The sequence below is a fragment of the Hungatella sp. SB206 genome (assembly GCF_051132295.1).
Lineage (GTDB): Bacteria > Bacillota > Clostridia > Lachnospirales > Lachnospiraceae > Hungatella > Hungatella effluvii.
This window is the reverse complement of the sequence record NZ_CP096603.1, coordinates 6,343,701-6,401,371: the sequence shown is the minus strand read 5'-3', so window position 1 is coordinate 6,401,371 and position 57,671 is coordinate 6,343,701. Positions and strand designations below refer to the sequence as shown.

The 57,671-nt window shown below is 50.5% G+C and carries 52 protein-coding genes and 4 pseudogenes (2 of these 56 cut by a window edge); 52 read left to right on the top strand and 4 right to left on the bottom strand.

Annotated features, from left to right (window positions below):
* From M1L66_RS28400 to M1L66_RS28375, 6 genes are all read left to right on the top strand, one after another.
* Positions 1-367 carry the 3' portion of a plasmid mobilization protein gene (locus tag M1L66_RS28400; protein WP_002596229.1) on the top strand. It extends 32 nt beyond the left edge of the window, so only the last 367 of its 399 coding nucleotides appear in the window; its start codon lies off the left edge, out of view; its stop codon occupies positions 365-367.
* On the top strand, positions 339-1,964 hold the full coding sequence (locus M1L66_RS28395) for a relaxase/mobilization nuclease domain-containing protein (RefSeq protein ID WP_002596230.1): 1,626 nt from the start codon (positions 339-341) through the stop codon (positions 1,962-1,964). Before M1L66_RS28400 ends, M1L66_RS28395 begins: the two co-directional genes overlap by 29 nt.
* Complete coding sequence (locus M1L66_RS28390; protein ID WP_002596231.1) at positions 1,954-2,340, top strand: cysteine-rich VLP domain-containing protein; 387 nt, start codon at positions 1,954-1,956, stop codon at positions 2,338-2,340. The genes M1L66_RS28395 and M1L66_RS28390 overlap by 11 nt, the downstream gene beginning before the upstream one ends.
* A gap of 132 nt (positions 2,341-2,472) precedes the next feature.
* A complete protein-coding gene (locus M1L66_RS28385; protein WP_087325174.1) occupies positions 2,473-3,207 on the top strand; it encodes a replication initiator protein A in 735 nt (244 codons plus the stop codon).
* Positions 3,204-4,046 (top strand): ATP-binding protein, encoded by an 843-nt coding sequence (locus M1L66_RS28380; RefSeq protein WP_002596233.1) that lies wholly within the window; start codon positions 3,204-3,206, stop codon positions 4,044-4,046. The genes M1L66_RS28385 and M1L66_RS28380 overlap by 4 nt, the downstream gene beginning before the upstream one ends.
* Positions 4,047-4,060: 14 nt before the next feature.
* Positions 4,061-4,255, top strand: coding sequence for a transposon-encoded TnpW family protein (locus M1L66_RS28375; protein ID WP_002596234.1), 195 nt, complete (start codon positions 4,061-4,063; stop codon positions 4,253-4,255).
* A 64-nt stretch (positions 4,256-4,319) separates the two neighbouring features.
* On the opposite strand, the gene M1L66_RS28370 is transcribed toward M1L66_RS28375, so the two are convergent.
* Positions 4,320-4,520, bottom strand: a complete 201-nt coding sequence (locus M1L66_RS28370) for a hypothetical protein (RefSeq protein ID WP_002596235.1) — start codon at positions 4,518-4,520, stop codon at positions 4,320-4,322.
* 225 nt (positions 4,521-4,745) lie between these two features.
* Between M1L66_RS28370 and M1L66_RS28365 the strand changes: the two genes are divergently transcribed.
* The 17 genes and pseudogenes from M1L66_RS28365 to M1L66_RS28285 all read left to right on the top strand — a co-directional run bounded on the left by M1L66_RS28365 (position 4,746) and on the right by M1L66_RS28285 (position 20,950).
* The gene (locus tag M1L66_RS28365) at positions 4,746-6,362 is read left to right on the top strand and encodes a recombinase family protein (protein ID WP_002596236.1); all 1,617 of its coding nucleotides are present in this window, start codon (positions 4,746-4,748) and stop codon (positions 6,360-6,362) included.
* A gap of 87 nt (positions 6,363-6,449) precedes the next feature.
* Positions 6,450-6,548: pseudogene (locus M1L66_RS28360) on the top strand (Maff2 family mobile element protein); the annotation flags it as partial.
* A gap of 66 nt (positions 6,549-6,614) precedes the next feature.
* Positions 6,615-7,484 (top strand): VirB6/TrbL-like conjugal transfer protein, CD1112 family, encoded by an 870-nt coding sequence (locus M1L66_RS28355; protein ID WP_002571025.1) that lies wholly within the window; start codon positions 6,615-6,617, stop codon positions 7,482-7,484.
* 16 nt (positions 7,485-7,500) lie between these two features.
* Positions 7,501-7,968, top strand: a complete 468-nt coding sequence (locus M1L66_RS28350) for a PrgI family protein (protein ID WP_002571026.1) — start codon at positions 7,501-7,503, stop codon at positions 7,966-7,968.
* Positions 7,913-10,333 carry a VirB4-like conjugal transfer ATPase, CD1110 family gene (locus tag M1L66_RS28345; protein WP_002571027.1) on the top strand — a complete coding sequence of 807 codons (2,421 nt, stop codon included), beginning with the start codon at positions 7,913-7,915 and terminating at the stop codon, positions 10,331-10,333. The genes M1L66_RS28350 and M1L66_RS28345 overlap by 56 nt, the downstream gene beginning before the upstream one ends.
* Positions 10,314-10,682, top strand: coding sequence for a hypothetical protein (locus M1L66_RS28340; RefSeq protein WP_002571028.1), 369 nt, complete (start codon positions 10,314-10,316; stop codon positions 10,680-10,682). Before M1L66_RS28345 ends, M1L66_RS28340 begins: the two co-directional genes overlap by 20 nt.
* Positions 10,675-12,408: a CHAP domain-containing protein gene (locus M1L66_RS28335; RefSeq protein ID WP_002571029.1), complete on the top strand. Its 1,734-nt coding sequence runs from the start codon at positions 10,675-10,677 to the stop codon at positions 12,406-12,408. Before M1L66_RS28340 ends, M1L66_RS28335 begins: the two co-directional genes overlap by 8 nt.
* Before the next feature lie 24 nt (positions 12,409-12,432).
* Positions 12,433-12,690 (top strand): DUF4315 family protein, encoded by a 258-nt coding sequence (locus M1L66_RS28330; protein WP_085952158.1) that lies wholly within the window; start codon positions 12,433-12,435, stop codon positions 12,688-12,690.
* Complete coding sequence (locus tag M1L66_RS28325; protein WP_002571031.1) at positions 12,680-13,450, top strand: DUF4366 domain-containing protein; 771 nt, start codon at positions 12,680-12,682, stop codon at positions 13,448-13,450. Before M1L66_RS28330 ends, M1L66_RS28325 begins: the two co-directional genes overlap by 11 nt.
* A complete protein-coding gene (locus tag M1L66_RS28320) occupies positions 13,447-13,641 on the top strand; it encodes a hypothetical protein (protein WP_006777875.1) in 195 nt (64 codons plus the stop codon). Before M1L66_RS28325 ends, M1L66_RS28320 begins: the two co-directional genes overlap by 4 nt.
* On the top strand, positions 13,638-14,321 hold the full coding sequence (locus M1L66_RS28315; RefSeq protein WP_002571032.1) for a hypothetical protein: 684 nt from the start codon (positions 13,638-13,640) through the stop codon (positions 14,319-14,321). Before M1L66_RS28320 ends, M1L66_RS28315 begins: the two co-directional genes overlap by 4 nt.
* Positions 14,311-16,434 (top strand): DNA topoisomerase 3, encoded by a 2,124-nt coding sequence (locus tag M1L66_RS28310; protein WP_434694338.1) that lies wholly within the window; start codon positions 14,311-14,313, stop codon positions 16,432-16,434. The genes M1L66_RS28315 and M1L66_RS28310 overlap by 11 nt, the downstream gene beginning before the upstream one ends.
* The gene (locus tag M1L66_RS28305; RefSeq protein WP_002571034.1) at positions 16,431-16,712 is read left to right on the top strand and encodes a hypothetical protein; all 282 of its coding nucleotides are present in this window, start codon (positions 16,431-16,433) and stop codon (positions 16,710-16,712) included. The genes M1L66_RS28310 and M1L66_RS28305 overlap by 4 nt, the downstream gene beginning before the upstream one ends.
* A gap of 2 nt (positions 16,713-16,714) precedes the next feature.
* Entirely contained in the window at positions 16,715-19,759 is a 3,045-nt protein-coding gene (locus M1L66_RS28300; protein ID WP_002571035.1) for an LPD28 domain-containing protein, read from the top strand.
* Position 19,760: 1 nt separating this feature from the next.
* Positions 19,761-19,976, top strand: a complete 216-nt coding sequence (locus M1L66_RS28295) for a transposon-transfer assisting family protein (RefSeq protein WP_002571036.1) — start codon at positions 19,761-19,763, stop codon at positions 19,974-19,976.
* A gap of 93 nt (positions 19,977-20,069) precedes the next feature.
* Entirely contained in the window at positions 20,070-20,297 is a 228-nt protein-coding gene (locus M1L66_RS28290) for a hypothetical protein (RefSeq protein ID WP_002571037.1), read from the top strand.
* Between the two features lie 29 nt (positions 20,298-20,326).
* Positions 20,327-20,950: a class I SAM-dependent methyltransferase gene (locus M1L66_RS28285; protein WP_002571038.1), complete on the top strand. Its 624-nt coding sequence runs from the start codon at positions 20,327-20,329 to the stop codon at positions 20,948-20,950.
* On the opposite strand, the gene M1L66_RS28280 is transcribed toward M1L66_RS28285, so the two are convergent.
* Positions 20,895-21,818, bottom strand: coding sequence for a hypothetical protein (locus tag M1L66_RS28280; RefSeq protein ID WP_025510953.1), 924 nt, complete (start codon positions 21,816-21,818; stop codon positions 20,895-20,897). The two genes, M1L66_RS28285 and M1L66_RS28280, sit on opposite strands and share 56 nt — an antisense overlap.
* Here M1L66_RS28280 and M1L66_RS28275 point away from each other — a divergent pair.
* The 10 genes and pseudogenes from M1L66_RS28275 (at position 21,817) to M1L66_RS28230 (ending at position 35,505) form a co-directional block, all read left to right on the top strand.
* On the top strand, positions 21,817-22,161 hold the full coding sequence (locus tag M1L66_RS28275; protein WP_025510952.1) for a TnpV protein: 345 nt from the start codon (positions 21,817-21,819) through the stop codon (positions 22,159-22,161). The two genes, M1L66_RS28280 and M1L66_RS28275, sit on opposite strands and share 2 nt — an antisense overlap.
* 719 nt (positions 22,162-22,880) lie before the next feature.
* Positions 22,881-23,456, top strand: a pseudogene (locus tag M1L66_RS28270) (hypothetical protein); the annotation flags it as partial.
* Between the two features lie 216 nt (positions 23,457-23,672).
* Positions 23,673-30,182 (top strand): annotated as a pseudogene (locus M1L66_RS28265) (SNF2-related protein); the annotation flags it as partial.
* A gap of 2 nt (positions 30,183-30,184) precedes the next feature.
* Entirely contained in the window at positions 30,185-30,991 is an 807-nt protein-coding gene (locus tag M1L66_RS28260) for a DUF3849 domain-containing protein (RefSeq protein WP_002571040.1), read from the top strand.
* Positions 30,988-31,332 (top strand): plasmid mobilization protein, encoded by a 345-nt coding sequence (locus M1L66_RS28255; protein ID WP_002571041.1) that lies wholly within the window; start codon positions 30,988-30,990, stop codon positions 31,330-31,332. The genes M1L66_RS28260 and M1L66_RS28255 overlap by 4 nt, the downstream gene beginning before the upstream one ends.
* Before the next feature lie 156 nt (positions 31,333-31,488).
* Positions 31,489-31,800, top strand: coding sequence for a CD1845 family protein (locus M1L66_RS28250; protein ID WP_002571042.1), 312 nt, complete (start codon positions 31,489-31,491; stop codon positions 31,798-31,800).
* Positions 31,801-31,905: 105 nt separating this feature from the next.
* Positions 31,906-32,946, top strand: a complete 1,041-nt coding sequence (locus M1L66_RS28245) for a PDDEXK nuclease domain-containing protein (protein WP_002571043.1) — start codon at positions 31,906-31,908, stop codon at positions 32,944-32,946.
* The gene (locus tag M1L66_RS28240; RefSeq protein WP_002571044.1) at positions 32,939-33,367 is read left to right on the top strand and encodes a hypothetical protein; all 429 of its coding nucleotides are present in this window, start codon (positions 32,939-32,941) and stop codon (positions 33,365-33,367) included. Before M1L66_RS28245 ends, M1L66_RS28240 begins: the two co-directional genes overlap by 8 nt.
* Before the next feature lie 56 nt (positions 33,368-33,423).
* The gene (locus M1L66_RS28235; RefSeq protein WP_002571045.1) at positions 33,424-34,839 is read left to right on the top strand and encodes a relaxase/mobilization nuclease domain-containing protein; all 1,416 of its coding nucleotides are present in this window, start codon (positions 33,424-33,426) and stop codon (positions 34,837-34,839) included.
* 159 nt (positions 34,840-34,998) lie between these two features.
* A complete protein-coding gene (locus M1L66_RS28230; RefSeq protein ID WP_006773178.1) occupies positions 34,999-35,505 on the top strand; it encodes an Eco57I restriction-modification methylase domain-containing protein in 507 nt (168 codons plus the stop codon).
* Here the strand turns inward: M1L66_RS28230 and M1L66_RS28225 are convergent.
* The gene (locus M1L66_RS28225; protein WP_002571046.1) at positions 35,447-36,307 is read right to left on the bottom strand and encodes a LysR family transcriptional regulator; all 861 of its coding nucleotides are present in this window, start codon (positions 36,305-36,307) and stop codon (positions 35,447-35,449) included. The two genes, M1L66_RS28230 and M1L66_RS28225, sit on opposite strands and share 59 nt — an antisense overlap.
* A gap of 149 nt (positions 36,308-36,456) precedes the next feature.
* Here M1L66_RS28225 and M1L66_RS28220 point away from each other — a divergent pair, with 149 nt between their 5' ends.
* The 15 genes and pseudogenes from M1L66_RS28220 (at position 36,457) to M1L66_RS28150 (ending at position 53,550) form a co-directional block, all read left to right on the top strand.
* A complete protein-coding gene (locus M1L66_RS28220) occupies positions 36,457-37,725 on the top strand; it encodes an ATP-grasp domain-containing protein (RefSeq protein ID WP_002571047.1) in 1,269 nt (422 codons plus the stop codon).
* Positions 37,712-38,515 carry a Rossmann-like domain-containing protein gene (locus M1L66_RS28215; protein ID WP_002571048.1) on the top strand — a complete coding sequence of 268 codons (804 nt, stop codon included), beginning with the start codon at positions 37,712-37,714 and terminating at the stop codon, positions 38,513-38,515. Before M1L66_RS28220 ends, M1L66_RS28215 begins: the two co-directional genes overlap by 14 nt.
* A gap of 11 nt (positions 38,516-38,526) precedes the next feature.
* Positions 38,527-39,327 carry a class I SAM-dependent methyltransferase gene (locus tag M1L66_RS28210; RefSeq protein ID WP_002571049.1) on the top strand — a complete coding sequence of 267 codons (801 nt, stop codon included), beginning with the start codon at positions 38,527-38,529 and terminating at the stop codon, positions 39,325-39,327.
* Positions 39,328-39,351: 24 nt separating this feature from the next.
* Positions 39,352-40,557, top strand: a complete 1,206-nt coding sequence (locus tag M1L66_RS28205) for an MFS transporter (RefSeq protein WP_002571050.1) — start codon at positions 39,352-39,354, stop codon at positions 40,555-40,557.
* 18 nt (positions 40,558-40,575) lie between these two features.
* Positions 40,576-42,156, top strand: a complete 1,581-nt coding sequence (locus tag M1L66_RS28200) for an ABC transporter substrate-binding protein (protein WP_002571051.1) — start codon at positions 40,576-40,578, stop codon at positions 42,154-42,156.
* A gap of 64 nt (positions 42,157-42,220) precedes the next feature.
* The gene (locus M1L66_RS28195; protein WP_227055895.1) at positions 42,221-43,198 is read left to right on the top strand and encodes an ABC transporter permease; all 978 of its coding nucleotides are present in this window, start codon (positions 42,221-42,223) and stop codon (positions 43,196-43,198) included.
* Positions 43,199-43,211: 13 nt separating this feature from the next.
* The gene (locus M1L66_RS28190) at positions 43,212-44,042 is read left to right on the top strand and encodes an ABC transporter permease (RefSeq protein WP_002571053.1); all 831 of its coding nucleotides are present in this window, start codon (positions 43,212-43,214) and stop codon (positions 44,040-44,042) included.
* 9 nt (positions 44,043-44,051) lie between these two features.
* Positions 44,052-45,656 (top strand): nickel ABC transporter ATP-binding protein NikE, encoded by a 1,605-nt coding sequence (gene nikE, locus M1L66_RS28185; protein ID WP_002571054.1) that lies wholly within the window; start codon positions 44,052-44,054, stop codon positions 45,654-45,656.
* A 76-nt stretch (positions 45,657-45,732) separates the two neighbouring features.
* Positions 45,733-46,863, top strand: a complete 1,131-nt coding sequence (locus M1L66_RS28180) for a PLP-dependent cysteine synthase family protein (RefSeq protein WP_002571055.1) — start codon at positions 45,733-45,735, stop codon at positions 46,861-46,863.
* 230 nt (positions 46,864-47,093) lie between these two features.
* Positions 47,094-48,839, top strand: a complete 1,746-nt coding sequence (locus tag M1L66_RS28175; RefSeq protein ID WP_002571056.1) for an ABC transporter ATP-binding protein — start codon at positions 47,094-47,096, stop codon at positions 48,837-48,839.
* Entirely contained in the window at positions 48,836-50,557 is a 1,722-nt protein-coding gene (locus tag M1L66_RS28170) for an ABC transporter ATP-binding protein (RefSeq protein ID WP_009255325.1), read from the top strand. The genes M1L66_RS28175 and M1L66_RS28170 overlap by 4 nt, the downstream gene beginning before the upstream one ends.
* 74 nt (positions 50,558-50,631) lie before the next feature.
* Positions 50,632-51,220 (top strand): annotated as a pseudogene (locus M1L66_RS28165) (MptD family putative ECF transporter S component).
* The gene (locus tag M1L66_RS28160) at positions 51,217-51,915 is read left to right on the top strand and encodes an energy-coupling factor transporter transmembrane component T family protein (RefSeq protein ID WP_002571059.1); all 699 of its coding nucleotides are present in this window, start codon (positions 51,217-51,219) and stop codon (positions 51,913-51,915) included. The pseudogene M1L66_RS28165 and the gene M1L66_RS28160 overlap by 4 nt, the downstream one beginning before the upstream one ends.
* Positions 51,912-53,300, top strand: a complete 1,389-nt coding sequence (locus tag M1L66_RS28155; RefSeq protein ID WP_002571060.1) for an ABC transporter ATP-binding protein — start codon at positions 51,912-51,914, stop codon at positions 53,298-53,300. The genes M1L66_RS28160 and M1L66_RS28155 overlap by 4 nt, the downstream gene beginning before the upstream one ends.
* 91 nt (positions 53,301-53,391) lie before the next feature.
* Positions 53,392-53,550 (top strand): iron dependent repressor, metal binding and dimerization domain protein, encoded by a 159-nt coding sequence (locus M1L66_RS28150; protein WP_006770731.1) that lies wholly within the window; start codon positions 53,392-53,394, stop codon positions 53,548-53,550.
* A 27-nt stretch (positions 53,551-53,577) separates the two neighbouring features.
* Here M1L66_RS28150 and M1L66_RS28145 read toward each other — a convergent pair whose 3' ends face one another.
* Entirely contained in the window at positions 53,578-53,931 is a 354-nt protein-coding gene (locus M1L66_RS28145; RefSeq protein ID WP_002571061.1) for a helix-turn-helix domain-containing protein, read from the bottom strand.
* A gap of 405 nt (positions 53,932-54,336) precedes the next feature.
* Here M1L66_RS28145 and M1L66_RS28140 point away from each other — a divergent pair, with 405 nt between their 5' ends.
* The 4 genes from M1L66_RS28140 to M1L66_RS28125 all read left to right on the top strand — a co-directional run.
* Positions 54,337-54,795 (top strand): sigma factor-like helix-turn-helix DNA-binding protein, encoded by a 459-nt coding sequence (locus M1L66_RS28140; RefSeq protein ID WP_002571062.1) that lies wholly within the window; start codon positions 54,337-54,339, stop codon positions 54,793-54,795.
* Between the two features lie 533 nt (positions 54,796-55,328).
* Positions 55,329-55,559, top strand: coding sequence for a helix-turn-helix domain-containing protein (locus M1L66_RS28135; protein ID WP_002571063.1), 231 nt, complete (start codon positions 55,329-55,331; stop codon positions 55,557-55,559).
* An 84-nt stretch (positions 55,560-55,643) separates the two neighbouring features.
* The gene (locus M1L66_RS28130) at positions 55,644-56,858 is read left to right on the top strand and encodes a tyrosine-type recombinase/integrase (RefSeq protein WP_002571064.1); all 1,215 of its coding nucleotides are present in this window, start codon (positions 55,644-55,646) and stop codon (positions 56,856-56,858) included.
* A 162-nt stretch (positions 56,859-57,020) separates the two neighbouring features.
* On the top strand, positions 57,021-57,671 hold the 5' portion of the coding sequence (locus tag M1L66_RS28125; RefSeq protein WP_002571065.1) for a tyrosine-type recombinase/integrase. 558 nt of this gene lie beyond the right edge of the window; 651 of the gene's 1,209 nt are visible here — the first part of the coding sequence; its start codon is at positions 57,021-57,023; the stop codon falls past the right edge of the window.

The window sequence follows — 57,671 nt, the reverse complement described above, 5'->3', positions numbered from 1 at the left end:
CCGCGTTGTGAAAACCCGGCTGTCCGAAGATGAGTATGCCGACTTCACAGCGCGGCTTGCGCCCTATGGTATCAGCCAGTCCGAATTTCTCCGGCAGGCGATACGGCGGGCGACCATACGCCCGGTTGTCCATGTGTCGTCGGTCAATGACGAGTTGCTTTCCGCTGTCGGGAAGCTGACAGCCGAGTACGGCAGGATCGGCGGCAACCTCAATCAGATTGCCCGGTATCTGAACGAATACGGCGTACCCTACAACACCCTTTCCGGCGAGGTACGCGCCGCCATATCCGACCTTGCCGTCCTCAAGTATGAAGTCCTCAAGAAAGTAGGTGACGCGGTTGGCAACACTCAAGCATATCAACTCTAAAAACGCCGACTACGGAGCCGCCGAGCAATATCTTCTCTTTGAGCATGACGAGTTTACCATGAAGCCCGTCCTTGATGAAACCGGCAGGCTTATCCCCCGCGAGGACTACCGGCTGTCCACGCTGAACTGCGACGGGGAGGATTTTGCCGTTGCGTGTATGCGGGCCAATCTCCGCTATCAGAAAAACCAGCGGCGGGAAGATGTGAAAAGCCACCACTACATCATCAGCTTTGACCCGCGGGACGGGCCGGACAACGGCCTGACCGTAGACCGGGCGCAGGCGTTGGGGGAACAATTCTGTAAAGAGCATTTTCCCGGCCACCAGGCCCTTGTCTGCACCCACCCGGACGGGCATAACCACAGCGGCAACATTCATGTGCATATCGTCATAAACAGCCTGCGGATTGAGGAAGTGCCGTTCCTGCCCTACATGGACAGGCCGGCCGATACGAAAGTCGGCTGCAAGCACCGATGTACCGACGCTGCCCTGCGCTACTTCAAATCCGAAGTCATGGAGATGTGCCACCGGGAGGGGCTTTATCAAATCGACCTCTTGAACGGCAGCAAGAACCGCGTCACCGACCGGGAGTATTGGGCGCAGAAAAAGGGACAGGCCGCGCTGGACAAGCAGAACGCCCCCATGATTGCCGATAGTATCACGCCCCGGCAGACCAAGTTTGAAACGAACAAGGAGAAGCTGCGGCAGACCCTACGGAAAGCCCTTGCCACCGCCGCCAGCTTTGACGAGTTTTCCTCTCTGTTGCTGCAGGAGGGTGTGACCGTCAAGGAGAGCCGGGGGCGGCTTTCCTACCTCACGCCGGACAGGACAAAGCCAATTACCGCCCGGAAGCTGGGCGACGATTTTGACCGCGCCGCTGTCTTTGCCGTTTTAGAGCAAAACGCCGCCAGAGCAGCCGAAGCGCCAGCCAGATCCCCCGATCCCCCACGCACCATAAAAGACCGCTTGCAGGTTGCCAGAGCCGAGATAGCCGCCCCGAAACAGGACGGAGTGCAGCGGCTTGTGGACATTGAGCAGAAAATGGCCGAGGGCAAAGGCCGGGGCTATGAACGCTGGGCGAAGATACACAATCTGAAGCAGGCCGCCAAAACGCTGTCCGTCTACCAGCAATACGGCTTTACTTCCCCGGAGCAGTTAGAAGCCGCCGTTGACACCGCCTATCAGAAAATGCGCCAGACCAGCGGCGAACTGAAAGCACTGGAAACGAAGCTGCAAGGGAAAAAGAAGTTGCAGCGGCAGGTGTTGGCCTACGCCCAGACCAAGGCCGCCCGCGACGGGCTGCGGGCACAGAAATCCGAGAAAGCCCGCGCCGCATACCGGCAGGCCCATGAGAGCGATTTTATCATAGCCGACGCAGCAGCCCGGTATTTCAAGGCGCATGGCATTACCAAGCTGCCCGCCCGGAAAGCGTTGCAGGCCGAGATCGAGCAGCTTATCTCCGAGAAAGACGGCCTGTATAACACCTATCACGAACAGAAACAGCGGTTCAAGGAGTTGCAGACCGTCAAGCGGAACATCGACCAGATTTTGCGCCGGGACGAGCCGCACCGCAGAAAGGAGCAGAGCCATGAGCGATAACCTGCCCCACATGGACTACCGCCAGCACCGGCGGGCGCGGCGGCTGGTACATGAGTGCTGTAACTACGATGAGGGGAACTGCCTGCTATTGGACGACGGGGAGCCTTGCGTGTGCGTCCAGAGCATTTCCTTTTCCCTCATGTGCCACTGGTTCCGTGTGGCTGTCCTGCCCCTTGACGGGGAGCTGGCCGCAGCCCTCTTGTGCCGGGGAAGCCGGAAACGGTGTGCCGTCTGCGGGGCGGCCTTTGTCCCCAAATCCAACCGGGGAAAATACTGCCCCGACTGCGCCGGGCGCATGAAGAAAATCAAAGCCGCCGAGAGAAAGCGGAAACAAAGGCAGAGATGTCACGCTTTAGAGCCTTTCAAACCCGCATAAATCAAGGCTTTTTTCGTGGGTGTCAAAGGGTACGCGATACATTTATCCTTTTCCCCCGGAAACGGCGTTTTAATGCGTGACAATACGCCAAAATCAACCCGAACACAGGGAGGTGATCCTATCGCTGATTATATCAGGGCAGACACGCGGCTGCCCGCCTATCTGCCGTATCCCCGTTTCCTGCTGAAAATGGAGATTTCACAGACCGCCAAGCTGCTGTATTCGCTGCTGTTAGACCGTTCCACCCTCTCCCAGAAAAACAAGTGGCTGGACGACGAGGGCAGGATTTATATTATCTATCCCATCGCGGAGATAGCAGAAATACTGGATAAAGGCAGCACCACCATCAAGGGGGCGCTTAATGAACTGGACACGGCGGGGCTGTTGGAACGGGAACGGGGCGGCTTCTCCGCACCGAACCGGCTTTATGTCAAAGTACCGCCAGTGCCACAGGTACAGTTTTCAGACCAACTGATGGCCGGAAGTCCGCCCCTCATAGAGCCGGAAAACCGTCCTACTGATGGTCAGAAAACCGACCTTATGATGGTCGGAAAACCGTCCCCTAACCAAACTACTATAAACAACCTTACAGAGAGCCAAACAAAGGGAGTGAGTGGGGGGCCGTCCGCGCCCTATGGCCGATATGGAAATATTTTTCTGTCACAGACCGAATACGACGAGTTGCAGGCAGAGTACCCTGACAGGCTGGAACGGTTCATCGAGGAAATGAGCCGCTACCTTGCCGCCAACGGGAAAAGCTACCAGAACTATGCCGCCGCCCTGCGGATATGGGCGGGGAACGACAAAAAGGAAGCCCCTAAAAAGGGCATACCAGACTACTCATGCAAGGAGGGCGAGAGTTTATGAAGAATGAAATCAACGCGGTTTTGGAGAATATGACGACCACCATCCCGGAGCCGGAGGACTACACCGGCGAGGACGGTTTACTGTACTGCGGCAAGTGCCGCAAGCCGAAAGAAGCCTATTTTGCGCCGGATAAGGCCGCTATCTTCGGGCGCGACCGCCACCCGGCAGAGTGCGACTGCCAGAGAACCGCCCGCGAGGAACGGGAAGCCGCCGAAAAGCGGCGCAGACACCTTGACACCGTGGAAGAACTGAAACGCCGGGGCTTTACCGACCCCACCATGCGGGACTGGACTTTCGAGAACGACAACGGCAGGAACCCGCAGACCGGGCTTGCCCGCCGGTATGTGGAGCATTGGGAAGATATGCGGACAGACAATATCGGCTGCCTGTTCTGGGGCGGCGTAGGCACCGGCAAAAGCTACCTTGCAGGCTGTATCGCAAACGCCCTCATGGAGAAAGAAATCCCCGTCCGCATGACGAACTTTGCTCTTATCCTCAATGACCTTGCCGCCAGCTTTGAGGGGCGCAACGAGTACATTTCCCGCCTTTGTCGTTATCCGCTGCTGATCCTTGACGACTTCGGCATGGAACGCGGGACGGAATACGGGCTGGAACAGGTGTTCAATGTGATTGACAGCCGTTACCGCAGCGGCAAGCCGCTGATCGTCACGACCAACCTTACGCTGGACGACCTGCACAACCCGGAGGACACCGCCCATTCCCGGATTTATGACCGCCTGCTTTCCATGTGCGTCCCGGTACGCTTTACCGGCGACAACTTCCGGCAGGAAACCGCCAAGCGGAAAATGGAGAGCATGAAGAAACTGATTACCGACTGAAAGGAGTATTGCCTATGGCAGATAACAAGCAGCACGACACCCGCACCACCCGCCGCCCTGACTGTGTGACGGAAATCCGCATGGGCAATTCCGTCCTTGTCGTGTCCGGCTATTTCAAGAAAGACACCACAACCACAGCCGCCGACAAAATGGCGCGGGTACTGGAAGCGGAAGCCGCTGCTACACAGGAGCCGACTTATCCGGCGTGAACCGGGGCATGGAAAAGCGGCCATGCCAGGGAGCATGACCGCTGGAACGAAAATCGGAAGTGCTTTAGCAATTCTTAATCTCATTCTCTATAAAATAATTTGCAATTTCAAAGGCTTTTATTCTTCTCTTTGCCAATGTGATTTGTGATTTATAACGCTCGGAATTATCCTTTGATTCAAATGTTTTTACTGTTTCTCTTAGCTTGTGCAGAGTTGAATCAATTTGCCTTTTGGCCGCGGTTAATTCATCTATTGTATACTTCATGTTTTCTCCTTTAACTTCTGATTTTTTTGTTAAATCAGAGTATACCACGGAGTTATGAACTTTTCTACTGCAAATATGGGACGACAACCCATACCATAAAAATCGGAAAATTGAAAAGCTGTAAAGAAGCAAATTTAACGCTTTTGCCGCTGTACAGCCCCCGCCGTTCCGTGGTACAATGAAACCACGGAATAGTGGGGCTGGCTGTCGGAAACGGAGGATTTTATGTTAAGACAAGCCACCCAAAACCTCATTACCGCCCTTTATCCGAGATTGTCCCACGAGGATGAATTGCAAGGCGAGAGTAATTCCATATCGAACCAAAAAAGGATACTCGAAACCTACGCAAAACAGAACGGCTTTACCAATCTGCGCTGGTACACCGACGACGGTTTTTCCGGCGCGAACTTCCAGCGGCCCGGATTTCAAGCCATGCTTGCGGACATTGAAGCCGGGAAAGTGGGTACGGTCATCGTCAAGGACATGAGCCGGTTAGGGCGAAACTACTTGCAGGTAGGGTTTTACACGGAAATGCTGTTCCCTCAAAAGGGTGTGCGTTTTATCGCTGTCAACGATAATGTGGACAGTGCCAGCGAGGGCATGGACAACGATTTTACCCCGCTGCGAAATCTGTTCAATGAATGGCTGGTGAGAGATACGAGCAAGAAAATCAAGGCAGTGAAAAAGTCAAAAGGCATGAGCGGCAAGCCTGTTACCAGCAAGCCGGTTTACGGCTATGTGATGGACGAGGACGAGAATTTTATTATAGACGAGGAAGCCGCCCCGGTGGTGCAGCAGATTTACCAGCTTTGCCTTGCCGGGAACGGCCCGACCAAGATTGCCCGTATGCTGACGGAGCAGCAAATCCCCACGCCGGGGACGCTGGAATATCAGCGGACAGGCAGCACCCGCCGTTATCACCCAGGCTATGAGTGCAAATGGGCGACCAACACCGTCGTTCATATCCTCGAAAACCGAGAGTACACCGGATGTCTGGTGAACTTCAAAACGGAAAAGCCTTCTTATAAGGTCAAGCACAGCATAGAGAACCCCGTCGAGAAGCAGGCCATTTTCGAGAACCACCATGAGCCGATCATCGACAAGGAAACATGGGAACGGGTGCAGGAGTTACGCAAACAGCGCAAACGCCCGAACCGCTACGATGAAGTGGGGCTGTTCTCCGGGATTTTGTTCTGCGCCGACTGCGGCCATGTGCTGTATCAGCAGCGGTATCAGAACAAAGACCGCAAACAGGACTGCTACATCTGCGGCAGCTACAAGAAGCGCACCCGCAACTGTACGGCGCACTTTATCCGCACCGATCTGTTGACCGCTGGTGTCCTGGCAAATCTCCGGCAAGTGACCGAATACGCAGCCAAGCATGAGAGCCGGTTTGTGAAACTACTTGTCCAGCAGAACGAGATCGGCGGCAAGCGAAAGACCGCCGCAGCCATCAAGCAGCTTGAACAGGCGCAGGAACGCATTTCTGAAATCAGCCGCATTATCAAGCGGCTGTATGAGGACAATGTAAACGGCAAAATCAGCGATGAGCGTTTCATGGAACTGTCGGCTGACTACGAAGCCGAGCAAGCGGAGCTGAAAAAGAGAGCCGCCGCCCTGCAAGCCGAACTGGACAAGTCACAGGCAGCTACCGTCAACGCCGAGAAATTTATGGGCATTGTCCGCAAGCACCTTGCCTTTGAAGAACTGACCCCCACTCTCTTGCGGGAAATGATCGAGAAAATTGTGGTGCATGAGTGCAGCTATGATGAGAACGGCACCCGCAGGCAGGACATTGAGATTTATTACAGCTTTGTCGGCAAGATTGACTTGCCCGAATAACCGCCCGACCTATCCGACACAATGGCCAAGTGTCGGATAGGAACGGCAAAATTTTTTGCACTTCTATTGCTTCTTTATCACACATAAGCAAAAAGCCAAGGCATGAAGCAGCTCATGGCTGGCGCTGGCGTCGCCGTGGTCGGCATGGTCCTCGTACCCCTGCTCTCCGGTCTGTTTACCGTCTAAACTGTCCCTGGAAAATCCTTGCCCCTCCCGTAATAATCGGGAGGGGCTGAAAGGAGGTCGCACTGTATGGATTTTCTGCTGGACGCGCTTACTGAGTGGCTCAAGGAAATGCTGGTAGGCGGCATTATGGGAAACCTGTCCGGGATGTTCGATTCTGTAAACCAGCAGGTCGGAGATATATCCGTGCAGGTTGGGCAAACACCGCAGGGCTGGAACGGCGGTATTTTCAACATGATCCAGAACCTCTCCAACTCCATTATGGTTCCCATCGCCGGTGTGATTCTGGCGATTGTAATGACGCTGGAACTAATCCAGATGATTACCGATAAAAACAACCTGCATGATGTGGATACCTGGATGATTTTCAAGTGGGTGTTCAAGTCAGCCGCAGCCATACTCCTTGTCACGAATACATGGAATATCGTCATGGGCGTGTTCGATATGGCGCAGAGCGTGGTGGCACAGGCATCCGGGATCATTTCTTCGGATGCCGCCATTGATATTTCCTCTGTCCTTACGGACATGGAACCCCGGCTGATGGAAATGGATTTGGGTCCGCTGTTCGGGCTTTGGTTCCAGAGTATGTTTATCGGCGTTACCATGTGGGCGCTGTATATCTGCATTTTCATCGTGATTTATGGCCGTATGATAGAAATTTACCTTGTGACATCCGTTGCGCCCATCCCCATGGCTGCCATGATGGGCAAGGAATGGGGCGGCATGGGCCAGAACTATCTGCGCTCCCTGCTGGCGCTGGGATTCCAGGCATTTCTTATCATTGTCTGTGTGGCGATTTATGCTGTACTGGTGCAGGGCATCGCTACCGAGGAAGATGTGATTATGGCGATTTGGAGCTGTGTGGGCTATACGGTTTTACTGTGCTTTACCCTCTTTAAGACCGGAAGCCTTGCAAAAGCTGTATTCCAGGCTCATTAAGGAGGAGGGAGTTTCTATGGCCTATGTACCTGTACCCAAAGACCTGACGAAAGTCAAAACCAAGGTTGCTTTCAACTTAACCAAGCGGCAGTTAGTCTGCTTCGGCGGAGGGGCGCTTTTGGGCGTACCGCTGTTCTTTCTGCTCCGTGGCTCTGCCGGGAACAGTACGGCAGCCCTGTGCATGATGTTCGTGATGCTGCCTTTCTTCCTGCTGGCGATGTACGAAAAGCATGGTCAGCCGTTGGAAAAGATCGTGGGCAATATCATCCGCGTCACGGTGATCCGCCCCAGGCAGCGCCCCTACCGCACCAATAACTTCTATGCCGTGCTGCAGCGGCAGGCAAATCTCGACGAGGAGGTGTCACACATTGTTTACGGCAATCAAACGCTGGCTGCACCGGCTGTTCGGAAAAAACGAGGAAAAAGCTGTGCAGCCGGTCAAAACAAAGAAAAAGCTGTCCCGCGCCGACAGAAAGCAGATTGAAGCTGCGATTGCCCGCGCAAACCGCACGGACAAAAAGGAAAAATCGGCACAGGACAGTATCCCTTATGAACGAATGTGGCCGGACGGTATCTGCCGGGTATCAGACGGTCACTACACAAAAACCATTCAATTTCAGGACATCAACTATCAGCTCTCACAGAACGAGGATAAAACCGCGATTTTCGAGGGCTGGTGCGATTTCCTCAACTACTTCGACAGCTCGATTCAGTTTGAGCTGTCTTTTTTGAACCTTGCAGCATCGGAGGAAACCTTTGCCCGCGCCATCAACATCCCTCTCCAGGGGGACGATTTTGACAGCATCCGCATCGAATACATGACCATGCTGCAAAACCAGCTGGCAAAGGGAAATAACGGCCTGATCAAAACCAAGTATCTCACCTTTGGCATTGACGCGGACAGCATCAAGGCGGCCAAGCCCCGTCTGGAGCGCATTGAGACCGACATTCTCAATAACTTCAAGCGGCTGGGCGTGGCGGCGGAAACGCTGGACGGAAAGGCGCGGCTTGCCCAACTGCATGGTATCTTCCACATGGACGAGCAGCTGCCGTTCCGGTTTGAGTGGGACTGGCTCCCCTCCAGCGGCCTGTCCACCAAGGACTTTATCGCCCCCAGCTCCTTTGAGTTCCGCACCGGCAAGCAGTTCCGCATGGGCAAGAAGTACGGAGCCGTCAGCTTCGTACAAATTTTGGCCCCAGAGCTGAATGACCGGATGCTGGCCGATTTTCTGGATATGGAATCCAACCTGATTGTCAGCCTGCACATCCAGTCAGTGGATCAGATCAAGGCCATCAAGACGGTCAAACGAAAAATCACCGATCTGGATAAATCCAAAATCGAGGAACAGAAAAAGGCTGTCCGTGCCGGGTACGACATAGACATCATTCCCTCCGACCTTGCCACTTATGGTGTTGAGGCCAAAAAGCTCTTGCAGGATTTGCAGAGCCGCAACGAGCGAATGTTCCTTGTTACCTTCCTGGTGCTGAACACGGCGGATAACCCCCGCCAGCTGGACAACAATGTGTTCCAGGCAAGCTCCATCGCGCAGAAATACAACTGCCGGCTGACAAGGCTGGACTTCCAGCAGGAAGAAGGGCTGATGAGCTGCCTGCCTTTGGGTCTCAATCAGATCGAAATTCAGCGGGGGCTGACCACCAGTTCCACGGCTATCTTTGTGCCGTTCACCACACAGGAATTATTCCAGAACGGTAAAGAGGCGCTGTACTACGGCATCAACGCCCTGTCCAACAACCTTATCATGGTGGACCGCAAGCTGCTGAAAAACCCCAACGGCCTGATTCTCGGTACGCCGGGTTCCGGCAAGTCCTTCAGCGCCAAGCGCGAGATCGCCAACTGCTTCCTGCTGACTTCCGACGAGGTGGAAATCCTGGATCCGGAAGCGGAATATGCCCCGCTGGTGGAGCGTCTGCATGGGCAGGTTATCAAAATTTCGCCCACTTCCACCAACTACATCAACCCCATGGACCTGAACCTGGACTATTCGGATGATGAAAGCCCGCTGTCCCTCAAATCCGACTTCATTCTCAGCCTGTGCGAGCTGATCGTGGGCGGCAAGGAGGGCTTGCAGCCGGTGCAGAAAACCATCATCGACCGCTGTGTGCGGCTGGTCTATCAGGACTATCTCAACGATCCGCGCCCGGAGAATATGCCCATTCTGGAGGATTTGTATAATCTCTTGCGGGCGCAGGAGGAAAAAGAGGCACAGTACATCGCCACAGCGCTGGAAATCTATGTGACCGGCTCCCTCAATGTGTTCAACCACCGAACCAATGTGGACATCAACAACCGTATTGTCTGCTATGACATTAAGGAACTGGGCAAGCAGCTGAAGAAAATCGGGATGCTGGTGGTGCAGGATCAGGTGTGGAACCGCGTCACCATCAACCGCGCCGCCCACAAGTCCACCCGTTACTACATCGACGAGATGCACCTGCTGCTGAAAGAGGAACAGACCGCCGCCTATACAGTGGAAATCTGGAAGCGGTTCCGCAAGTGGGGCGGCATCCCGACTGGTATCACACAGAATGTCAAAGACCTTTTGAGCAGCCGCGAGGTTGAGAACATCTTTGAAAACTCCGACTTCGTGTATATGCTCAACCAGGCGGGCGGAGACCGGCAGATTCTTGCCAAACAGCTGGGCATTTCCCCGCACCAGCTATCCTATGTGACCCACTCCGGCGAGGGCGAGGGACTTTTGTTCTACGGCTCCACCATCCTGCCTTTTGTGGACCACTTCCCCAAGAATACGGAACTGTACCGTATCATGACCACCAAGCCGTTGGACTTAAAAAAGGAGGATGAACAGCATGACAAAGAAAGAAATTGAAAAAGGCGCAGGTCTGCTTCTGGCCGCTGTCAGCGGATGTGAGCAGATGGTGGAACTGCTTCGCGCCGCCGTCCATTACTGCTATGAGCAGGAAAAGACAGCAAAAAATCTCACGCCCAAGGGCTATGCCGGATTTACCCGGATTCACCATATCTGGACAGAGGGCATACCGGATGTTCCCAAGCTGTTTATGGGCAGCCCGATTCAGGATCGGGACATGGCAAGAGGAACCCTGATGGCGCTTTTCCTGTCCACAACGGTCTTTCCGGCAGAAACCATTCAGATTCCGGTATATGCGGAAACCTGTGTGCTGCTGGATGACCTGATGGCGGGTGGCTGGTATGCGTAAGGAACCGCGCCTGCGCTTTACAGACGAGGAACGGGCTGACCCGGCGCTGGAGAAGCCCATCCGTAAAGTAGACCGGGCCGCCGTCAAAGCAGACAAGGCGCAGGCGAAAATCCCGAAAAAGCAGGTGCGGCAAAAAGCGGTGGACCTGGGGACCGGCAAAGTGACTACCAAACTGGTGCTGGAGGACAAGAAAAAGCCGCCCTCCAAGCTGTCCCATGCGGTCCGGGATGCTCCGGGAGATGCGGCGCTGGGGAAACTCCACAAGGAAATCCGTGAAACGGAACAGGACAATGTGGGCGTGGAGAGCGCCCACAAGTCCGAGGAAGCTGTTGAAACCGGTGCGCGGCTGGTCCGGGAAGGCTACCGCAGCCACAAGCTGAAGCCATACCGCAAGGCGGCACAGGCGGAACAAAAGCTGGAAAAGGCCAATGTAAACGCCCTGTATCAAAAGTCCCTGCGGGAAAATCCCCAGCTTACCAGTAATCCGTTTTCACGCTGGCAGCAGAAGCAGGCCATCAAAAAGGAATACGCCGCCGCCAAGCGCGCCGGTCAAGCTGCCGGAAACACCGCCAACACCGCAAAAAAGACCGGCAAGGCCGCCAAGACGGTCAAGGAAAAGGCACAGCAGGCCGGAGCATTTGTTATGCGCCACAAAAAAGGCTTTTTGCTTGTGGGCGCGATTTTTCTGCTCATCTGCCTGCTGCTCAACACCATGTCCTCCTGCTCCATGATGGCGCAGAGCATTGGTTCTGCCATTTCCGGCTCTACCTATCCGTCGGATGACCTGGAGCTGGTGGCGGTGGAGGCCGATTACGCCGCCAAGGAAGCGGCGCTGCAAGCTGAGATCGACAACATTGAGATCAGCCATCCGGGATATGACGAATACCGTTATGACCTGGATATGATCGGGCATGACCCCCATGAGTTGGCGGCTTATCTGTCTGCTGTGTTGCAGGGCTATACTCGCCAGAGCGCACAGGCGGAGCTGGAGCGTGTGTTTGATGCACAGTATCAGCTTACGCTCACCGAGGAAGTCGAGGTGCGCTACCGGACGGAAACCCGAACGGACAGCGAGGGCAACAGCTATACCGTTGAGGTTCCCTACAACTACTACATCCTCAATGTGAAGCTCACCAGCAAGCCTATATCCTCTGTGGCTTCGGAGCTGCTGACCCCGGAACAGCTAGAGATGTATCAGGTGTACCGGCAGACACTGGGCAACAAGCCGCTGATCTTCGGCGGCGGTTCCACGAATACCAGTGATTCCGAGAGTTTGGAGGGTGTGGAGTTTGTAAACGGCACACGCCCCGGCAACCCGGAGCTGGTGGAACTGGCCAAACGTCAGGTAGGAAATGTGGGCGGTCAGCCCTACTGGAGCTGGTACGGATTCAATTCCCGCGTGGAATGGTGCGCCTGCTTCGTGTCCTGGTGCTACGGCCAGATGGGGCTGTCTGAACCGCGCTTTGCGGGCTGTCAATCCCAGGGTGTACCCTGGTTCCAGTCACATGGGCAATGGGGCGCGCGGGGCTATGACAACCTCGCCCCCGGCGATGCCATCTTCTTCGATTGGGACCTGGACGGCAGCGCCGACCATGTGGGCATCGTCATCGGCACAGACGGCAGCCGCGTTTATACCGTAGAGGGAAACAGCGGCGATGCCTGCAAAATCAGAAGCTACGATGTGAACTATGAGTGCATCAAGGGCTACGGCCTGATGAACTGGTGACAAATCTTTTGATAGGAGTGATTGATTATGGCTACGAAAATTGAACGCATTGACCGGGAAATTACGAAAACCCGTGAGAAAATCGCAGAGTATCAGGAAAAGCTGAAAACGCTGGAAGCGCAGAAAACCGAAGCGGAAAATCTGGAGATCGTCCAGATGGTGCGCGCCCTGCGGCTGACCCCGGAGCAGCTGAACGCTATGCTCTCCGGCGGTACGGTCCCCGGCATGGCCGCTGCCTCCGCCGACTACAACGAACAGGAGGACACCGCCCATGAAGAATAAGAGAATTTTCAAGACCTTTTCGGCCCTCTGCGCCGCCCTGGTGCTGATGATGGGCCTTTCCGTGACCGCCTTTGCCCAGGGAACGGAGCAGCCCCCGGCAGAGGATGCCACCAACGATGAAAATGTGGTGGTGGAAAAAACCGAGGACAGTCCTGCCCTGACCCCGGAGGGCAACGCGGCGCTGGTAGATGATTTCGGCGGCAACAAGCAGCTGATTACCGTCACCACCAAGGCGGGCAACTACTTTTACATCCTCATTGACCGGGCCAACGAGGACAAGGAAACCGCCGTCCATTTCTTAAATCAGGTGGATGAAGCTGACCTGATGGCGCTGATGGAGGATGGGCAGTCCGCCGAGAAACCACCCGTTGTCTGCAACTGCACAGAAAAATGCGAAGCCGGTGCGGTCAACACCAAATGCGAGGTGTGCAGTACGGACATGACCGGTTGTACCGGCAAGGAAGCGGAGCCGGAAACGCCTGCGGAACCTGCGGAGCCTGAGAAAAAAGAATCCGCAGGACTAAACCCGGTTGTCCTGCTGCTGGTGCTGGCTGTGATGGGCGGCGCTGCCTTTACCTATTTCAAATTCATTAAGGGTAAGGCCAACCACAAAAACAGCAGCAATCCAGACGATTATGACTATGAGGACGGCGAGGAACTGCCGGATGAGGAAGAAATCGAATTGGAGGACGAGGAATCGGGCGAGCCGGACGCTGACGGGGGCAGCGCAGAAGAAGATGACGAGGACAGCGTGAAATGACTCGTTTCACAGACAGTCCCTATGAACGAATGATGACACGCAGGCCGGAGGGCGGGAAGGAAACTTCCCGTCCTCCCTCTTTGCCCCAAAGCCACCCCTGTTATGGCTGCGGGAATTATGGAAGTCCCTGCGTGGGCATTTGCCACCGTGAGATGGAACGCTGGCTCAAAGAAAGGAAACGGAAAAAATGAGTATTCTGATTACATTTATCAAGCTGCTTGCGGTTTTTGACCTGCTGGTGATCGCCGCGTATTTTGGCCGCGACATTCTCTCAACTGTGTGGAGCAAATTTCGGAAAAAGCCCAGACGGGAGGAACCTTTTGATTTCTCCCTGGATGCCGCAGCGGTTCCCCTGTCCATAGATTCCATCCGTCAGCTTTATTCAGGAGACGCGGCGGATTTTGTGGAAGAAAGGCTCCTGCCGAATGCCGCACAGACAATGGCGGTTTTGACAGACCGGGAACAGACAGCCGCCCGCCTGCTTTTGTCTGCACTGGTAGGTTTTCTGGCAGAAGAAGCCCCAATGGATGAACGGAGCTTTCCTATGGTGATGGAACTTCTGAACTGTATGGAATGTGAAAAAGAGGACGGCTGCCAGGACCCGGTGGATATTTTGTTTGAGGAAACCGTCCGCCGTACCTGCCGCCATGAGGAATATTACAGCAATTATCAACGCTACCGGTTGATGCAGGTGGACAAAACCCGTGTCATTCTGGCCTGCCGTATCCTTATCAACGATCTGCTGGGGAAACTGTACCGCTATGACTACCGGTTCGGCTATGACCTGCTGCTGGATGAGGAAAACAGCATTGAGAAAAAACTGCACACATCTGTGCGGGAAGAATGGGAGGATGAAGATGATGGGATGTAAACTGGTAATCGCTGAAAAGCCGTCGGTTGCCCAGAGTTTGGCTGCCGTGATCGGCGCGACTGTCCGCAAAGACGGCTATCTGGAGGGCAACGGCTGGCGTGTCAGCTGGTGCGTGGGACATCTGGCCGGTCTTGCGGATGCAGACAGCTATGACCCCAAGTACGCCAAGTGGCGATATGATGACCTGCCGATTCTGCCGGAACATTGGCAGATGGTGGTGGACAAAGATAAAAAGAAACAGTTTGATGTTCTCAAAAAGCTGATGAACGCCCCGGATGTGACCGAGGTGGTAAATGCCTGTGATGCCGGACGCGAGGGCGAACTGATTTTCCGCAGCGTCTATGAGCTGGCAGGCTGCCAAAAGCCCATGAAACGCCTGTGGATTTCTTCGATGGAGGACTCCGCCATAAGGGAGGGCTTTGCAAATCTGCGCCCCGGTGCGGACTATGACGGTCTGCATCAGGCGGCCCTCTGCCGCGCCAAGGCGGATTGGCTGGTGGGTATCAACGCCACAAGACTGTTTTCCGTGCTGTACCACCGCACTTTGAATATTGGGCGCGTCATGTCCCCGACGCTGGCCCTCATCGTCCAACGGGAAGCCGAGATCGACACCTTCAAGCCGGTTCCGTTTTACACGATAGTCCTGGAGCTACCTGAGTTTTCCGTTTCCGGGGAACGCATGGCGGATAAGGCTGCCGCCGAGCAGCTGAAAACTGCCTGTCAGGGTGCGGATGTGACAGTGAAAAAGGTGGAGCGCAAGGACAAAACCGAGAAGCCGCCCGCCCTCTATGACTTGACTACCCTCCAACGGGACGCCAACCGATTGTTGGGATATACGGCCCAGCAAACGCTTGATTATCTGCAAAATCTGTATGAAAAGAAGCTCTGCACCTATCCCCGCACGGATAGCCGCTATCTGACTTCGGATATGGCGGAGGGATTGCCGGTGCTGGTCAATCTGGTTGCCAACGCCATGCCGTTTCGCAAAGGGATCGCCATTTCCTGCGATGAGGCTCTGGTCATCAACGATAAGAAAGTGACCGACCACCATGCGGTGATTCCTACCCGCAATCTTCATGGCGCAGACCTGTCCGGCCTGCCGGTGGGTGAACGGATGATTTTGGAACTTGTAGCTTTGCGCCTGCTGTGCGCGGTGGCGGAACCGCATACTTACTCAGAAACTGCTGTCACCGTGAAGTGTGCCGGTGCGGAGTTTACCACCAAGGGCAAAACGGTGAAGCGCCCCGGCTGGCGGGCGCTGGACGCTGCCTACCGCGCTGGGCTGAAAAATGCGGAGCCGGACAAGGAAACCGAGGACAAGGCCCTGCCGGACGGAGGCCGTCTGCCAGAACTGTCCGAGGGTCAGACGCTGCCCCTTTCCAGCTCTGCCGTTAAGGAGGGCAAAACCAGCCCGCCCAAACACTTCACCGAAGATACGCTGCTTTCCGCGATGGAAACTGCCGGATCAAAGGAAATGCCGGACGATGCCGAGCGCAAGGGTCTGGGGACCCCGGCCACCCGCGCCGGTATCCTGGAAAAGCTGGTGTCCACCGGCTTTTTGGAGCGAAAAAAGAGTAAGAAAGCTGTGCAGCTCATGCCATCCAAAGATGCGGTGTCCCTGATTACCGTTCTGCCGGAACAGCTGCAATCGCCCCTGCTGACCGCTGAATGGGAACACCGTTTAAGCGAGATCGAGCGCGGCGAGCTGTCCCCGGAGGACTTCATGGGCGGGATCTGCGCCATGCTCCGGGAGTTGGTAGGAACCTATCAGGTCATCAAGGGGACTGAGTACCTGTTCACGCCGCCCCGCGAAGTGGTGGGCAAATGCCCTCGCTGCGGCGGTGATGTGGCGGAACTGCAAAAAGGGTTCTTCTGCCAGACAGAATCCTGTAAATTTGCCATCTGGAAAAACAACAAGTGGTGGGAAATGAAGCGTAATCAGCCTACCAAGGCTATTGTGACAGCGCTGCTCAAAGAGGGACGCGCTCATGTGAGCGGCTTGTATTCGGAAAAAACCGGCAAGACCTACGACGCAACGGTGGTTCTGGTGGACGATGGGAAGTATGTGGGTTTCAAGCTGGAGTTTGACCGGCAGAAAGGCGGCAAACGATGAAACTTTCCCTCTACGAACAGGAAACCATCCTCCTCTACAACCAGGCCGAGGACACCGCCGAAGTTTATACCCATGACCGGAAACTGATGGAGAAGCTGACCCGCCTTTCCAAAAAACACCCGGAACAGGTCTGTAAAAAAGATAAGCACAATTTTACGGTCCCCAAACGCTGTGTGTCCGTCCGGGAGCCATACAGTGCCGAGCGCCGCAAGGCTGCCAGTGAACGGGCCAAGGCTGCCGGGTACAGACCGCCTGTTAGAAAAGCTGACAGTGAGTAAATATGGACAATCTTTTTGAAACGGTCAAGCAGTCTATCACCATTCGGGAGGCCGCAGAACGATATGGGATTGAGGTCAAAAGGGGCGGCATGGTCTGCTGCCCCTTTCACGATGACAAAAATCCCAGCATGAAGTTGAACAAGGAATATTTCTACTGCTTCGGTTGCGGAGCCACCGGCGATGTGATCGACCTGGCTTCCCGGCTCTACAACCTGTCCCCCAAGGAAGCCGCCGAGAAGCTGGCGCAGGATTTTGGCCTTATTTATGACAGTCAGGCCCCTCCCCGGAGGAACTATGTTCGCCAGAAAACCGAGACGCAGCAGTTTCGGGAGGACCGGCAGCGGTGTTATCGCATACTGTCCGATTACTACTATCTGCTGAAAAAATGGGAGAATGCCTATTCTCCTCACACACCGGAGGAAGAACCACACCCCCTCTTTGTGGAAGCGATCCAGAAGAAAACCTATGTAGAGTACCTGCTGGACCTTTTTCTTTACGAAAATGAAGAAGAACAAAAGGCATGGATTACAGAACACACAGCAGAAATCACACATTTGGAAAGGAGACTGAAAATCATGGCTGAGAATAAATCCACCAACCGAGAGCGGCTAAGGGAAATCACAGATGGCATCGAGCAGGGCATCAAGGAACTGTTCGAGAGTGAAAAGTATATGCGCTATCTGTCCGTTATGTCCCGCTTCCACCGCTATTCGGTAAACAACACCATGCTCATCTATATGCAGAAGCCGGACGCCACTTTGGTGGCCGGGTTCAACAAGTGGAAAAACCAGTTTGAGCGCCATGTGAAAAAGGGTGAGCATGGCATTACCATCATCGCCCCCACGCCCTACAAAAAGAAAATCGAGGAAATGAAGCGCGACCCGGATACCCATGCCCCCATTCTGGATGCAGACGGCAAGGCGGTCATGGAGAAAAAGGAAATCGAAATCCCCATGTTTCGCCCGGTCAAGGTGTTTGATGTGAGCCAGACAGACGGCAAGCCGCTGCCGGAGTTGGCATCCAGCTTGTCGGGGACTGTGCCGCATTATGAAGCGTTTCTGGAGGCGGTGCGGCGCTCTGCCCCGGTTCCCATCGAGTTTGAGCCGATGGCGGACAACATGGACGGCTATTTTTCACCCGAACGCCAGCGCATCGCCATCCGGGAAGGCATGAGCGAGGTGCAGACTGTTTCCGCCGCTGTCCATGAAATCGCACACAGCAAGCTCCATAATCAGAAAAAGATTCAGATTGACAATGACCAGCAATATCAGGAGGTGGAGTTGTTTGAGAAACCCGCCCTGTTTTCCAATGGGCGTATTTCCCATGATGATCTGCCCGAAGGCGTTTATTGCTATGACCTGCGCGGTTCGGATGATGACCCCGGTTTCCCGATTTGTGTTGAGGAAAGAGTGGTGGTGAACCACGCTGGCTCTGTTATTTTGACTGCTCCGTTAGAATTTTCAGAAGAAGGCAGGCTGTATTTTACAGATGAGAACGGACTGAATTTTAACGGCGGTATGCTTACCCTCTCGCAGTTTTTGCAAGAACAGAAAAAAGACCGTCGCACAGAGGAAGTCGAAGCAGAAAGCATTTCCTATGCAGTCTGCCAGTATTTCGGCATCCAGACCGGGGAAAACAGTTTCGGTTACATCGCTTCCTGGTCCAAGGGCAAGGAACTGAAGGAGCTGCGAGCCAGTCTGGAGACCATCAACAAGACTTCCTGTGAGCTGATTAACGACATTGAACGCCACTATAAGGAAATCTGTAAGGAGCGCGGCATTGACCTGACCGCCAAACAGGAGCCGGAACAGGCGGATATACCGCAGAAAGCCCTGTTTCTTCTGAACGATGCCACCTATCTGCATATTCAGCCGTGCGATACTGGCTGGGACTATACCCTCTATGACAAGGAAACCATGAAAGAACTGGACGGCGGCCAGCTGGATGAACCGGAACTGTCCCGTTCCGCCGCTGTCCGGCAGATTTGTGAGGGGCTGGAACTGGAAAATCCGTCGATTCAGGATGCACCGCTGTCTATGATTGAGACCTTGCAGGATGCAGCCTGTCAGCAGATGCAGGAACAGGTCAGCCAGCAGACCGCAGAAACTGCCGCCACCCAGCTGCCCGATGCTCAGGAGCAGTCTTTGGATGAGTACCCCATGCCCGACAGCGAAGTATCTGTTTCGGATATGCAGGAATACGGCTATCTCTATGACGGGATGCTGCCTGTCACCAGAGAACGGGCGCTGGAACTGGACGCTGCCGGTCTGACCGTCTATCTTCTCCATGAAGATAACACGGAGAGCATGGTGTTTGACACCGAGGAAATCATGGAGCATGGCGGGCTTTTCGGTGTGGAACACGAGGAATGGGAGCAAAGTCCGGCGTTCCATGAAAAGGTGCTGGAACGACAGGAACGGCAGATGGAACGAGAGCAGGCATTTCTTGCCCATGAGGGCAGCTGCTTTGCCATTTATCAGGTGAGCCGGGACGATCCGCAGAATGTGCGGTTTATGAATCTGGACTGGCTGCAATCGCACAATCTGGCTGTGGACCGAAACAATTATGACATGATCTACACCGCCCCGCTGAACGGTTCCGGCAGCGCCATGGAGCAGCTGGAAACGCTGTATGAGCAGTTCAACCTGCAAAAACCGGTGGATTTTCACAGTCCGTCCATGAGCGTCAGCGACATCGTTGCCATCAAGCAGGACGGTAAGGTATCCTGTCATTACTGCGACAGCGTTGGTTTCACCGAGATTCCCGGATTCCTGCCGGACAATCCGCTGAAAAATGCGGAAATGATGCTGGAGGATGACTACGGCATGATTGACGGCATCATCAACAACGGCCCAAAAGAGCGGACCGTGGCGCAGCTGGAACAGCAGGCCCGCAGTGGCCAGCCTATTTCTCTTATGGATTTGGCTGCCGCCGCCCATCGAGAGGAACGGGACAAGAAAAAGTCCGTCATGGAGCAGCTGAAAAGCCAGCCCCGGACGGAACGCAAAAAGGCAGCGCCCAAAAAGAGCGCGGAAAGGGAGATTTGATATGGGAAACTTTACTTTTGAGGAAATGAACCTGATGTGCATTTACAACACCGGCAGCCGCACCGGGCTGATGGAGGCTCTGACCGAGATGCGCGGCGAACTTTCGCCGGAGGAAACGGAACTGCGGGAGCTGACGGACAGCGCCCTGATGAAGCTCCAGGCTATGAGCGACGCCGAGTTTTCCCAGCTGGAACTGTACCCGGATTTTGATGAATAAGCAAATACTTGATAATTACTGACTGTTGTGGTATATTTATAGTTAGTTAATGCTAACCGGTAATATCTTCGGATATAAAAAGAGGTAGATGCTATGAAAAAAACACTAATTGGCGGTTTTTTAACTTTGAGTGGAACGATTGGCATTGTTATTCTGCTGGTGGCTTGTATCTTAAATCCCGTAACGAGTTGGATAACACCACCGGGCAGATTGATTTGTACCATGCTTGAACATGGTATTGCTGTTCCCATCGGTTGTTTTTTAATCATATTTATCACTGGGTTGTTTATTTTAGGAATCGAATACAGGAAAAAGATATAAATATATCAAGAACGGGTTGGAAATGGGAAATGGGAATTGTAAAAAAATTATTTAATAGCACAAGAAAACCAGAAGGCTTGCTGGGCGAACTTATGGTGAAAAGTATGAATAAAGGCCACGCTGCTGTTTCGGATTGGGGGATGGAGCATATTACAAAATTGCACCCATCTAAAATCATAGATCTGGGGTGTGGAGGTGGGCGAAATGCAGCAGAATTATTAAAGCGATTTCCGGCTGCAACGGTGCATGCTTTAGATTACTCTGAGGTTTCTGTCCAAAAAACAAAACAGTTCAATCAGCAAGCGATTAAAAACGGAAGATTGCAGGTTACTCATGCAAATGTTTTGAATCTTCCTTTTAGTGCAGACACTTTTGATTTGGCTACAGCATTTGAAACCGTATATTTCTGGCCAGGACCTCTTGAAAGTTTTAAAGAGGTGTACCGAATCCTCAAAAAAGGTGGCTGTTTTTTAATTGTGAATGAATCCGATGGTACAAATAAAGCGGATGATAAGTGGTTGAAAATCATTGACAACATGAAAATTTATACTGTAGAGCAGTTAGAATTTTTTCTAACTGAAGCAGGATTTTCAGAAATCACCATCGATCATAAAAACAAAAAACATCATATCTGTATTCTGGCAAAAAAATAGGTAATAAACGTATAAGCAGCAGGAAATCTTTCAAGGTTTCCTGCTTTTCTTTTACCCAAAACTGAAAGGAGGACAAAACACCATGCCATCCAAAACAGAATTTTACCGGCAGATGGCCGACCATGTGGCAACCCAGCTCACAGGCAGCTGGCAGGAATGGGCGGGATTTCTGACCACCGCTGCCCGCCTTTACAAGTATCCATTCCATGAACAGCTGCTGATCTATGCCCAACGCCCGGACGCTACCGCCTGTGCAGAGTACGACCTGTGGAATGAAAAGATGGGCCGATATGTAAGGCGCGGTTCCAAGGGGATCGCTCTGGTGGATGATTCCGGGGACAGACCCCGCCTGCGCTATGTGTTCGATATTTCCGACACCGGAACCCGTGAACATTCCCGTACCCCTTGGCTGTGGCAGCTGGAGGAGCGCCATCTTGATTCCGTGCAGGCCATGCTGGAGCGTACCTATGATGTTTCCGGCGATGACCTTGCCGGACAACTTACCGAGGTAGCCGGGAAACTGGCTGAGGAATACTGGACGGAGCATCAGCAGGACTTCTTCTACATCGTTGACGGTTCCTTTTTGGAGGAATATGATGAGTATAACATCGGAGTGCAGTTCAAGGCAGCCGCCACCGTCAGCATCACTTACGCATTGATGTCCCGCTGCGGACTGGAGCCGGAACGCTACTTCGACCACGAAGATTTCATGGCGATCTTTGATTTCAATACCCCGTCCACCATCGGGGCGCTGGGAACAGCGGTCAGCCAGATCAACCAGCAGGTGCTGCGGCAGATCGGCGTTACCGTCCGAAATGCAGAGCGCGAAGCCAACCAAGAAAGGAGTAAGCAAGATGAACAATCCCATGACCTACATCCAGAACGGAGACTATCTGATTCCCGACCTGAAGCTGAGCCAGCAGCCGGAGAAACCCCTGGGCAAGTACGGCAGGATGAGGAAAACCTACCTGAAAGAACACCGTCCCATCCTCTACAACCAGATGCTGCTGAGCGAGAAGTTGTACCAGCACCTTCTGGAGATCGACGAGACCGCCCAGAGCAGACTGGAGCAGATGATGCCCCAGCTGGCGAAAGAAGCGGGAGCCACCGAGCAACTGAAAGCCAGCGATCCCATGAAGTGGGTGGGGCTGATGAATACCTGCAAAGCACAGGCAGAGGAGATCCTGATGGCGGAGCTTATCAACAGCTGACCCTAAACCTGTTCCTCTCCGAAGCAGAACAGATCCAATCTATAGATGAGGCAGAGAATGTAGCGCATACATCCTCTGCTTTTTCTTTTGCCCAAAATGATATTGACCATGTGCTGCGTTTGGGCGGCAATACAGACCGCCAGAGAGAGCGCGTGGTTGCAGCCTTTGAAAAGCAGAAAACCACCGCTGAGATTGCCGAGATACTGAAAACGCTGTATCACGGCGGCAATGGCCTTGGCAGCGTGAGCGCATGGTATGCCGAGGATGGTATCCATCTTTCTCATGGGAAGTCTGTCCGTTATGACAGGTCTGCCAAGGTCATTTCCTGGGAGAGCGCCGCAGAGCGTATCGGGGAGCTTTTGGAGAGTGGCCAGTTTGCCTCCAATGTGGAGCTTGCAGAAGCGGCAGGCTATGAACGCTCCCTCCTTGCGGAAAAACTTTGGCATTTGTACCACGATTTCAGCGATAAAGCCAGAGATTCCGGGTATCTGTCCTGTCTGTCCGGTATTCAGAGGACCGGGTTCCCGGAAGAAACCGCATGGCTTACTGAACAGCTGAATAGCCCGGAGTTCCGCCAGACCCTTGCGGAAGAATACGCTGCTTTCTGGACGGCCTACCAGCAGGATCGGGAGTTGCTGCGGTTCCATTACCACAAACCGAGAGAGATTTGGGAAAGTCTGCAAGACCTGTCCCTGCCCCGCAAGAGTTTTTCGTCTGAAATGCAAGATGTTCCTGCGGTCAAGCAGTTCATCACAGAGGACGAGATCGACGCAGCCATGACCGGCGGCAGCGGTATCGAGGGCGGCAAGGGCCGCATTTTCACCTTTTTCAAAAATCCCCATACGGATAAGGAAAAGGTGGATTTCCTGAAATCTGAGTACGGCATCGGCGGTCACTCTCACGCCCTGTCCGGCGCTATGGGCAGTAATGAAGATCACGATGGAAAGGGTCTGCACTATAAAAAAGACGGCTGCCCGGATATGCATTTCACATGGGAGAAAGTTGCCAAACGGATTACCGGCCTGATTCAAAAGGGACGCTATCTCACTGAACAGGAACAGGCGCAGTATGACAAAATCCAGGCAGAAAAAGCGCTGGCCGAAGAAGATGCCCTGCAAGCCCAGCAGCCGACCCCGGAGATATGGGAATACAACGGGGTCAAGGAGCGTCACTCGGATGACATAGTTCTCTATCAGATGGGCGATTTCTTTGAACTGTATGGTGAAGATGCCAAAACTGCCGCTGCGGAGCTGGACTTCCATCTCACGACCCGCGCTATCCCCGGCGGTGGCCGTGTGGAAATGTGCGGCTTTCCGGCAAACCGGCTGGAGCAGGTTGTAGAACATCTGCGGGATCAGCATGATGTAACTATTTCCGCTGTCCCGGAGGGCGGCAGAGAGCGTCAGGAGTATTCCATGCTCTCCATCGACCATGAGGCAGAACAGCACATCAATGCTCAGGAAGCAGAGTTTGGCGCAGATGGAACCAGAGTGTTCCGGGATATGGAGCCGGAACAGGCAACCCCTACGATTCGGGAACTGTATGAGAAATACAAGCCCATCGTGATGGAAGCTGTTACCCAGGACACCAGATACCGCAACGCCTGCGGCCATAGTGATTATGAAAACGCTATGATCGAGTGTAATGCTGCTGTGCGCCGCACCATTCTTGATTCCCACGATATAGAGCTGATCCGCCTGTTCTCTGATGTGCCGGAGTTTCGCCAGTGGCTGCACCGGGAAGTGGCAGACGAAACCTATCCCAAACTCCATGAGCTGCTGCGTCCTCTCTCTCAGGAAGATATTGATTCTGCCCTTTGTGCATGGAACGGCAATATCGAGAGTAAACACGCCGTTGTCCGCTATATGAAGGACCATGCAAGGGAGAAAGACACCGCCGCATGGCTGGCTCAGGAATACGGCGGCAGTAACAGCCTGTTTGTTGTCCGTGCCGGCAGCCCGGAGGAAATGCAGCTGCCTTGGCCCAAGGTACAGCGCAGGCTTGCCCAGCTTATTCAGGAGGACAGGTTCTATACCGAAGAAGAACAGGACCGTTTTGACAACATCGACCCTATCGCCATCCGGGAAGCCTTGGAGGAAAGAGGGATCGTCAATGGCCAGGTGGCAGACCCGGAAAAACTGGACAATGACCCGTTTATCCAGCGAGTAATGTCGGATGCAGAGCAGATTGCAGCTGCTGAGGCAGAACAGACTTCCGAGGTTTCCATTTCCGATGAGGAATATGACGCCGTTCGCAGCCCTATTCCGCAAAGAACCTCCTATGACCCTGCTACCCCGGTCTATGCCGTGGGAGATACCGTGTATATCGAGGATGACGCCTATCAGATCACCGAGCTGCGGGATGACACCGTGCAGCTTCTGCCCACCGGCATGGTATATCCCATCTACCGGGCAGAGCGCAAAGAACAGTTCGAGCAGTTGCTTCGGGCAGACCGCCGCAATGCTTACTATACCGAGTTTCTTCCCATTGACCCGGACAAGGCAGATCAGGACTTGCGGGATGTATTGGCCCATGGACTGATGGATGAAGCAGATAAAAAACAGGTTTCCACGCTGCTGCAATCCGGCAGGAGCAACAGTGAGATCGCCTACTGGCTGAGCAGAGCCTATCCCCGTGAGATCGAGACGCTGGATCTGGAGACCGGTGATATTGCCGATTACCGTACCACGGCACAGGGCATGGAGCTGGAAGTCCTGGACGCAGAGGAAAAGCGTCTGGCTGTGCTGTATATTCGCTGGGATGAGGTTGCGCCTTTGCTGCGCGGGATGTATGCCCGTCAGCTGGATGGCTTTGGACAGGAACAGCCCCAACCGTCTGCCGAATCCCCGGCCTTCCATTCCGAGACCGTGGCCGTCTATCCTGGCGACAAGAACAATCTGCCTTATGATGTGGTGGTGGAACGGCTGCATATCGAGGAGCCAGAGCCACCAGCCCCTGTGACAGAGCCGGAGAAAACCTTTGAGGAAGTGCTGGACGAACACCCGGTTTCCATTCCGGTAAACGGCCAGTGGCAGACCTTCCCCAATGCCAGAGCTGCCGAGGAAGCTTCTTATGAGGAATACAAGGCTAACCTGCGCCACAATGCACAGAACTTCCGTATTACCGATGCACATTTGGGCGAAGGCGGTCCGAAAGCCAAGTTCCAGGCCAATATCGAAGCAATCAAACTGCTGAAACATCTGGAAGAAACCACCGGACAGGCAACGCCGGAGCAGCAGGAAATCCTTTCCCGCTATGTGGGCTGGGGCGGTCTTGCTGATGCCTTTGACCCGGAGAAACCCGCATGGGCTGCGGAATATGCCCAGCTGAAAGAGCTGCTGACCCCGGAGGAATATGCTGCCGCCAGAAGCTCCACCCTGAACGCCCACTACACCAGCCCTACGGTTATCCAGGCCATCTATGAAGCGGTGGGGCGCATGGGCTTTGAGACCGGCAACATTCTGGAGCCGTCCTGCGGTGTGGGCAACTTCTTCGGTATGCTGCCGGAGAAAATGCGAAACAGTCGTCTGTATGGCGTGGAGCTGGATTCCATCAGCGGACGGATTGCAAAACAGCTCTATCCCAAGGCCGACATCACTGTGGCTGGGTTTGAAACCACCGACAGGCGGGATTTCTATGACCTCGCCATCGGTAATGTGCCTTTCGGCCAGTATCAGGTTCGGGACAAAGCCTATGACAAGCTGAATTTCAGCATTCACAACTACTTTTTCGCCAAAGCACTCGACCAGGTGCGTCCCGGCGGCGTGGTGGCCTTTGTCACCAGCCGCTACACGATGGACGCCAAAGATTCCACCGTGCGCCGGTATCTTGCCCAGCGTGCTGAGCTGCTGGGAGCCATCCGTCTGCCCAATGACGCTTTCAAAAAGAACGCCGGTGCCGAGGTGGTTTCAGACATCATCTTCCTGCAAAAGCGGGACCGTCCACTGGACATCGTGCCGGAATGGACGCAGACCGGACAGACCGAGGACGGTTTTGCCATCAACCGCTATTTCCTGGACCACCCGGAAATGGTGCTGGGCCGACAGGAACCGGAAAGCACCGCCCATGGTATGGACTACACCGTGAATCCCATCGAGGGACTGGAGCTTGCCGATCAGCTGCACGATGCGGTGAAGCACATTCGCGGCACTTATCAGGAAGCCGATCTGCCGGAGCTGGGTGAGGGCGAAGCCATCGACACCTCCATCCCCGCCGACCCCAATGTGAAAAACTACTCCTATACCGTGGTGGACGGCGATGTGTATTTCCGTGAAAACAGCCGCATGGTACGCCCAGACCTGAATGCCACCGCCGAGGCCCGCGTGCAAGGGCTGGTGGGGCTGCGAGAATGTGTCCAGCAGCTCATTGACCTGCAAATGGACGCTGCCACACCGGACAGCGCCATCCGGGATAAACAGGCCGAACTGAACCGGCTCTATGACAGCTTTTCCGCAAAATATGGCCTGATCAATGACCGGGCGAACCGGCTGGCCTTTGCCGATGATTCCAGCTACTATCTGCTCTGCGCGCTGGAAGTCATTGACGAGGACGGCAAGCTGGAGCGCAAGGCAGATATGTTCACCAAACGGACCATCAAGCCCCACAAGGCGGTGGAAACCGTGGATACCGCCAGTGAAGCCCTTGCCGTTTCCATCGCGGAGAGAGCCTGTGTGGATATGGCATATATGTCGGAGCTGACCGGTAAGACCAGCGACGAACTGGCTGCCGAGCTGCAAGGCGTGATCTTCCGTGTACCGGGACAAGTGGAGAAAGATGGCACACCCCATTATGTGACCGCTGACGAATACCTGTCCGGCAATGTGCGCCGCAAGCTGCGTCAGGCACAGCGGGCCGCACAGCAGGACCCATCCTTCGCCGCCAATGTGGAAGCCCTTACCGCCGCCCAGCCCAAAGACCTGGACGCTTCGGAAATTGAGGTGCGCCTGGGTGCAACATGGATCGACAAAGAGTACATCCAGCAGTTTATGTACGAGACCTTTGATACCCCGTTTTATATGCAGCGGAATATTGAGGTCAACTACACCCCATTTACAGCAGAGTGGCAGATCACTGGCAAAAGCTCCATAAGCCAGAACAATGTGGCGGCCTATACCACCTATGGAACCAGCCGCGCCAACGCCTACAAGATTCTGGAGGACAGCCTGAACCTACGTGATGTCCGTATCTACGACACGGTGGAGGACGCGGACGGCAGGGAGCGCCGGGTGTTGAATGCCAAAGAGACCACCCTGGCCGCCCAAAAGCAGCAAGCGATCCGGGACGCTTTCAAAGACTGGATTTGGAAAGACCCGGACCGCCGCCAAGCTCTGGTCCGCCAGTACAATGAGGAAATGAACTCCACCCGTCCCCGTGAATACGACGGCGGACACATTACTTTCGGCGGCATGAACCCGGCCATCACCTTGCGGGAACACCAGAAAAACGCTATCGCTCATGTGCTGTACGGCGGCAATACGCTGCTGGCGCACGAGGTAGGCGCTGGCAAAACCTTTGAAATGGTGGCTGCCGCCATGGAGAGTAAGCGTCTGGGGCTGTGCCAGAAATCCCTCTTTGTTGTGCCGAACCACCTGACCGAGCAGTGGGCTTCGGAGTTTCTGCGGCTCTATCCCTCCGCCAATATCCTTGTGACCACGAAAAAGGACTTTGAGACCCACAACCGCAAGAAGTTCTGCGCCCGGATCGCCACCGGTGACTATGACGCTATCATCATGGGACATTCGCAGTTTGAGAAAATCCCCATCAGCCGGGAGCGTCAGGAACGGCTCCTATATGAGCAGATTGATGAAATCACGGAGGGGATTGCCGAGGTACAGGCCAGCGGCGGTGAGCGTTTTACGGTCAAGCAGCTGGAACGCACCCGCAAATCGCTGGAAGCCAGGCTGGAAAAATTGCAGGCCGAGAGCCGCAAGGACGATGTAGTGACATTCGAGCAGCTGGGCGTGGACCGCCTATTCGTCGATGAAGCGCATAACTACAAAAACCTGTTTTTATACACCAAAATGCGGAATGTGGCAGGTCTCTCCACCAGCGATGCCCAAAAGTCCAGCGATATGTTTGCGAAGTGTCGCTATATGGACGAGATTACCGGAAACCGTGGCGTTATCTTTGCCACCGGAACCCCGGTCAGCAACTCCATGACCGAGCTTTACACCATGCAGCGGTATCTCCAGTATGACCGCCTGCAAGAACTGAACATGACCCATTTCGACTGCTGGGCCAGCCGTTTCGGAGAAACCGTCACGGCGCTGGAACTGGCCCCGGAGGGAACCGGCTATCGGGCGCGCACCCGATTCTCCAAGTTTTTCAACCTGCCAGAGCTGATGAACCTGTTCAAAGAGGTGGCGGACATCAAGACCGCCGACCAGCTGAACCTGCCCACCCCGGAGGTGGAATACCACAATATTGTGGCACAGCCCACCGAACATCAGCAGGAAATGGTGAAGGCACTCTCCGAGCGCGCTTCCGAAGTACACAGAGGAAGTGTGGACCCGTCCGTGGATAATATGCTCAAAATCACCTCGGATGGCCGCAAGCTGGGACTGGACCAGCGCATCATCAACCAGCTACTGCCGGATGAACCCGGCACCAAGGTCAATCAGTGCGTGGACAACATCATGCAGATCTGGCGGGACGGGGACGCAGATAAGCTGACCCAGCTGGTATTCTGCGACATTTCCACACCCCAGGCAGCCCCCTCCAAAAAGGCAGCCAAACAGCTGGACAATCCGCTGCTTCATGGGTTGGAAGAAGCAATCCCACTGGATGAGCCGGAGCCTGCCTTTACCATCTATGAGGACATCCGCCAAAAGCTCATCGCCCAGGGGATGCCTGCCGACCAGATCGCCTTTATCCACGAAGCCAACACAGAGGTACGGAAAAAGGAACTGTTCTCCAAGGTCCGCACCGGGCAGGTGCGCGTCCTCTTAGGCAGCACTGCCAAGATGGGCGCTGGCACCAATGTGCAGGATCGCCTTGTAGCCCTCCATGACCTGGATTGTCCGTGGCGTCCGGGAGACCTTGCCCAGCGCAAGGGGCGCATCGAGCGTCAGGGCAACCAGAATCCGCTGGTTCATGTGTACCGCTATGTCACCGAGGGGACTTTTGACGCTTATCTCTGGCAGACAGTGGAAAACAAGCAGAAATTCATTTCGCAAATCATGACCAGCAAAAGCCCAGTTCGCTCCTGCGACGATGTGGATGAAACGGCTCTTTCTTTTGCTGAGATCAAGGCCCTGTGTGCCGGAGATCCCCGTATCAAGGAGCGCATGGATTTGGATGTTGAGGTTGCCAAGCTGAAGCTGATGAAAGCCGACCACCAGAGCAAGCAGTACCGTCTGGAGGACCAGCTGCTCAAATACTTCCCCCAGGAAATCGAAACCAACAAGGGGTATATCCAGGGCTTTGAAGTCGATTTGGAAACACTGGTTGCCCACCCACACCCGGCAGATGGCTTTGCTGGTATGGAGATCCGGGGCGATGTGCTGACCGACAAAGAAAACGCCGGTGCAGCCCTGCTGGATGCCTGTAAGGAGGTCAAAACCTCCGATCCGGTACAGATTGGCAGTTACCGTGGATTCATTATGTCTGTGGAATTTGAAGCATGGAAACAGGAATATACGCTCCTGCTGAAAGGACAAATGACCCATCGGGCGACCCTGGGTACAGACCCGCGCGGAAATCTCACCCGTATCGACAACGCACTGGCGCAGATGCCCCAGCGTCTGGAAGCGGTCAAAAACCAGCTGGAGAACCTTTACCAGCAGCAGGCCGCTGCCAAGGAGGAAGTTGGCAAGCCGTTCCCCTTTGAGGACGATCTGCGGATCAAGTCCGCCCGTCTGGTGGAACTGGATACCTTACTGAACATTGACGGCAAGGGCCACGCCCAGCCGGAAACAGTGGCTGCCAAGAGCGCGCGTCCCTCGGTGCTGGACAGCCTGAAACGCCCTGTGCCGCCCCGCAGCCCTGAAAAGAAACCAAAACAACACGAGGAGGTACGATGATTATGAATACCAACGATCTGAATACGGCTCTCTATGAAAAGATGGCCGCTGAACAGGATAAGTACAGGGACTGGCTGAAAAGCCAGCCCCCGGAAGAAACCCTGCACCACACCTATGAGTACGCCATCCGTGAGGACATCGTGATGGCGATGGAGGAACTGGAGCTGACCGATGCACAGGCACAGGCACTTTTGGAGTCTCCCTCTCCGCTGGCAGATGTGTACCGCTATTTTGAAAAGCTGGAGACCGGCTATATGGATGCGATCCGGGACAGCATTGAAAACCGGGCGGATGATGCGTGCAGGGCGCAGGAAGAATTACGGACTGCCCCTCTCTACCCCCATTCTGCCGCCTATGCGTCCCAGCATGGGGAGATGGCACAATATAACCGTTCTTATCAGGCAAACAGCGCCTGCAAAGAAGCCATTGAGCAGACCATCAGCGCTCACTATGCAGAGAACCGGCTGGATACGGAGGCGGCGGTCAAAGATGTGCTGGAAAAGTTCGGGGCGGAACGGGTACAGTTTATTCTTGCCAACACCATCCAGCACAAGAACCGTGACGGGCGTATTTCTCAGGACAATAAAGTCTGGGCAAAAACCATTCCCATGCCGGAAGACAGCGGTACTTCCCGCCACTGTGCCTATCTGGTTGTGGATGGGGTCAATCCCGGTCTGACCGACCTGTTTACCAGACAAGCCAGAAAAACCATGCAGGAACAGCAGAAAAGCTCTGTCCTGCAAAAGCTCAGACAAGAACCATCAATTCACAAACCTGCCGCCCCGAAGAAACGGGAGCCGGAGCGATGAGCAGCCCCAAACGCAAGCGAGATGTGCCGGTTCTGTTTTGGGTATCCGCTGATGAAATGGAATTGATTCAGCAGAAAATGGCGCAGTTTGGAACAAAAAACCTGAGCGCCTATCTGCGAAAAATGGCTGTGGACGGCTATGTGGTGCAGCTGGATTTGCCGGAACTGAAAGAACTGGTATCCCTGCTGCGCCGGAGCAGCAACAACTTAAACCAACTGACCCGCAAGGTGCATGAGACCGGGCGTATCTACGATGCCGATCTGGAGGATATATCTCAGCGGCAGGAACAGCTATGGGACGGCGTTAAGGAGATACTGACCCGGCTCTCCAAACTTTCGTAACCGGGACAAATACCCCATCTGCGGAGGGAGGAACGGCGTTCTTTTCGCCGCGCCTTCCTCCGCTTTTTCTTTTTGCCCGTATCCTTGCCTTTTGGCTGTGAGACAGGGATAATGGAATCAGGAACAGGAACTGTGATTTTGGGAGGAGGCATAACAATGAGGGCATTGGTATTTTTGCTGAAACTGTTGTTAAAGATTTTAGTGGCTCCGGTGATTTTGGCACTGACCCTGTTTGTATGGATTTGTGTGGGAATCGTGTATATCTCCGGTCTGGTGCTGGGGCTTATCAGCATGGTGATCGCCCTGCTGGGTGTGGCGGTTCTGATTACCTACTCCCTGCAAAACGGCATTATCCTGCTGGTGATGGCATTCCTTATTAGCCCGTTTGGTCTGCCGATGGCTGCCATCTGGCTGCTGGGCAAGGTGCAGGATTTGAAGTTTGCCATTCAGGATTTGGTTTATGGATAAAATATGTCACTGATGTTATTTTACTTTCCCTAAAAAATAGGATATACTATATAAGAATATATTCTGCCGCCGAGTGCGGATAGTTTTAGATAAAGGAGGGCGTGTATGGAAAATCAATTAACGCCAAACAACTCCATGATTTTGGAAATCCGAGAGCTGCTGGAAAACGCCAGAAAAAATGTTGCACAGCAGGTTAATACGCAGCTTTTGACAACCTACTGGAACATTGGCCGGATTATCGTGGAGTATGAACAGCAAAATCAGATTCGCGCAGACTATGGAAAACAAACCTTAAAGGAACTTTCCAAAGAACTAACACGGGAATTCGGCAAAGGCTTTTCTCGTTCTAATCTACAAAATATGCGGGCATTTTATCTTGCCTATGAAAAATGCCAGACAGTGTCTGGCAAATTGTCCTGGTCCCATTACTGCGAGCTTTTGAGTATTACCGATGAGAACAAGCGCAGCTTTTATGAGAAGGAATCTGTCAATTCGGGCTGGTCAGTTCGGGAGTTGAAACGGCAGATTGACAGCTCGCTGTATGAACGGCTGCTGCTTTCCAGTGAAGATGTGAATAAAGAAAAGGTTCTTTCTTTGGCTCAGAAAGGGGTTGAGATCAGCCAGCCAGCTGACATCATCCGTGATCCCTATGTGTTCGAGTTTTTGGGTGTGCCGGAGAACAAACCCATGTTGGAAAGCGATTTGGAAAAGGCTCTTGTGGCACAGATTGAAAAGTTTCTTTTGGAACTTGGACGAGGCTTCATGTTTGTCGGAACCCAGCAGCGTGTGACCCTGAACAATACCCACTACTATGTGGACATGGTGTTTTATAACAAAATCCTCCGCGCTTATGTGCTGATTGAACTGAAAACGAAAAAACTGACACCAGAGGCTGCCGGTCAGCTCAATATGTACTTAAACTACTATGCGGCGGAAGTCAACGACCCTGACGATAACCCTCCTATCGGTATTATCCTCTGTACGGAAAAAGACAGCATCGCGGCAGAATATGCCCTGGGCGGTCTGTCCAACAATATCTTCGCATCCCGGTATGTTCTCTATATGCCGGATAAGGAACAGCTGATTGCTCAGGTAGAGGCTGTCTTGAAAAACTGGCACGAAAAGAAAGACAACCGCCATGACTGAAAAAGAACTGATTGGAAAAGTACATTCAGCGGTCTATCATCAATGCCAGCGCCGTGGTTATGCGGCTCCGGTGGATGTGCTGATGGAGGTCGGTGTCCTGCCAAAGCAGAAATATGAGGACTGGCGGTTTGGACGGGTGGACTATTTGGAACGGGTCTGCACCGTCAATCTGCGCAAACTCTCATTCATCATGCACCAGATGCGGGTGTACGCACAGAAAACCGGCTTAAAACCCTCCTTCTGTTACTACAAGCAATGGGGTGTAAAAAAGAAAAATGGGCAGGGACACAAGCCGGTGATTCCGCTGCGGTTCAGCAAAAGCGGAAACTCGGAAATTGAGAAATGGTATGCAACTCATTTTGTGGACACCAAACGGATTGCAGCCTTAAAAGCACAGCAGCCTGTTGAAAATTCAGATTAACCAAAGGACAGCTCACACAGCTGTCCTTTTCTTTTTGGAAAGGAGGTTCCCCCCCTATGGCAACCACACGCATCATGCCGTTGCATATCGGCAAGGGCCGCACCGAAAGTCAGGCAGTCAGCGACATCATTGATTATGTGGCAAATCCGCAAAAGACCGACAACGGAAAACTAATTACCGGCTATGGCTGTGACAGCCGGACTGCCGATGCAGAGTTTCTGCTTGCGAAGCGGCAGTATATCGCCGCCACCGGGCGGGTGCGCGGGGCGGACGATGTGATCGCTTACCATGTGCGCCAGTCATTCAAACCCGGAGAAATTACCCCGGAGGAAGCAAACCGGCTGGGCGTGGAGTTTGCCATGCGGTTCACCAAAGGTAATCATGCCTTTGTGGTCTGCACTCACATAGACAAATCGCACATTCATAATCACATCATCTGGTCGGCGGTCAATATGGATTGTGACCGAAAGTTCCGCAACTTTTGGGGCAGCACCAGAGCCGTCCGGCGCTTGAGCGACACCATCTGTATCGAGAACGGACTGTCCATTGTGGAGAATCCAAAGCCCCACGGAAAAAGCTACAACAAGTGGCTGGGCGATCAGGCCAAGCCCTCCCATCGGGAGCAGCTGCGGGTGATGATTGACCGTGCGCTGGAGCAGAAACCGGCAGACTTTGATGCGCTGCTGAAGCTGCTTTCGGAAATGGGCTGCGAAGTATCCCGGCGCGGGAAAGCGATCCGTCTCAAAGCACCCGGCTGGAAGAATGTAGCCCGTATGGATGACAAGCTGGGGGCCGGGTACAGTGAAGCAGAAATCCGTGCGGTACTGGCCGGAGAAAAACAGCATACGCCCCGTAAGAAATCCATCGTGCAGCCGGAGCCGCCCAAGGTCAATCTGCTGGTGGACATTCAGGCAAAATTACAGGCTGGGAAAGGCGCTGGGTATGCGCGCTGGGCCAAGGTTTTTAACCTGAAACAGATGGCGCAGACTGTAAATTTTCTTACCGAACATCATCTGCTGGACTATGCGGAACTGGCAGAAAAAGCGGCGGCAGCCACCGCCCACCACAACGAACTGTCGGCGCAGATCAAGGCAGCGGAAAAGCGCATGGCGGAGATTGCTGTCCTGCGTACCCACATCGTAAATTATGCCAAGACCCGCGAGACCTATGTGGCCTACCGGAAAGCTGGTTACTCCAAGAAATTCCGCGAGGAACATGAAGAAGAAATCCTGCTTCATCAGGCGGCAAAAAACGCCTTTGACGAGATGGGTGTGAAGAAGCTGCCCAAGGTCAAGGACCTGCAAGCCGAGTATGCCAAGCTGCTGGAAGAAAAGAAGAAAACCTACGCCGAGTACCGGCGCTCCCGTGAAGAAATGCGGGAGCTTTTGACGGCCAAAGCCAATGTGGACCGGCTGCTGAAAATGGATGAGGAACAGAAAAAAGAACAGGAAAAAGACCACGGCCAGCGGTAAGCCGGTCATGGTCCAAAGCGTTCGCAGAACGCGCAGCCGCAGAATGAAATTCTGCGTTCAAGGGGGTTTGGGGGCGCTGCCCCAGGCAAGCAAAGCGGAGGGGAAAATCACGGCAGGATTTTTCCCTCTGCGGGCCGAGTGTATTAACACCGGCATTGCTTGCCAGATTTACCCCGAATTCGGGACAAGTACTACAAGCAATTTGATAAGTACTTTATTTTTGTTGAGCAGGCTATCAGAAAAACAAAGGATGCAGGCTACATTTGTTATATTGTCCCAAACAAATTTTTCAAAGTTGGTGCAGGAGAACATCTGCGAAGCTTAATTGCAAAAGGCCGATACTTGGTAAGCCTTGATGATTTTGGGGATGCACAGTTGTTTGAGGATAAGACTATTTATAGCTCCATCCTCCTTTTATGTAAGTCTCCACAAGAGAAATTCCGTTACACTGGCGTGGATTCTGCCGATAAGCTATGGGTTGGAGAGGAAGTCAGTTCCATAGAATTTGGCTCCTCTATTCTCAACAAGCTTAGAATGGCAATAACACAAGGGAGAGACGGCTCAAAGAGCTATCTCTCCCTGTTTATCATTACGGCCAACAACCCTTTTAATCCGAAACAACTTCGTTCAGCCATTGCTGTATCAGTTTTCGTTTTGGGGAAGTAGGTTTATAAATTACGTAGTTCTTCATTGAAGGTATCTCTTCATTCAAAATTGTAACCTCAAACAATGATTCGTTGGACAATTCCTGCTCCACCATCTTTCGCGGCACAAAGGCATAGCCGTCATCATTCAATAAGTATGGAACGATATTTTCCCCTATATCTATATCGAGCTGAAATGCCTTGTATCTTGAAAAAATCCTGTTATGTGTATCCGCATATAGGAAATTTGAATTGTAGATGCGCAGCGTTTCCATGTCTTTCAGTGTTATGCATTCATTTAGATCAGTAGGTTGTTTACTGGTAACAAGTATGATTTCATCTTCACACACAAGATCACACTGGAAACCGGTATGCCTAAACGGGTGATGTGAATAGCCTATATCAATCTTTCCTTGGTGCATAGCAGAAATAATATGTCTTGAATGCCCGAACTCTATGCGAACAGAAATGTCACTATGCTTTTCCAAAAAACGTCTGGTTCCTTGCACCAGATAACACTTGTGGAAAGCATAAACCGTTCCGATTGTCAATCGCTCAGAAAACTGACCAACCAAGCCAATTCTATCAATTGCTCTGTTCTCTAATTCCACTATGTTTTTTGCATATTCCAGAAAGGCCTGCCCTGCTAAAGTAAGTTCGGCGTGGTTGTAGCTACGAATAAAAAGACTCTGCCCCAACTCTTTTTCCAGTTCCTGTATTCGGCTGCTGACCGTGGACTGGACTACAATGTGCTCTTTCGCCGTTTCGGAGAAGCTTCCATTCTCCGCAAGTGTTAGAAATGTTCTCAGGTAATCTATATTCATGTACTCCTCCACGCTATCAATAATTCCGATTAAGTTTGTAAAAACTATTCGTTGGACAAATTATATGGCAAGAACTACAATATGTCAATAGGAGCGTCATAACCACATTGACTATGATGCTCTCTATTAAAAGAAATGGAGGAATAGCAATGGCACATTTGCTTATGATTGAAAGCTGGGTCGGAGCAAGCGGAAACCTCTTACCACCTTTATTGAGGGAACTCGGACATAGCTATACTTTTGTAACCCGGAAGGCATCACATTATCAAAATCCGATGAGCTCGGAAAAGCACGCTGTTTTCCGTTATGCTGACGATGTTGTCGAAACAGAAACGAACGATCTGCAACAGCTGATCGAATCGGTTAGGCACGTGCGGTTCGATGGTGTGATAACGGTGTGTGATTATTACATCGAAACGGTTTGTGAAGTTGCAAAGGCTTACAATGTACCGTGTCCGTTTTCAGCCAACGTTAAGACCGCACGACAGAAACATTTAATGCGGCAGGCTGTAGATCGTGCTGGATTGTCCAATCCAAAGTACATGCTTGCTTATAATTGGGAGGAAGTTGAAAAGGCAGCGCAAGAAATAGGTTATCCTCTTGTTCTTAAACCTGTGGATTTAGCCTCAAGCGCATTTGTTAAACTTATTCAGACTTCAAATGATCTGCAACAGGCATATCGTGATTTGGAGAATTTCCCGCTTAATTTCCGTGATCAAGAAAGAGAGCGAGCATTTTTGATTGAAGAATATATATGCGGAGAAGAAGTCAGTGTGGAGACGGTTTCAAATAACGGTGAGATTACCGTTGTAGGTATTACGGACAAGTCTGTGACTGGCAGTCCGTACTTTATAGAAAACGGACATATGTTCCCGGCAAAACTGGATGAGGACGTGAAAGAGGAGATAGGCGATTATGTGCGCAATGTATTGCTGGCAACAGGATATGACCACGGAATCGCTCACACAGAGATAAAACTCACGAAGGATGGTCCCAAAGTGGTGGAAATCAACCCTCGTACAGCAGGAAACTATATCGTGGAACTCATTGAATATGTGACCGGCGTAAATATGCTTAAAGCCTTTGTATCCCTTGCTTTAGGACAGCAACCGTCCGTTACTGTATCTGATACCAACGTGAGCAGTGCTGCGATTATGTTTATTGTTCCGGATTGCGGCGGCAAGATAAGGCAGATTAAGGGCGCTGACACGTTAAGGGAAGATTCAAATATCATACGGTATAGAATCGAGGACTGTGTGGGTAAATCCATTGAAAAACCAATCGACAATGCCTGCTATTTGGGACACGTTATAACGCGAGATTGCGATGGGTACGGCGCTCGCATGTTCGCTGAAACTGCATTGAGAAGGTTGGAAATTGAGTTTGAGGAAACGGAGCGAGTACATGAAGCAATATAAAAATGTTAATGAATTATGGGGTGCTATCGTGAATGGAGATATGGATCCCTCTGTTTCTGATTTTTTCGTAACAGGAGCGTCTTATATTTATCAGACAACGCAATTTCCAAACTCCATTAATAAATACCACAACTATTATCTATTACTGAGAGTCGGGACATACTTTGGAGCATGCTCTCATGTGCCGGAGCAATTAGGCATTGAAGCAGGAAGAGAGTTTTCAGGCAAGTCTCTCAAAAGCTGCGTGATTGACCCGCGTTTGCCGGTTAGAATTGCAGCAATGGACGCTTATCTTGGCACAGTATATCCTCACGAAAGGCAATGCAGCGATGCTGTGGAACTACCGGGGGGAACCCCGGCCGAGAAAGCGGATTTTCGTGACAACCTGATTGCTGATATTGCCAACATAGAACAGGGCATGAGGATTGCGTTGATTGGGGTTGTAAACCCGCTTATAGCTGCAATACGAAAGCGCGGAGGAACCTGCCTTCCCTGCGATTTGCAAATGGAAAGAACACAATGGGGCGACCCCGTAGAAAAGGATATGGAAAAAGTATTGGATTCTGCAGACGGGGTAATCTGTACAGGAATGACCCTAAGCAACGGAACCTTTGATCGAGTCGTAGAACGGGTACTGGAGCGCAATATTCCGCTGACTGTTTATGCGCAAACTGGCAGTGCTGTTGCTGCGAGGTTTGTGGGCAACGGAATCACCTCTCTCTTAGCGGAATCGTTTCCTTTTTCGCAATTCAGTGCAAACGCGACCCGTGTTTTTTGCTACAAAGGATAAGGTGACTAGAATTGATTCGTTTAAAAACAAATACCGACAACTTGCTGCACTCCAATCCGGAACTGTATGCTGTGTTTGAAAACGATAAGTCTTTTGAAATGGCGCGTTTTATACACGCGATACTCCAAAAATACGAAACAGGAAAAAAGGTATTGGATGTTGGATCGGGTTTGGGGAGAGAAGTAGCTTTTCTAAGAGAAAAAGGATACGATGCTGTAGGCATAGATGCTTCGGAAGATATGGTTGCCTGGTCACAAAAGCACTATCCAAACGCCAATTTTTATATTGGGCAACAGGCAATGTTTGACCTAAACCAGACATTTGATGCTCTGGTTTGCGTTGGGAGCACCTTCCTGTATAACTACACCAACGAAGATGCTGGTTCTACTCTGACGAATTTCCGAAAGCATCTTAAAGATGGCGGCATTTTGTATCTTGATATGAGGAATGCAGCTTTTTTCTTAACAAAGGAGGGACAGAGATGGTTGACGGACGAGCTTTTGGAGGAAGCGATATTCGATGGTAAACCAGCAATTGTAAAAACACGCTTTTACATTGATTTAGCAAAACAGATTTTAAAACGTGACTATAATTGGAAAATTGGAACTCGTGAGGCGATTATTGAGCACTTGGAGCATCGTCTTTTCTTCCCGCAGGAAATAGCAGGGTTGTTATCAGCAAATGGCTTTGAGGTTGTTGAGTTGTTCGATAAACCGGAACCTCATATCAGTTCATTTACTGATATCCGTCCATTTCAATTTGGATATGAACTAAGTGGGCGGAGGCTTCAAGTAATAGCAAAAGCAATCTAAGGCAGTAAGGAGGTGTTAGGAAGCGTGGAAACGCAGATCAATCAACGCCGCGGCTTGCTCATACTTTTATTTTTTACGTTTTTCATGGTGGTTGGATTTGATATGATTATGCCGCTGGTTATCGGGCATTATGTCAACAACGTTGGCCTTACTGCGACTGCCGTCTCAGTAGCGCTTGCAATACGGCAGTTTTCGCAGCAGGGTCTTGCGATGATCGGTGGTGCCTTGGCAGATCGGTTTCAGGTCAAAACACTTATCAGCGTGGGCGTATTTCTAAGAGTTCTTGGATTTCTGACCCTGGCATTTTCAAGTGCCTATGGGATGCTGATTGCTGCCATGATATTGATCGGCCTAGGCGGAGTTCTTTTTGAAATGCCATATCAGTCTGCGATTGCAATGCTCACAACAAATGACAATCGTCCTAAATATTATTCGCTGAATAACACAATTACGGGGATAGCAAGCGCAATCGGCCCCCTTTTGGGAGTAGCCCTGCTTCGACTGGATTTTAAAGTTGTCTGCTTTGGCGCAGCGAGTTGCTTTATGATTAATTTCGTATTATCACGTGTTGCCATGCCACCGATTATGCGGCAGGCAAAGTCGTATGCGGTTATGCCTGCTGTCAAAAGAATTGCAAAAGACAGACCATATCAAATATTCGTCCTTTTGATGATGGTGTTTTGGCTGGGAGCGTCCCAGATTGATATTACATACCCCCTAAGAGTCCAGGAAATTTACGGCTCAGCTGATGGTGTGGGTATTATGTATACGGTGTATGCCGTTGTCATGGCAGTATTACAGTATCCTCTGGTAGCACTTGCTTCCAAACGATTCTCGTCTCGGGCAGCGGTAGTAATCGGAACCGGAATCATCACAGCGGCATTGATTGCTACCCCGTTCGCCGCCGATGTAAAGTCGTTTATGGCAATTGTGGCCTGCTACGCAGTGGGCATGATACTGGCGAGGCCGAACCAGCAGAATATCGCTGTATCAATGGCAGATACACGAGCGTTGGGAATGTATTTAGGGGTGAATTCTACAGCTTTTGCGATTGGCAAAGGTTTTGGAACGATTATTGGCGGCGCGTCCTTTGATATGGCAAAAAAATACACTCTAGAGAATGCGCCGTGGTACTTGTATGGCGTTCTGGTAGGAACGGCAATGATTGGATTTATGTTGTATAAGAATTTCGGCACCCCAAAAGATGAAACAGAAAAACAAAAACAATAGATACGGAGGAGGCAAAAAATGACTGGTACGAAAAATAGACAAAAATCGATCCTTATGATTTGCTGCTTGCTGGCAGTTTCAATGCTTGCTGGCTGCGGTGCAAAACCGACCGATGAGAGCAGCAATGCTCTAACTGAAAGTAATGCTACTATTTCTGCATCTGAACTGGTAGTTGCGGGAAATGAAATTGCCATTGGCGTAGATCCTACCGTATATCCTGCGGCGGATTATCTGCTGAATATGGGCGCTGGAGAAATTCTATTCAAAGCGGATGCAAACGGTGTGATTCAACCCTATTTTGCCAAAGATGTTTCACAACTTGATGAATATACATGGGAGATCAAACTGCATCCCAATGCCACGTTCTGGAGCGGCGACCCGGCCGATGCAGAAGCCGTAATCGCTTCCTTGATGCGATCAAAGGCGCTTGATCCAAAAGCCAACCCCTTCTTACAAGGGATTGATTTTACTGCGGTAGATTCCGAGACCATACAGGCCGTGACAGAAACTCCTAATGTGGATATTACTTTGAATTTGTCATCCCCACAGTTGCTCATTCATAATACCGCAGAAAAATATACTTATGAGAGCATCGAGACAGCAGACTATACCGGTATGTACCGAATTGTAGAGTTTAAGCCTGCACAGTGCATGGTTTTTGAAAAGAATGAAAACTATTGGGGTACAAAACCTGAGATCCAGAGGGTCGTACATGAACAGATTGGTGATGCGGACGCCCGTGTCATCGCTGCACTGAGTGGACGATACCATGTGGTAATGGATATTCCTCAGTCGGCTTATAGTCAGTTTGATAACAGTGAAGAGGCGAAGATTGTACTGGTTCCGGGTGCGCAGACCCAGACAATTTATCTCAACTGTGAAAAAGAGGCACTGAATGATTATCGTGTGCGTCAGGCTTTAGGTTGGGCTTTAGATCGTGAGGAGCTGATTGCTCTGGGTATGGAAGGATTAAGCGAGCCGGTTACTACATGGCTTGGTTCCAATCCCACATATGAAAAAGTAAAAAATGCGTATTACGATTCCTGCAACGTGGAGAAGTCCGCGCAGCTATTGGATGATGCTGGCTGGATTCTGGACGAGGATGGCTTCCGCTACAAAGATGGACAGCAGCTTACCATCCTGCTTCGTACTTTCCGAAACGATCAGGCACTCGGCGAAACCATTCAGATGCAGTGGAAGAAAATCGGTGTTAATGTTTCTGTGCAACACGGAGATTATTCGTTAATCACCACAGCGCGTGAAACGGGTGATTGGGATGCATCTGTCGAAGCATGGGGGACGTTCGGAAATGTGTCGGCGCTTCTGAACGCCCAATACGCTGCCGACGGCGCAGCCAATTACGGACGATTCCAGGATAAAAAATTGGCAGGAATGCTAGAGAGTCTGGCGCAAGCGGCAACCACGGAAGAACGCATAAAAATCGGTGAGGAGATTTCTCTTTACGTAGCAGAGCAATCCCCTGCGCTCTATATTGCACCAAGGCCGCAAATCACTGCTGTTAGCACCTCACTTGAGGGATTTGTCCCGCATTTCCGTCAGTTTGAAAATGTGGTGAATGCCAATCTTAGGATTAAATAATATCGAAAACGGCAGCAGGAGATACGGAACTGGACTCCTGCTGCCATTTTTTAAGTGAGGTGACATGATGATCAGAAATATGGTTCTGAAAAGGATTGGCAGTGCTCTTCTTGCTCTGCTCCTGTCCTCAGTTGTTATTTTTTTATTAGTTAGACTTGCTCCGGGCGACCCGATCAACCTGGTACTTGGAGAGGGGCCGGGCGATATTGGCGTAAACACGGAACTGCTTGAAGAACGTAGAGAATCTTTACGGGAAGCGCATGGATTAAATGACAGTATTCCTGTTCAGTATGCAAACTGGTTCAAAAAGATCATAACCCTGGACATGGGGACTTCTATTCGTAGCGGCAGACCCATCACTCAGGAACTATGGAGTAGAGTGCCCGCAACATTCACTCTCGCTCTGGCGGCATTATTTATCGAAACGATATTGGGTGTGCTGTTTGGTATCTATTCGGCAGTCCATGCCGGCAAATTACAGGATCGCGCAATCCGTCTGTTTTGTGTTATCCTTGCTTCGCTTCCTGCTTTCGTGTTGTCGTTGTTGTTTCTGTTTTTATTTGCTGTTCGGCTTCATTGGTATGAAATTAGCAGCCAAATGGAGTGGGGCAGATTGTGGCTGCCTGCAATTACACTAGGGATAATTGGAGCGCCCAGATGTATCCGCATGGTTCGTGCAGCAATGCTGACTGAGTTGGGTCAGTTATATGTTTCCTCGGCACTTTCACGAGGACTTACCTCCAAGATGGTTCTTCAGGGAGCGTTTCAGAACGCACTGCTCCCTGCCATTACAACCGTAGCCCTGTCCTTTGCACATATGATAGGCGGCTCCGTTGTGATTGAAGCTATTTTTAATTGGCCGGGAATTGGAAATTACGCAATCAACAGCATATTGGTACATGATTACCCTGCTGTTCAAGGATATACTGTGTTGACGGTTGCTACAGTCATTTTGATCAACCTGACTGTAGAAATCACCTATATACTTAGCAACCCGATGGTGCGCAGAGGCGGAATTTCCCGCCCTACTGCACAGCAATAGGAGGTGACTTTGTATGGGAAACAGAAAAATTCCAAGCACTGTTTTACTTGGCTCAATACTATTACTGGTTATTATCCTGCTTGTTATCGCTGCCCCTCTTTTTACCAGCTATGCGCCCGATGAAGCAATTGCGGAACGATTGCAGGAATTTAGCTTTTCACATCCCTTTGGAACGGATCGCTATGGGCGTGATATTTTCTGCCGAACGCTGTATGGCGGCAGGACTACCCTCACTGCGTGCTTTCTTGCCCTTGTAATGGCGTTGTTTATAGGCACGTTCTTTGGTATTATCACCGGCATGAGAAGTCGCGGCCTTTTGGATACGATCATAATGCGGGTTATAGATGTCCTGATGGCGTTTCCCTTCATGGTGTTTGCTATGGTGTTTGCCGCGCTGTGGGGCACTGGGTTGGCCAATTTACTTATTGCAGTAGTCGCAGTCTGGTGGGTTCCGTTTGCGAGACTGGCAAGAAGCATCGTTCTTCAGGTAAAGAATGACCCGTCTATACAGGCTGCTCGTGTGCTGGGAGCGTCTGGGTGGCGGATGGGAGTTTTTGAGCTGCTCCCCAAGATGATTGGTTCTCTATTGGTACTGGCCACGTTTGAATTGGGCACACTGATACTCTCTGTTTCGGCCCTTTCATTCTTAGGCATGGGAGCGTTACCGCCAACCCCGGAATGGGGAAGCATGCTGTCTGACGCCCGGGCACATTTCTTTCAGGCTCCGCACATTTTATTGGGTCCTGCTTTGTTCATTGTTCTTACGGTCCTTTCGCTTAATTTGATTGGAGAAGGTTTGCGGGATATGCTGGACCCGTATGAACATATTGATATTTTGAATTAGGAGGTCGCTATGGATAATTATTTGAAAGCCGCACTATCTGTCGAGCAACTCAAGGTTAGCTATGTGCAAAACAAAAAACGACTTCCCGTGCTGGACGGAATTTCTTTTGTATTGGAAAAAGGAAAGATTCTTGCTCTGCTCGGAGAAAGTGGTTCGGGGAAATCCACTTGTGGGAAATCGCTCATAGGCGTATTGCCGCCATCGGCAAAAATTGATAGTGGTACTGTCCGTTTCGGGAACGGTGATTATGTGGATATTTCTGACAATGATATCAATTGGAAAACAATACGTGGAATGCGTATTGGGATGATTTATCAGGACGCACAGCTTGCACTTAATCCCGTGAAAACAATACGTGTGCATTTTGAGGAGACTCTAAGAAACAAGCCATTTCCATCAAAAGAAGCTATGGAGAAAGTTTGTTATGATATGCTCCGGTTACTGAACTTTGATGATCCTGAGCGGGTACTGAATGCTTATCCTTTTGAGCTAAGCGGCGGGATGTGCCAGAGGGTTTATATTGCGATGATACTCAGCCTTGAGCCGGAAGTTCTTATTGCCGATGAGCCTACTTCTGCGCTAGATACAGTAAGTCAAAAAGAAGTGCTGCAGTTACTTCGGGACACACAAAAAAAGCTGGGATTATCTATTGTTTTAATTACCCATGATATTGGTGTCGTTCATGAAATCTGTGACCGCGTAATTGTTTTAAATGAAGGGAAAATTGTGGAACAAGGGGCAGTACAGGATGTTCTTTTACACCCAAAGGAACATTATACAAAACAACTGATTGAGGCGCGAAACTTACCCGCTTTTTCGCTGCCATGCTCAAAATGCAAAGAGCCGCTGTTGAAGATTGAGTGCATCAAAAAAGCATTTCAAAAAGGAAATAAGTGCAAAAACGTCTTAAACCAAGTAGACTTGCTTGTGCATAAAGGGGAAACTATTGGAATATTGGGATTTAGCGGTTGTGGGAAATCGACATTAGCAAGGTGCGTCACCGGACTGGAATTGCCTGATCAGGGAAAGATTATGTATAACGGCCAGGATATTTCCATGCTGCGAGGAAGGAAGAGACAACACATTTGCAAATCATTACAAATCGTTTTTCAGGACGCAAGAGCCAGCCTTAATCCTCGTCGCTCTGCACTGGAGCTTGTGCAGGAACCTTTGAAATACCTGAAAATAGGAACGACGAAGGAACGCACAGAAAAAGCTCGATTTTATTTAAAGAGTGTAGGGATTGATGGAGATGCCCTGCACCGTCGTCCTCCCCAACTCAGCACGGGGCAGTGCCAAAGGATTGCTATCGCCCGTGCCCTTATTGTGGAGCCTGAGCTTCTAATTTGCGATGAAGCCGTATCGGCACTGGATATGATACTGCAAAAGCAGATTTTGGATCTCCTGTTAAATCTCCAAAAATCCATTGGCTTTGCATATATTATGATTTCCCATGACGCAAGAGTCATCCGTCATTCCTGTGAAAGAGTTGCAATTATGAACAATGGGGTTTTTGTAGATATGGTTTCGACAGACAGGTTAGCCGCTCAGTCGGAAAACGAGTTTACACACTGCCTGTTGAGCAGCGAACTACACATAGCAGAGGTATCATAATTTAGCAGGCTGGTATAAATGGGTAGTTTTCGATGTACAGCCTAAAAGAGCAAATAATAAATAAGGTGGTGATAGAATGCATTTGCTGGAAACAATAGGAAATACTCCGCTGATTGAACTTAGAAACACTACCGCTTCTACGGAAGGACGACTTCTGTTTAAATATGAGCGTGGTAATCCGGGAGGAAGCATAAAAGACAGGCCGGCGTTGTTCATTGTGACAGAAGCTGAAAAACGAGGATTATTAAAACCCGGGGGAACCATTATAGAATCCTCAAGTGGAAACTTCGGAATATCCTTGGCGATGATAGGAGCTGCTAAGGGGTATCGAGTTATTATTCTGGTCGATCCTAAAACCACTGCGACTAACTTAGCTCTCCTGAAATGCTTTGGCGCAGAGGTTATTGTTGTAACAGAACAAGATGATTCCGGCAGTTATCACAAAACAAGGATTTCTCTTGCGAATAAATTGGCCAGTGAAATCCCTGATGCATTTCGTCCAGATCAGTGCTTCAACCTGTTAAACAGCACTGCGCATTACCAAGGAACAGCACGTGAAATCTTTGCTGATTGCCCAGATAATGTCGCAGCTATTGTGGCCGCAGTAAGCACTGGCGGACAACTGGGTGGGATTTCACGATACACGAAAACATATAGGCCGGACGTAAAAGTGATCGGTGTTGATGCTGTTGGGTCCTCTATTTTTGGCGGTGAGTCACACTCATATCTGATTCCTGGTATTGGACTGGCATGGACACCGTGCAATGTTGCAGTCGAGAATATCGATTCTGTGTATAAGGTCACTGATGAGGCGGCTTTTGTAGCAGCAAGATGCTTTGCCAGAAATGAAGGTGTTTTGATGGGGCCGTCCGGCGGAGCTTGCGCTTTGGTCGCATTAACAATCACTAAACAGCTTTCTCCGCACGATTGTGTCGTGTGCATTATTTCTGATGGAGGGGATCGTTACATTCAAACTTTACTTGATGATGCTTGGATGCAATCCAACAACTTTTCAATTGAAACAAGCTTAGAAAAACTTTTGGCACTCACAGGAACTATTACACCTTGGAGCATACATCCTGATCAAAATGCAAATTACAAACCTGAATTGAAAAGTCAGTTATGTGTTCCTGCATCGACTCAGACTATCAATGAGAATATAGATGAAATCAATGAATCAGCGTCTAGAATTTCTTTTATTGATTAGCATGGTGTTTATTTCGTCTGTTTGAAATCCCTGTTTGATCATGGGAATAAGATGAGGGAAAACCTGTTGCGAAAGAGAATTAAGAATTTATCCTGAAGTGCAAGAAATAATTTTAAAAACATAAGTTCCTCTTTGGACGTTGCGAAGAAATATAATAACGCGCAAGGGTTAGCTCGTGCTAACTTGCTTTTAATCAAATCTGATCACACGGTATGAAAGGAGTTTTGTCTATGTTTGCAGTATACAAAAAACTGCTCTATTATGTGCCCAAGCAGCGACCTTTGGCCTATATTGCAATCGGCCTGACGGTGGTGTCCACATTGCTCAATGTAGGCGCTTATTACTACCTCTATGAGTTTTTGAAACGATTGGTGGTAGACGGAGATATGGGGCATGCTCAATATAATGCGTTTCTGGTTGCGGGGCTGTTGATTGGCGGTTCGCTCTTGTATTTTGCAGCCGTGCTTTTGACGCATATGTTGGGCTTCCGGCTGGAGACCAACTTGCGCAAGCGTGGGATTGACGGCCTGACCAATGCCAGCTTCCGCTACTTTGATCTGAACTCATCGGGAAAGACACGTAAACTCATTGATGACAACGCGGCCCAAACGCATTCTATTGTAGCCCATCTGATTCCTGACAATGCTGGAGCAATTCTGACACCGTTTTTGGCGCTTGTGGTGGGGTTTTTGATCAGTCTGCGGGTAGGCATTGTTCTATTGGTTCTGTTCCTACTGAGTGGCGTGCTCCTTGTCCTGATGACCGGGGAAAAGAAGTTTATGGAAGTCTACCAAAAGGCGCTGGAGACAATGAGCAGCGAGACCGTGGAGTACATACGCGGGATACAGGTGCTCAAGATTTTTGGCATAGACGCTACATCTTTCAAGACGCTGCATCGGGCAATCGCGGATTATGCACGGCATGCCTTGAACTATTCCATGAGCTGCCGCAGACCATATGTGTTATTCCAGCTGATTCTATTCGGCTTTATTGCCGTACTCGTTTCAGTGGCAGCCTTAACGCTGAATCGGATGCAAGACCCTGCCGTGTTGGCGGTGGAACTCATTATGACGTTATTCCTTGGTGGAGTAATGTTTACCGCCTTTATGAAAGTGATGTATGTAGGTATGTATGCATTCATGGGAACTTCGGCGGTTGAAAAACTGGAGCAGGTGTTTTCAGATATGCAAAAGGATCGGCTTACATTTGGGAACAAGAGCACATTCAAAAACTATGACATTGAATTTGAACGGGTATGCTTTGGGTATACAGACCAGATGGTGCTGGAGGATGTTAGCTTCACTCTGAAAGAAGGCAGGAGCTATGCTCTGGTGGGATCTTCTGGAGGAGGAAAGTCCACGATTGCCAAATTGATTTCTGGTTTTTACAAAGTGGATGGAGGAGCGGTCAAGATTGGGGGAGAGCCCATTGAAGCCTATACAGAGGACGCCTTAATCCGCAATATCGCCTTTGTGTTCCAGAATGTCCGTTTGTTTCACATCAGTATTTACGAGAATGTCCGTCTGGCGAACCCAGACGCTCAAAGAGCGGAGGTCATGGAAGCGCTGCATCAGGCAGGTTGCGACAGCATTCTGGATAAGTTTAAGGATCGGGAAAATACGGTGATTGGCTCCAAAGGCGTATACCTGTCGGGCGGTGAGAAGCAGCGGATTGCAATCGCACGGGCAATGCTAAAGAATGCGAAAATCGTGATCCTTGACGAGGCCAGCGCGGCAATCGATCCGGAGAATGAGCATGAGCTGCAAAAGGCGTTTGCTCACTTAATGAAGGGAAAGACTGTCATTATGATTGCACACCGGCTGTCCAGCATTCGAAATGTGGATGAAATTCTGGTTTTGGAGGACGGGAAAATAGCAGAGCGAGGAACGGACGCAGCGTTGATGGCGACCGATACCAAGTACAGAGAATATCAAACGCTCTATGAACAGGCAAATGAATGGAGGGTTGTAAGATGAGAGAACTGTTTAAAACGCATTTTGCCCTGACCGACAAGGGGGCCAAAGATTTGCAAAAGGCCAGCGCGGCCTCCTTCTTCGTCTATGTGATCAACTTTTTCCCTGCAATGCTGCTGCTTCTCTTGGTGGATGAGTTGCTGTTGAACAATGTCAAGGAAACAGGGCTGTATTTGTGGGGATCTATCCTGGTTCTGGCTGTGATGTGGATTCTGCTCCGAATTGAATATGATGCGCTGTATAACACCACTTATCAGGAGAGCGCGAATCTTCGCACGGAGATTGCAGATATTCTGACCAAGTTGCCCTTATCCTACTTTTCCAGGCATGACCTTTCGGATCTGGCGCAAACCATCATGGCGGATGTGGCAGCTATTGAGCATGCTATGAGCCACGCTATGGCAAAGGCAGTGGGATTCCTGTTCTTTTTTCCGTTGCTTTCGGTTCTGCTGCTCCTTGGCAATGTTAAATTGGGGCTTGCTATCATTCTGCCAATTCTGCTTGGATTCGGGCTTCTTTTATTGTCGAAAAACCTTCAGATTCGGGAGTCATTCAAACATTATCAAAAGCTCCGGGACAACTCTGAGAGCTTTCAGGAGGCCATTGAAAATCAGCAGGAAATCAAGAGCTTTGGCTTGACTCAGAAGATCCGGCAGACTCTTTATCAAAAGATGGAAGAAAGTGAGAAAATCCATCTTCGTGCAGAGATTTCAGCGGGTATTCCTATGTTGTGCTCGAATGTCATTCTGCAATTTGCCTTTGTGCTTGTGATCCTGATAGGCGTCCAAATGCTGCATACAGGAGAGATCAATATCCTGTACTTTTTAGGATATGTACTGGCCTCCATTAAGGTGCGGGAAAGCGTAGAAGCGGTCAGCATGAATGTGGCAGAGCTGTATTATCTGGATTCCATGGTCAAACGTATCCGGGAGGTGCGGGAGACAAAGATACAGCAGGGCAAGGATCAGACAATCTCAAGTTATGATATTGAATTTGATCAGGTGTCTTTTTCTTACGATAAGGATACGGAAGTGCTCAAGAACATCAGTTTCACCGCGAAGCAAAACGAGGTGACTGCCTTAGTAGGGGTATCCGGTTGTGGAAAAACCAGTATCTTGCGTCTGATGTCAAGACTTTATGATTATGACGGCGGAAGCATTCGAATCGGCGGGCTGGATATCAAAGAAATCTCTACAAAATCCTTGTTTGAAAAGATAGCCATCGTGTTCCAGGATGTAACGCTGTTTAATGCATCTGTTCTGGAAAATATCCGTATTGGGAAAAAGACGGCCACAGATGAGGAAGTCGTTCAGGCAGCACGATTGGCCAACTGCGAAGAATTTATCCGGAGGCTTCCGGATGGGTATAAAACGATGATTGGAGAAAATGGAGCAACACTCTCTGGAGGAGAACGTCAACGGTTATCCATCGCCAGAGCCTTTTTGAAAGATTCACCTATTATCATTCTGGATGAGATTGCAGCCTCTTTGGATGTGGAAAACGAAAAAAAGATCCAGGACAGTTTGAACCGCCTCATTCTGGATAAGACCGTTATCATTATTTCCCACCGTCTCAAATCCGTTGAAAATGCAGATAGAATCGTGGTGATTGACTGCGGGAGAGTGGAGGCGTCCGGTACTCATCTTGAACTGCTTAAAGCTTCTCCAACCTATAACAATTTGGTGGAGAAAGCAAAACTGACGGAAGAATTCCAGTATTAACGTAAAGGGAACGGGGTGACCGTCATTCCTGGCGCGCCTTGTCCTCTCATTCATAATGAAGAAAGGAAAATCATATGAAAACAAACAACAAATGGACAGTCAAGGATGTGATTACAACAGTATTATTGACGGTGCTTCTCATCGGCATTCATTTTGTAGTTATTACTGTCTCTATGGTAAATCAATTTTTCAACTGCGTTTTATCTCCTGGGGTATCAATGTTTTTCTCTGCCCCGGTGTACATGCTGATGGTCAGCAGGGTAAATAAAAGATTCGTTTCTTTGACGTATCTGACGATTCTGGGCGTGTTTTTTTTGCTGACAGGCAACTTATTTCGTTTTGGTAGGCCTACTATGCGAGGTGGTACTATGGAAGCGGGGATCCTGTCGCAACGCAAAGAGATTAACCTTCGCATGGGCGATGGTGAGCCTGTTTTATAATGGAGGCAATCTTCTTCCGCTTTTGTTTTTCTGGGACACTTTTTACGCGTTTGCCGTCGCAAGCGGCATGGATCAAAGCTATATTGACAGTTACATACAATATTACACCTCCCCCGGCTGGCTGATCTTTATTGTATCTTTCTCTGTTATCTGTGGCTTTTTAGGCAGTATACTTGGGAGTCGGCTGATTGGGAAACACTTCAAGAAAGCGGGTGTTCTATGAGAGGTGAGCACTCCTTTGCTGTCCCGACCAAGTTTTTTGCATTGCTCTGCGCCATGCTAGGTATTTTTCTGGTGAAAAACATTCTGTTTACCACCGTTTTGGTGATATTCTGCTTCGTGTATGTTGGATTCCAGAGAAACTACCGATTAATGACATCCTGTGGAGCCTTTTATCTGCTGTTGTCATTGCTTTTGTACGCGATTCGGTTCTGGGGATATCATACGGTCATTATTTCCGAATTCCTTGTGTTGTTTTTCTGGAGCAGTATGGTAATGCTCATGCTGTTTTGGGATTTGTTTATGACGCCTCCTGGAGAACTGTCGTCGTTCTTGTCAAGTATCCACATGCCCACTGGCGTCATATTGGGACTGATGGTCATATTTCGATTTTTCCCCACCATGAAGGCTGAGCTTAAAGCAGTGGGCCTTTCGATGAAAAACCGGGGCCTTACATCTGTAAGACAATTTGCAGTACATCCACTTGCAAGTGTTGAATATGTCCTTGTCCCACTTCTGCTACGTATTTTGCAGATTGCCGACCAACTGGCCGTTTCCGCTGTGGCAAGAGGCGCTGAGTGCCCTGGCGTGCGAAAGAGTTACTACGAAACAACGATGCATATGCGCGACTGGTGTTTCCTTGCGCTTTGGGGAATCGTTACAGCAGCAGTTCTTTGCGTTGGAGGTGTGAAAATTTGATCGAATTTAAGAACGTATCCTTTCAATATGAGGGGAGCGAACAGCAAATTTGGAACGTAAATCTATCCATAGCACAGGGAGAATGTGTGGTACTCACAGGAGTGTCCGGCTGCGGGAAAACGACTCTGACCAGATTGATGAACGGTCTGGCTCCATCCTATTTCAAAGGCTCCATTTCCGGAAGTATTTGTATAGATGATAGAGACATTACAGGGATGACAGCCTGGGAAATCGGAACAATCGTCGGAAGTGTATTCCAGAATCCTAAAAGCCAGTTTTTTTCATCAGAACTTGTGGGTGAGGTGGCCTTTGGATGCGAAAACCACGGCTTCTCCCGGGAGGCAATTCAAGAGAGGACGGATAAATCCATTGAAACCTTTTCTCTTTCCTTAATAAGAAAAAGACCTCTGGATGTGCTTTCCAGCGGAGAAAAGCAGCGCGTGGCAATCGCTTCCGTCTATGCCATGCGCCCCAAAGTATTCGTTTGTGATGAACCAACTGCGAATTTGGATTTAGGGGGGATCGAGCAACTATTGGGAACGCTTTTTAAGTTGAAAGCCCAGGGCTACACGTTAGTGATCGCAGAGCACCGTCTCTCATGGCTTTCTGAGCTTGCTGATCGGATTATATATATGGAAAAAGGGAGGATTGTACGCGAATACACTCCCAAGGAGTTCACAGCTATGCCGGAAATGGAACGGCGCAACAAGGGGCTTCGGACGATGCACCGTGTACAAACACGCGAACCGCTACCACTTCCGAAACTTTTCGAGCGTGGGTCGCTGATTATGCACGACCTGTGTAAAAAATGCGGAGAAATAGAGGTGTTTACAAATCTTTCAGGAGCTTTCCCCCAAGGTTCTATCACTGCTGTCACCGGGCGAAATGGCGCCGGAAAAAGCACTCTGGCTTTAGTGCTTGCAGGTCTCTCTAAGAAGAGCGGCGGTGACATCATCGTTTGTGGGAGTAAAAATCATCTGTCTAGAAGGCGAAAAAAAGTATACTACTGCGGCAATGACACGACAACACAGTTCTTTACCGCAAGTGTTTCAGAAGAGCTGCTCTTGAATCAACCGTTGTCAGAGGAGCGAATGGAAAGGGCAAGGCAGTTGTTAAAGAACATGAATCTGTACGAGTATCGGGATGTACATCCGGCAGCCCTGTCAGGGGGACAGAAACAGAGACTTGCCGTTGCCTGCGCTATATTTTCGGAGCGTGAGATACTCTTGTTGGATGAACCTACAAGTGGATTGGATGGCGCAAACATGAGGAGAATATCCGATGCATTGAAAGCCGCTGCCAGCCGCGGAAAAACCGTGATTGTTATCACACATGATCCGGAGTTTATGGAAGAATGCTGTCAATATTGTTTTTCTTTAAAGTAGTTTTGTATCAGTATGCAAAGGAGCATACCTACATCTAGCAGATATTGGCTGCGGGGTGCCCGAAAAAATCTATGAGTGCCATTAATTCTTCATGGAGCAGTTAATAACCGCAGGCGTTAATCCTAAGACAGCGGAGGCCGATGCTTGCCATATGGAACATACTATCAGTATAGAAGCCTTTGAGAAACTCAGGGATTACTATTCCTCTCAAAAGGAAAAACAGTTTGCCCGTATAGCAACGGACAGATAATGCGGCTGGGCAATACACCCGACCGCATTATTTGTTATCTTTCTTCTCTTTTGTATCCAGCATTTTATCAATCAGGGCGAGCAACAGCTCCTGATCTCGCTGACTGCATTGTGGGACCAAGCGCCTAATCCGATCAACGATTTCGCTGTCTGTGATCATCTGCGGCGCAAGGATTTCGTCAAACGAAGCGCCGATGGCATTGACAAGACGAATCAGGACATCCAAGCTAGGCTTTCGCCGGCCGCTTTCTATGGCCGCCAAAAAACGAGGACTGATTTCTGCACGTTCCGCAATCTGTTCTCTCCTGTAGTTTCGCTTTTCCCTGGCATTCCGTAAGGATGCCCCAAACGAAAAATCTATATGTCGCATTTTTTTGTTCACTCTCCGTCACCTCACATAATTATATTTTACGGGGTAAAAGTATTATGCGAAATGATTGAAGAGTGGCTTTTTTATAGCTACTATGCGTTGTTTTTTTGCTTAGGAGGAGATGATTATGTGGGAAAATAATGACCTGTCCGCTTCTGGCAGGTCCTCTTAACGAAGAAAACCTGGTTGTAAAACTACGCCAGAACCCCAAAATTCCCGCTTCTTCCCTGCCAGTCTTTTATGGCCTTTATGGGAACTATTAGTAGCAATTAGAAAGCGACAAAACAGAACGGACACCGACATGGGATATTCCTGTGCCTGTGTCCGTATTATTTTTCCCTTATTCCCACGCTGCCGTTCGCCGCCTTCCGAGAGTTCGAAAACGATCCACTTTTCAAACTCTTGGAGGTAACGGCTGTGAGCAAAAATCGTGAAGAAAGAGCGAATTATTATCTTTATATAGATGGACAGGCTGTACCGGTAAGCGAACAGATTTACCGCGTGTATCAGCACTACGAGCGAAAAGAAGAATACTTTTCCTACGATCTGAAAACGGAAAAGTTCCAGAAAGACACTGCATCTTTCCTGCCCAGCAGAGAGGATTCCTATGAGCGTCTGTTGGAAAAGGACAGGCAGTTTGCTGCGCCCGGAAAAAACGTAGAACAGCTTGCATTGGAACATCTGGAAGCGGAACAGATACGCTTTTGTTTGGCTCAATTAAACGAAGACGAACAAGAACTGATTTTCCTGCTTTTCTATCAAGAAAAGACAGAACAGGAAGTCGGGAATATATTGCACATTTCGCATCAGGCGGTCAATAAGAGAAAACGGGTTCTACTGTTGAAGCTGAGAAAAATTTTTGAAGAATTTTTCTAAAATCGGTTGCTAAACTGCTCTCCCAACGGGGAAGTAAGTGAGAGGGTCTATCTCCCTCATGCAGCTTGACAACTGAATAGACGGCATTTCCGGTACATAACCCATGTACGAGCGAATCAGGCGCGCCGCGAAGATGACAGTCCAGGAGGTGATGAACAAGACTGTTCTGAGCAATCTACGCAAGCCTGAAACCCGAAAGCGGCATTTCGGGGCGCGATGACTGCATGGGGGCTTAAAGATACTTCCTCACGGCCTCCTAAAGACTTGGGGGGAACCCTGCGGCGCACGAGTAAAACGACGCTGCGGAGTTATGACAGCCGCGCCAGCGGAGACCGGAATGTCCCCATCGTCAGGGGTGCGTGGCAAATGTGGCGAGAATTGAGTTGCATTAAAAATAGGAAGCGATTACTTTCTTAGGTGGCCGTTTTCTATTCAAAATCAGATACCATGCGCTGGCAGTTTCGGTTGCCAGCGTATTCATGTGGTTTTGAAAGCAAGATGATAACCTTGACAGATTGGAGGGAATATGGTCTATGGAAAAACTCATTACACGAAAAGAAGCTGCTGAAATCTTAGGAATCAGCATAGCAACGCTGGATGCCGCCCGTAACAACGGCTTGATCTCTTATGTGCAATATGTTCAGAATGGCTGTGTATATTTTACTGCGGCAGGTCTCCAGGAGTATATCGCCAAATGTACGCATAGAGCAAAGCCAGTTGAGAGAAGCACAACTTACCGTAAGCCTCGAAGCGGAAGATCGTGAGCCGATCCGTATCCTTGATGGAATCAGAGAGGTCTGATAAAACAAAGGTACAGCGCTGGAGATTATTCTTAGGAGGTGGAGGAATTGGCAAATAGAAAACGAGCGATTCCACAATACGGTACAGTTACGCTGAACGGTCTTGACTATTACAGGACAAGAGTTCAGGATGCAGATGGAAAATTGAGGGCTCTTTATGCAAGGACACCTGAAGAATTATATGATAAGGAACTGAATGCGTTGGAGCAGATCGACAATGATACATTTTGTCGGAAGTCTCCTACCGTAGCAGAATACTGTGAGAAATGGCTGCTGATGCAGTCGGTTCATGTGCGGGCTACCACAATGACTGACTATACATCTAAAGTTAGAAGGCACATTATCAAAGAGTTGGGTGATATGGGGATGGCGGATGTGACTTTGGATGACATCCAGCTTGCCCTCGTTCCTGTTTCAAAAAAATCGGCTTCGGTTTATAAGTCTGTGGTTGTTCTTTACAAATCTATTTTCCGGGCAGCAAAGGAAAGCCGGATCATTGATAAGAATCCCACGGTCTATCTGACCTCAAAAGGCGGAGGGGTTCCGCAGAAAGAAAAAGAAGCTCTGACAGATGAGCAGGCAGCCCGCTTATTGGATGCCATTCAAGGGCTTCCGCCGTATGTATTTGTGATGCTTGGTCTGTACGCGGGCTTACGGAGAGAAGAAATCCTCGCCCTGCAATGGGATTCTGTATATCTGGATACGGATACCCCATACCTGACAGTACGAAGGGCATGGCACACAGAAAGCAACCGACCGGTCATTCTTGATGAATTGAAAACAAAAGCAGCGGAGAGAAATATTCCTCTCCCTATCTGCTTGGCTGACTGCCTGAGAGAAGCAAAAGCAAACTCCGCTTCGGAGTATGTTGTTCCAAATCGTGATGGCGATCCGCTGTCCTACACGCAGTTCAAGCGGCTCTGGCAGTATATAGTTACCAGAACAACAAAGGAGAGGGTTTATTACCGATACGAAGATGGGAAAAGAGTAAAGCATACTGTCACACCCGTCTTGGGAGAAAAGGCTGCTCATAACGGAAAAGTGGTTTACAGCTTGGACTTTGAGGTAACACCCCATCAGCTCCGGCATACATATATCACGAACCTGATTCATTCATCGGTAGACCCCAAAACAGTACAATACTTGGCAGGCCATGAGAGCAGCAAGATTACAATGGACATCTATGCAAAAGTCAAATACAATCGACCGGATGAGCTGGTTAAAAGCATGGGCGGTGCATTTGCTCAGTGGGATGGTGTTTGAGCCTAAAGTGCAGAAGCAATGAAACATCATAATTAGTTAAGAGCGAGGCAAGGATGTCTCGCTCTTCATTTTCCTCAATCCGTATCTTTGATTAAATTCATGCTTTCTGATAAAACGAGAGTGTAAGTTGTAAACGCTCATTATCAAGAAAGGAAAAACTATATGGCAAAGAAAAATAGAAGTGTTCCGCAGTACGGAACTGTTATGAGAAAAGGAATCCTATATTACAGAACACGGATTCAGGATGCGGATGGCAAGCAGGTCAGCTTGTATGCGACCACTTGTGAAGAACTATATGAAAAACAGCAGGCAGCAAAAAAGCAGGTCGAGGAGATTGTTTTTCGCCGAAAGCATCCGACGGTTGCTGAATATTGTGAGAAATGGCTGCTGATGCAATCAGCAAAGGTATCTTCAGCTACGATGAAAGCATATACCTCTGACATGAGGAATTATATCATTAAGCCTTTGGGGGATATGTATATGGAGGAAGTAACCGCAGATGATATTCGTCTGGCGCTTGTGCCGCTGACCAACAAATCGGAGGGGTTATACAATACGGTAAATATGCTCATTAAATGTATTTTTTACTCGGCAGAGCGTAGTGAGCTGATCACTTATAATCCCTGTGTAGGAATATCTGCAAAGGGCGGAAAGCCAACGAAGAAGAAAGACGCATTAACCGACCAGCAGGTTGAGGTGTTATTGGATACAGTCAAGGGGCTGCCACCCTATTTGTTCATTATGATTTGCTTGTATTCTGGGCTTCGCCGGGAGGAGGCACTTGGATTGCACTGGGATTGTGTGTTTCTGGAT

Bases quoted from the DNA above. Each gene is read 5' to 3' on its own strand.
- M1L66_RS28390 (WP_002596231.1), top strand. From the start codon at position 1,954: ATGAGCGATAACCTGCCCCACATGGACTACCGCCAGCACCGGCGGGCG.
- M1L66_RS28380 (WP_002596233.1), top strand. From the start codon at position 3,204: ATGAAGAATGAAATCAACGCGGTTTTGGAGAATATGACGACCACCATC.
- M1L66_RS28375 (WP_002596234.1), top strand. From the start codon at position 4,061: ATGGCAGATAACAAGCAGCACGACACCCGCACCACCCGCCGCCCTGAC.
- M1L66_RS28370 (WP_002596235.1), bottom strand. From the start codon at position 4,520: ATGAAGTATACAATAGATGAATTAACCGCGGCCAAAAGGCAAATTGAT.
- M1L66_RS28365 (WP_002596236.1), top strand. From the start codon at position 4,746: ATGTTAAGACAAGCCACCCAAAACCTCATTACCGCCCTTTATCCGAGA.
- M1L66_RS28355 (WP_002571025.1), top strand. From the start codon at position 6,615: ATGGATTTTCTGCTGGACGCGCTTACTGAGTGGCTCAAGGAAATGCTG.
- M1L66_RS28350 (WP_002571026.1), top strand. From the start codon at position 7,501: ATGGCCTATGTACCTGTACCCAAAGACCTGACGAAAGTCAAAACCAAG.
- M1L66_RS28340 (WP_002571028.1), top strand. From the start codon at position 10,314: ATGACAAAGAAAGAAATTGAAAAAGGCGCAGGTCTGCTTCTGGCCGCT.
- M1L66_RS28335 (WP_002571029.1), top strand. From the start codon at position 10,675: ATGCGTAAGGAACCGCGCCTGCGCTTTACAGACGAGGAACGGGCTGAC.
- M1L66_RS28325 (WP_002571031.1), top strand. From the start codon at position 12,680: ATGAAGAATAAGAGAATTTTCAAGACCTTTTCGGCCCTCTGCGCCGCC.
- M1L66_RS28320 (WP_006777875.1), top strand. From the start codon at position 13,447: ATGACTCGTTTCACAGACAGTCCCTATGAACGAATGATGACACGCAGG.
- M1L66_RS28315 (WP_002571032.1), top strand. From the start codon at position 13,638: ATGAGTATTCTGATTACATTTATCAAGCTGCTTGCGGTTTTTGACCTG.
- M1L66_RS28310 (WP_434694338.1), top strand. From the start codon at position 14,311: ATGGGATGTAAACTGGTAATCGCTGAAAAGCCGTCGGTTGCCCAGAGT.
- M1L66_RS28305 (WP_002571034.1), top strand. From the start codon at position 16,431: ATGAAACTTTCCCTCTACGAACAGGAAACCATCCTCCTCTACAACCAG.
- M1L66_RS28300 (WP_002571035.1), top strand. From the start codon at position 16,715: ATGGACAATCTTTTTGAAACGGTCAAGCAGTCTATCACCATTCGGGAG.
- M1L66_RS28295 (WP_002571036.1), top strand. From the start codon at position 19,761: ATGGGAAACTTTACTTTTGAGGAAATGAACCTGATGTGCATTTACAAC.
- M1L66_RS28290 (WP_002571037.1), top strand. From the start codon at position 20,070: ATGAAAAAAACACTAATTGGCGGTTTTTTAACTTTGAGTGGAACGATT.
- M1L66_RS28285 (WP_002571038.1), top strand. From the start codon at position 20,327: ATGGGAATTGTAAAAAAATTATTTAATAGCACAAGAAAACCAGAAGGC.
- M1L66_RS28275 (WP_025510952.1), top strand. From the start codon at position 21,817: ATGACCTACATCCAGAACGGAGACTATCTGATTCCCGACCTGAAGCTG.
- M1L66_RS28280 (WP_025510953.1), bottom strand. From the start codon at position 21,818: ATGGGATTGTTCATCTTGCTTACTCCTTTCTTGGTTGGCTTCGCGCTC.
- M1L66_RS28260 (WP_002571040.1), top strand. From the start codon at position 30,185: ATGAATACCAACGATCTGAATACGGCTCTCTATGAAAAGATGGCCGCT.
- M1L66_RS28255 (WP_002571041.1), top strand. From the start codon at position 30,988: ATGAGCAGCCCCAAACGCAAGCGAGATGTGCCGGTTCTGTTTTGGGTA.
- M1L66_RS28250 (WP_002571042.1), top strand. From the start codon at position 31,489: ATGAGGGCATTGGTATTTTTGCTGAAACTGTTGTTAAAGATTTTAGTG.
- M1L66_RS28245 (WP_002571043.1), top strand. From the start codon at position 31,906: ATGGAAAATCAATTAACGCCAAACAACTCCATGATTTTGGAAATCCGA.
- M1L66_RS28240 (WP_002571044.1), top strand. From the start codon at position 32,939: ATGACTGAAAAAGAACTGATTGGAAAAGTACATTCAGCGGTCTATCAT.
- M1L66_RS28235 (WP_002571045.1), top strand. From the start codon at position 33,424: ATGGCAACCACACGCATCATGCCGTTGCATATCGGCAAGGGCCGCACC.
- M1L66_RS28225 (WP_002571046.1), bottom strand. From the start codon at position 36,307: ATGAATATAGATTACCTGAGAACATTTCTAACACTTGCGGAGAATGGA.
- M1L66_RS28220 (WP_002571047.1), top strand. From the start codon at position 36,457: ATGGCACATTTGCTTATGATTGAAAGCTGGGTCGGAGCAAGCGGAAAC.
- M1L66_RS28215 (WP_002571048.1), top strand. From the start codon at position 37,712: ATGAAGCAATATAAAAATGTTAATGAATTATGGGGTGCTATCGTGAAT.
- M1L66_RS28200 (WP_002571051.1), top strand. From the start codon at position 40,576: ATGACTGGTACGAAAAATAGACAAAAATCGATCCTTATGATTTGCTGC.
- M1L66_RS28195 (WP_227055895.1), top strand. From the start codon at position 42,221: ATGATGATCAGAAATATGGTTCTGAAAAGGATTGGCAGTGCTCTTCTT.
- M1L66_RS28190 (WP_002571053.1), top strand. From the start codon at position 43,212: ATGGGAAACAGAAAAATTCCAAGCACTGTTTTACTTGGCTCAATACTA.
- nikE (WP_002571054.1), top strand. From the start codon at position 44,052: ATGGATAATTATTTGAAAGCCGCACTATCTGTCGAGCAACTCAAGGTT.
- M1L66_RS28180 (WP_002571055.1), top strand. From the start codon at position 45,733: ATGCATTTGCTGGAAACAATAGGAAATACTCCGCTGATTGAACTTAGA.
- M1L66_RS28175 (WP_002571056.1), top strand. From the start codon at position 47,094: ATGTTTGCAGTATACAAAAAACTGCTCTATTATGTGCCCAAGCAGCGA.
- M1L66_RS28170 (WP_009255325.1), top strand. From the start codon at position 48,836: ATGAGAGAACTGTTTAAAACGCATTTTGCCCTGACCGACAAGGGGGCC.
- M1L66_RS28160 (WP_002571059.1), top strand. From the start codon at position 51,217: ATGAGAGGTGAGCACTCCTTTGCTGTCCCGACCAAGTTTTTTGCATTG.
- M1L66_RS28150 (WP_006770731.1), top strand. From the start codon at position 53,392: ATGGAGCAGTTAATAACCGCAGGCGTTAATCCTAAGACAGCGGAGGCC.
- M1L66_RS28135 (WP_002571063.1), top strand. From the start codon at position 55,329: ATGGAAAAACTCATTACACGAAAAGAAGCTGCTGAAATCTTAGGAATC.